Annotated in this window: 41 protein-coding genes, 1 tRNA gene, 1 pseudogene and 1 riboswitch (2 of these 44 running past the window's edge); of the genes and pseudogenes, 13 read left to right on the forward strand and 30 right to left on the reverse strand. The window is 44.0% G+C overall.

Annotated elements, in window-relative coordinates; translation table 11 throughout:
* The 8 genes and pseudogenes from HC965_RS23985 to HC965_RS24020 all read right to left on the reverse strand — a co-directional run.
* Positions 1 to 456, reverse strand: partial view of a hypothetical protein gene (locus HC965_RS23985; RefSeq protein ID WP_191033847.1) — the 5' portion only. It extends 429 nt beyond the left edge of the window; only the first 456 of its 885 coding nucleotides appear in the window; the start codon lies at positions 454 to 456; the stop codon falls past the left edge of the window.
* 21 nt (positions 457 to 477) lie between these two features.
* A complete protein-coding gene (gene ccsA, locus HC965_RS23990) occupies positions 478 to 2,943 on the reverse strand; it encodes a cytochrome c biogenesis protein CcsA (protein WP_191033848.1) in 2,466 nt (821 codons plus the stop codon).
* Positions 2,944 to 2,975: 32 nt separating this feature from the next.
* Positions 2,976 to 6,458, reverse strand: coding sequence for an SUMF1/EgtB/PvdO family nonheme iron enzyme (locus HC965_RS23995; protein ID WP_191033849.1), 3,483 nt, complete (start codon positions 6,456 to 6,458; stop codon positions 2,976 to 2,978).
* A gap of 45 nt (positions 6,459 to 6,503) precedes the next feature.
* A pseudogene (locus HC965_RS24000) lies at positions 6,504 to 7,079 on the reverse strand (hypothetical protein); the annotation flags it as partial.
* 30 nt (positions 7,080 to 7,109) lie between these two features.
* Positions 7,110 to 8,204: an endoribonuclease L-PSP gene (locus tag HC965_RS24005; RefSeq protein ID WP_191033851.1), complete on the reverse strand. Its 1,095-nt coding sequence runs from the start codon at positions 8,202 to 8,204 to the stop codon at positions 7,110 to 7,112.
* A gap of 11 nt (positions 8,205 to 8,215) precedes the next feature.
* Entirely contained in the window at positions 8,216 to 9,973 is a 1,758-nt protein-coding gene (locus HC965_RS24010) for a YVTN family beta-propeller repeat-containing protein (protein WP_191033852.1), read from the reverse strand.
* Between the two features lie 29 nt (positions 9,974 to 10,002).
* Positions 10,003 to 10,803, reverse strand: coding sequence for an IclR family transcriptional regulator (locus HC965_RS24015; protein ID WP_223855005.1), 801 nt, complete (start codon positions 10,801 to 10,803; stop codon positions 10,003 to 10,005).
* A gap of 129 nt (positions 10,804 to 10,932) precedes the next feature.
* Positions 10,933 to 11,403 (reverse strand): Lrp/AsnC family transcriptional regulator, encoded by a 471-nt coding sequence (locus HC965_RS24020; protein ID WP_022139980.1) that lies wholly within the window; start codon positions 11,401 to 11,403, stop codon positions 10,933 to 10,935.
* Positions 11,404 to 11,580: 177 nt separating this feature from the next.
* Between HC965_RS24020 and HC965_RS24025 the strand changes: the two genes are divergently transcribed.
* A complete protein-coding gene (locus tag HC965_RS24025) occupies positions 11,581 to 12,867 on the forward strand; it encodes an O-acetylhomoserine aminocarboxypropyltransferase/cysteine synthase family protein (RefSeq protein ID WP_191033854.1) in 1,287 nt (428 codons plus the stop codon).
* 75 nt (positions 12,868 to 12,942) lie between these two features.
* Entirely contained in the window at positions 12,943 to 13,182 is a 240-nt protein-coding gene (locus HC965_RS24030; RefSeq protein WP_022139978.1) for a hypothetical protein, read from the forward strand.
* Between the two features lie 118 nt (positions 13,183 to 13,300).
* Here the strand turns inward: HC965_RS24030 and HC965_RS24035 are convergent, their stop codons facing one another.
* The gene (locus HC965_RS24035; RefSeq protein WP_191033855.1) at positions 13,301 to 14,206 is read right to left on the reverse strand and encodes a mechanosensitive ion channel family protein; all 906 of its coding nucleotides are present in this window, start codon (positions 14,204 to 14,206) and stop codon (positions 13,301 to 13,303) included.
* A gap of 130 nt (positions 14,207 to 14,336) precedes the next feature.
* Positions 14,337 to 14,433, forward strand: a riboswitch (TPP riboswitch).
* On the opposite strand from HC965_RS24035, the gene HC965_RS24040 reads away from it, so the two are divergent.
* From HC965_RS24040 to HC965_RS24050, 3 genes are read left to right on the forward strand one after another with little or no spacing between them, the layout of a single operon-like run.
* The gene (locus tag HC965_RS24040; protein ID WP_191033856.1) at positions 14,434 to 16,719 is read left to right on the forward strand and encodes a TonB-dependent receptor; all 2,286 of its coding nucleotides are present in this window, start codon (positions 14,434 to 14,436) and stop codon (positions 16,717 to 16,719) included.
* Positions 16,720 to 16,732: 13 nt separating this feature from the next.
* Positions 16,733 to 17,347, forward strand: coding sequence for a nicotinamide riboside transporter PnuC (gene pnuC, locus HC965_RS24045; protein ID WP_191033900.1), 615 nt, complete (start codon positions 16,733 to 16,735; stop codon positions 17,345 to 17,347).
* Complete coding sequence (locus HC965_RS24050) at positions 17,344 to 17,970, forward strand: thiamine diphosphokinase (RefSeq protein WP_191033857.1); 627 nt, start codon at positions 17,344 to 17,346, stop codon at positions 17,968 to 17,970. The genes pnuC and HC965_RS24050 overlap by 4 nt, the downstream gene beginning before the upstream one ends.
* A 132-nt stretch (positions 17,971 to 18,102) precedes the next feature.
* Here HC965_RS24050 and thrC read toward each other — a convergent pair whose 3' ends face one another.
* The 3 genes from thrC to thrA all read right to left on the reverse strand — a co-directional run bounded on the left by thrC (position 18,103) and on the right by thrA (position 23,160).
* Positions 18,103 to 19,404: a threonine synthase gene (gene thrC, locus HC965_RS24055; RefSeq protein ID WP_191033858.1), complete on the reverse strand. Its 1,302-nt coding sequence runs from the start codon at positions 19,402 to 19,404 to the stop codon at positions 18,103 to 18,105.
* Between the two features lie 12 nt (positions 19,405 to 19,416).
* The gene (locus tag HC965_RS24060; RefSeq protein ID WP_191033859.1) at positions 19,417 to 20,625 is read right to left on the reverse strand and encodes a cofactor-independent phosphoglycerate mutase; all 1,209 of its coding nucleotides are present in this window, start codon (positions 20,623 to 20,625) and stop codon (positions 19,417 to 19,419) included.
* A gap of 99 nt (positions 20,626 to 20,724) precedes the next feature.
* Positions 20,725 to 23,160 (reverse strand): bifunctional aspartate kinase/homoserine dehydrogenase I, encoded by a 2,436-nt coding sequence (thrA, locus tag HC965_RS24065; RefSeq protein ID WP_191033860.1) that lies wholly within the window; start codon positions 23,158 to 23,160, stop codon positions 20,725 to 20,727.
* 398 nt (positions 23,161 to 23,558) lie between these two features.
* Here thrA and HC965_RS24070 point away from each other — a divergent pair, with 398 nt between their 5' ends.
* From HC965_RS24070 to HC965_RS24085, 4 genes are all read left to right on the forward strand, one after another.
* Positions 23,559 to 24,596 carry an asparaginase gene (locus HC965_RS24070; RefSeq protein WP_191033861.1) on the forward strand — a complete coding sequence of 346 codons (1,038 nt, stop codon included), beginning with the start codon at positions 23,559 to 23,561 and terminating at the stop codon, positions 24,594 to 24,596.
* Positions 24,597 to 24,682: 86 nt separating this feature from the next.
* Positions 24,683 to 26,050, forward strand: a complete 1,368-nt coding sequence (radA, locus tag HC965_RS24075) for a DNA repair protein RadA (RefSeq protein ID WP_191033862.1) — start codon at positions 24,683 to 24,685, stop codon at positions 26,048 to 26,050.
* 36 nt (positions 26,051 to 26,086) lie between these two features.
* The gene (locus HC965_RS24080) at positions 26,087 to 27,739 is read left to right on the forward strand and encodes an NAD(P)/FAD-dependent oxidoreductase (RefSeq protein ID WP_191033863.1); all 1,653 of its coding nucleotides are present in this window, start codon (positions 26,087 to 26,089) and stop codon (positions 27,737 to 27,739) included.
* Positions 27,740 to 27,757: 18 nt separating this feature from the next.
* Positions 27,758 to 28,360, forward strand: a complete 603-nt coding sequence (locus tag HC965_RS24085; RefSeq protein ID WP_191033864.1) for a response regulator transcription factor — start codon at positions 27,758 to 27,760, stop codon at positions 28,358 to 28,360.
* 10 nt (positions 28,361 to 28,370) lie between these two features.
* Here HC965_RS24085 and HC965_RS24090 read toward each other — a convergent pair whose 3' ends face one another.
* Positions 28,371 to 29,690, reverse strand: a complete 1,320-nt coding sequence (locus HC965_RS24090; protein ID WP_223855006.1) for a WD40-like domain containing protein — start codon at positions 29,688 to 29,690, stop codon at positions 28,371 to 28,373.
* A gap of 190 nt (positions 29,691 to 29,880) precedes the next feature.
* Here HC965_RS24090 and HC965_RS24095 point away from each other — a divergent pair, with 190 nt between their 5' ends.
* On the forward strand, positions 29,881 to 32,331 hold the full coding sequence (locus HC965_RS24095) for a TonB-dependent receptor (protein WP_191033865.1): 2,451 nt from the start codon (positions 29,881 to 29,883) through the stop codon (positions 32,329 to 32,331).
* A gap of 597 nt (positions 32,332 to 32,928) precedes the next feature.
* Here HC965_RS24095 and HC965_RS24100 read toward each other — a convergent pair.
* Genes HC965_RS24100 through metA form a run of 4 tightly spaced genes read right to left on the reverse strand, consistent with a single transcriptional unit; the run spans position 32,929 to position 37,204 of the window.
* A complete protein-coding gene (locus HC965_RS24100) occupies positions 32,929 to 33,438 on the reverse strand; it encodes a GNAT family N-acetyltransferase (RefSeq protein ID WP_191033866.1) in 510 nt (169 codons plus the stop codon).
* Between the two features lie 36 nt (positions 33,439 to 33,474).
* A complete protein-coding gene (locus HC965_RS24105; protein ID WP_191033867.1) occupies positions 33,475 to 34,464 on the reverse strand; it encodes a zinc ribbon domain-containing protein in 990 nt (329 codons plus the stop codon).
* Positions 34,461 to 36,290, reverse strand: a complete 1,830-nt coding sequence (locus HC965_RS24110; protein WP_191033868.1) for a U32 family peptidase — start codon at positions 36,288 to 36,290, stop codon at positions 34,461 to 34,463. Before HC965_RS24110 ends, HC965_RS24105 begins: the two co-directional genes overlap by 4 nt.
* The gene (metA, locus tag HC965_RS24115) at positions 36,287 to 37,204 is read right to left on the reverse strand and encodes a homoserine O-succinyltransferase (RefSeq protein WP_191033869.1); all 918 of its coding nucleotides are present in this window, start codon (positions 37,202 to 37,204) and stop codon (positions 36,287 to 36,289) included. The genes HC965_RS24110 and metA overlap by 4 nt, the downstream gene beginning before the upstream one ends.
* Before the next feature lie 180 nt (positions 37,205 to 37,384).
* Here metA and HC965_RS24120 point away from each other — a divergent pair, with 180 nt between their 5' ends.
* On the forward strand, positions 37,385 to 37,555 hold the full coding sequence (locus HC965_RS24120; protein ID WP_191033870.1) for a DUF362 domain-containing protein: 171 nt from the start codon (positions 37,385 to 37,387) through the stop codon (positions 37,553 to 37,555).
* 135 nt (positions 37,556 to 37,690) lie between these two features.
* On the opposite strand, the gene HC965_RS24125 is transcribed toward HC965_RS24120, so the two are convergent.
* The 4 genes from HC965_RS24125 to HC965_RS24140 form a co-directional block, all read right to left on the reverse strand.
* Entirely contained in the window at positions 37,691 to 38,884 is a 1,194-nt protein-coding gene (locus tag HC965_RS24125) for a pyridoxal phosphate-dependent aminotransferase (RefSeq protein WP_191033871.1), read from the reverse strand.
* Between the two features lie 82 nt (positions 38,885 to 38,966).
* A complete protein-coding gene (locus HC965_RS24130) occupies positions 38,967 to 40,181 on the reverse strand; it encodes a bifunctional 3,4-dihydroxy-2-butanone-4-phosphate synthase/GTP cyclohydrolase II (protein ID WP_191033872.1) in 1,215 nt (404 codons plus the stop codon).
* Positions 40,182 to 40,186: 5 nt separating this feature from the next.
* Positions 40,187 to 42,085: an LptF/LptG family permease gene (locus HC965_RS24135; protein ID WP_191033873.1), complete on the reverse strand. Its 1,899-nt coding sequence runs from the start codon at positions 42,083 to 42,085 to the stop codon at positions 40,187 to 40,189.
* A gap of 76 nt (positions 42,086 to 42,161) precedes the next feature.
* Positions 42,162 to 42,548, reverse strand: coding sequence for an START-like domain-containing protein (locus HC965_RS24140; protein WP_191033874.1), 387 nt, complete (start codon positions 42,546 to 42,548; stop codon positions 42,162 to 42,164).
* Positions 42,549 to 42,772: 224 nt separating this feature from the next.
* On the opposite strand from HC965_RS24140, the gene HC965_RS24145 reads away from it, so the two are divergent.
* Positions 42,773 to 42,846 (forward strand) — tRNA-Met (locus HC965_RS24145).
* Between the two features lie 133 nt (positions 42,847 to 42,979).
* On the opposite strand, the gene guaA is transcribed toward HC965_RS24145, so the two are convergent.
* The 8 genes from guaA to HC965_RS24185 form a co-directional block, all read right to left on the reverse strand.
* The gene (guaA, locus tag HC965_RS24150) at positions 42,980 to 44,287 is read right to left on the reverse strand and encodes a glutamine-hydrolyzing GMP synthase (RefSeq protein WP_191033875.1); all 1,308 of its coding nucleotides are present in this window, start codon (positions 44,285 to 44,287) and stop codon (positions 42,980 to 42,982) included.
* A 351-nt stretch (positions 44,288 to 44,638) separates the two neighbouring features.
* The gene (locus tag HC965_RS24155) at positions 44,639 to 46,147 is read right to left on the reverse strand and encodes a BACON domain-containing protein (protein WP_191033876.1); all 1,509 of its coding nucleotides are present in this window, start codon (positions 46,145 to 46,147) and stop codon (positions 44,639 to 44,641) included.
* Positions 46,148 to 46,190: 43 nt separating this feature from the next.
* Positions 46,191 to 47,072, reverse strand: a complete 882-nt coding sequence (locus HC965_RS24160; RefSeq protein WP_191033877.1) for a Calx-beta domain-containing protein — start codon at positions 47,070 to 47,072, stop codon at positions 46,191 to 46,193.
* 29 nt (positions 47,073 to 47,101) lie between these two features.
* Complete coding sequence (locus HC965_RS24165; protein ID WP_191033878.1) at positions 47,102 to 48,568, reverse strand: DUF4302 domain-containing protein; 1,467 nt, start codon at positions 48,566 to 48,568, stop codon at positions 47,102 to 47,104.
* A 13-nt stretch (positions 48,569 to 48,581) separates the two neighbouring features.
* On the reverse strand, positions 48,582 to 49,523 hold the full coding sequence (locus HC965_RS24170) for a substrate import-associated zinc metallohydrolase lipoprotein (protein ID WP_191033879.1): 942 nt from the start codon (positions 49,521 to 49,523) through the stop codon (positions 48,582 to 48,584).
* Positions 49,524 to 49,530: 7 nt separating this feature from the next.
* Entirely contained in the window at positions 49,531 to 51,027 is a 1,497-nt protein-coding gene (locus HC965_RS24175; protein ID WP_191033880.1) for a RagB/SusD family nutrient uptake outer membrane protein, read from the reverse strand.
* Between the two features lie 11 nt (positions 51,028 to 51,038).
* Positions 51,039 to 54,626: a SusC/RagA family TonB-linked outer membrane protein gene (locus tag HC965_RS24180; protein ID WP_191033881.1), complete on the reverse strand. Its 3,588-nt coding sequence runs from the start codon at positions 54,624 to 54,626 to the stop codon at positions 51,039 to 51,041.
* Between the two features lie 201 nt (positions 54,627 to 54,827).
* Positions 54,828 to 56,009, reverse strand: a complete 1,182-nt coding sequence (locus HC965_RS24185; protein ID WP_191033882.1) for a FecR family protein — start codon at positions 56,007 to 56,009, stop codon at positions 54,828 to 54,830.
* 199 nt (positions 56,010 to 56,208) lie between these two features.
* Here HC965_RS24185 and HC965_RS24190 point away from each other — a divergent pair, with 199 nt between their 5' ends.
* Positions 56,209 to 56,751, forward strand: coding sequence for an RNA polymerase sigma factor (locus HC965_RS24190; protein ID WP_191033883.1), 543 nt, complete (start codon positions 56,209 to 56,211; stop codon positions 56,749 to 56,751).
* Between the two features lie 23 nt (positions 56,752 to 56,774).
* On the opposite strand, the gene HC965_RS24195 is transcribed toward HC965_RS24190, so the two are convergent.
* Positions 56,775 to 57,671 carry the 3' portion of a PAS domain-containing sensor histidine kinase gene (locus HC965_RS24195; RefSeq protein WP_191033884.1) on the reverse strand. 543 nt of this gene lie beyond the right edge of the window, so 897 of the gene's 1,440 nt are visible here — the last part of the coding sequence; the start codon falls outside the window, past its right edge; it ends in the stop codon at positions 56,775 to 56,777.

Genomic DNA, 57,671 nt, shown 5'->3' on the forward strand with positions numbered 1-57,671 from the left:
TTTATTCTTATTTATTTGACGGAACTGTGAATGGGGACGTTCGATACCTGTTTCAAATTCAGTTTTCGAAAGAATTTCCCCTTTTGGATTTACTTCTAAAATGGTAGACGGATGACCGCACCAGGCAATTAACGCATTACCGTCAGGCAATATACGTGCAGTCTGCATCTCACAACCCGCAGGGGCAGCAATGTTCCAAAGTTCCTGTCCGTCACGGGTTATCATTTTTGCTCCTTTGGAGTAGGAAAAGAGGATTTCTCCTGTTTTTGTAGCTGCTACCGAGTTACATTCCCATCCTTTTTCCAAAGGATACTCCCATACTATTTCTTTTGTTTCTTTATTTATAATGGCAATTTTGTTCCAACCGGAGCCACCCAACAATAAATGTTGGGGTGACTTACTCTGAACAATCGGTGACAGGCACAATAGAGTAAATAATAATATAAGATTCTTCATAGTATTCTTCATTACGTTCGATTAATTATTCTGTTTTTGTTTTCCCATGAAAGATAGAATTCCAAGCAATGCCACCAGAAACACCGATGCAAAAAGATAGATAAATATACCGCCTACATGGTCGTTTTGACCATAAGAATGCATACCGCTCAAGAAATAATTCACTCCGAAGAATGTCATCAGTACGCTATAGAAAGCAATCACTGAAGAGAGATTGAACAGCCACAACTTGTTTCTGAACGGCATCAAATGAAGATGAGTGACAATGGCGTAAACGACCATTGTAATCAGTGCCCAAGTCTCTTTCGGGTCCCATCCCCAATAGCGTCCCCATGATTCATTTGCCCAAATAGCTCCAAGAAATGTTCCTATCGTCATCAAAGCAAGTCCAATCAGGAGAGACATTTCATTTATGATACTCAATTCTTTTATTCGCTGTATCAATACCGACTTTCTAAGACTCATCATCACCAGGTTGACTAATCCAAGCAGGCAACTGATACCGAAGAATCCGTACGCACCCACAATAACGGCTACATGAAACATGAGCCACGGTGATTTCAGAACAGGAACGAGTGGATTGATTTGCGGGTCCATCCAGTTCAGTCCCGAAACAAATAAGATAGTCCCACCGAACAGTGTAGCCAAGGCAAAAGTCAGCAGACTGCGACGGGCAAACAGTAATCCTGCGAAAACTGTAGCCCAGGATACATACACCATTGTTTCATATGAATTGCTCCACGGGGCATATCCTGCGATATACCAACGCATTCCCATTCCGTACATATGAAAAAAGAAAACAGCTAGAATAGCGACACAAAACACCCAACCTGACAAACGTATCCAACGGATACGCTTAAATAAAGAAGCGAAAGCAGATACCAGCAGTAAGCCTCCAAAAATCAAATATCCTTTCTTACACTGGCTGAATACATCCAGACGGTTATACTTTATCTCTGCTTCCATCTTTTCGGGAGTAACACCTTCTATCTTATTCTTTGCCTGTTGATAAGTAGAAATCATGCCTACTATTTCATTCGGTTTTGTCCAGTCGCCACTCTGAAAAGAAGTTTGCACTTCCTCTGCATACCAGGTCAGGATACGGGAGACAAACATCGAATCTTTCCCCGAAAACGCAGACAAGTCATCGCCTGGCGCATACCATGTATGTTGCGGGTCGTCTTCCTTCGGAAAGAGATTTAATAACTGCCAGTTGAGTAACTGATGAAAGATATTGATTTGTTCATCAAACTTTATCAGTTCTTTATCGAAACGCGTTCGTGCAGAAGACATCCTGCCATAGGCTTCTTCTAGTTTCTCCTGCAATTTATAATTCCCATCGTCATCAAATACATCCATATAAGCGCATTGTTGAGAGGGAAGATGATAGAAATCACTCAATTCTTTTCCGGGAACGGCAATAAAAGGTACTTGCGTCCAAAGTTCCGGCATTACCAAGACACTAATCAGAAACTGGTCGGAATTTAAAGAACCGAATGTATCCGATTTATGTAATTTCCGTAAGACTTCGGACGAGAAAGTGTTGGCGGGAAGTACACGTCCTTTTCCCGACTGAAGGGGCAATGCACCGAAACGGGCGGCATGTCCGGCATTTATGACGTTCTTCAAAACTGTTTCTGTTGCTTGTGCTTGCATCGCTTCTGTCGCTCGAATCGAAGTATCGTTGGTAACTTGCGTCGAAGTATCGTTAGCATGAACCGACAAAGAAGAAAGTACGGACAATATCAGGAGAACTGAACTACGTAATTCCTTCAACCTGCGACCGAGCTGCATAAACCGCGAACGCTTATCCACAAAGCATAAAACCAGCCCGAGTAACAAAACAGCGTATCCGGTATAAGTGATTGTACGTCCTGCCACATCACGGTTGACAGAGAGCACTGTGCCCTGTTCATCCTGGTCATAAGAAGCTTGAAAGAAACGATAGCCTTTCACATCCAGCACGTTATTCATATAAACCCGCTGGGAAATGACTTCTTCTCCCATATGTACCAGCAACTCGCTTTCATAGGCGGACGGACTGGACGAACCGGGATAACGGGTCAGCGTAAAATTCATCAGTTCTACACTAAAAGGAAGCGTATGGTAAGTCACTCCATCGGCATGACGGACGGCAAAGCGGTTGCTCGTCTCTCCCTCACGCAAATGCAGAATACCTTCCTCACCATAAAGGTGGGAAACCAGTGCTCCCAGCAGAATGATAACGAAAGCGCCATGAGTAATCAACATTCCCCATTTTCGCATTTTCAGCGAATGTTGTCGGATGGCGATAGCCAGCCAATTAAGCACCAGCAGAAATTGAAGAAGGAAAAACAAAGGAGAACAGTACACCATCGACCTGGCTACCTCACTTCCTTGATACTTTTCAATAAAAGTGGCGGCTGCCAAACCAGCACCATAAACAAGCAACAATACAATTGTAGTTGTTGAGGATGAAATCAGCCTTTTCAGATTTGTTTTTCCCATTCAAATACTCACTTTATCTTCAATATACTCACTTAATCTTCAATAATGACACGGAAACCGACATTGAACACGCATTGATAAGGATAGAATCCCTTACGCGAATAAGCAGTAGAATGTTTCGGACGTTCAATATACGAACCGCCACGAACTACTTTATATTCGGAAACCTTTTTCGAATTCTCTTTATACGGATAGGGTACATAATCCGAACGCGTCCATTCGGCAACATTGCCATGCATGCAGTATAATCCGAACGGGTTGGCTTCATATTTCTTTCCGCCTACCTGAACCAAACTGCCATCATCCACATTGTCAGCCTTTGGAAGGAAGGTATAATACTTATACCAAGGCGATTCGGGCGACATCGGTTGCGGGTCGACTCCAATCACAGCAAACTTGTTAGTTGTCACATCGGCCAAATTATCTTTCTTACCGAAATCAGCATTTAAATTACCGAACCAAAAGTCCTGGTCGCTACCGCCACGGCAAGCCCATTCCCATTGTGCCTCGGTTGGAAGCGTGATGTTCAGTCCGGTCTTTTGACTCAATATCTTGCAATATTCCATTGCGTCATTATAACTTACCCGGATAACAGGCTGTTCCGGTTTATTGGCAGGATAGCCCGGCACTACATGGTCTTTCCACTGCTGGTCTACATAGCGGCTGTCGTGCTGCGGGAATACAGTGTTATACTGCTGATTGGTCACTTCCAGTTCACCCATCCAAAAGGCTTTATCTATCTTCACTTTGGTAGTAGGATAAGCATCCGGTTCACCTTCGTAACTGCCCATAACAAACTCACCGGCCGGAATACGCACAAATGTCATTTGGATGCCCGGTGCTATTTCCAACACCTTGACGGTTTCTTTTTCACCGGCTAACAGTTCCTTTACTTTATCCGCAGTAAACGGCCATCCTTTTACCTTCTGTACCTTCTCTTTCACAGGGGTGGTTTTCTCCGGCATTACCGGTTGTATTTCACCTTTATTCTTCAGTTGGCTGGCATAATCGGCAATTTCCTTTTTCCAGTCCACTCCGGCTCCACCGGCATATTTATCGGTCAGTTGTTTACGGCGTTCTATCTGATTGTATCCCTGATAAGGGAACGACGTCAACACATTGGCATTGAAATATCCTTTGTCGGGGGCATTATAATCAATCCAGTTATAAATTTTCCGCCACTCCGCATCCGTCAGTTTCACATTATAATGTCCTTTCTTCAAAAGACGAACCAGTTCACTGGTATTCGGATGATATTCATAAGGATAAAGCACTACCATATCCCCTTCACCACCCTGACGATGTACATACGGATGAAGATTGAGGTAAGATGTTCCATATCCTTTCTTATCCTTCTTGCCGCCACGCAGGTCGAACGCTTTTCCCTCACCGTTATGGCAGGCGATGCAGGCACGATCCAAAATCGGCTGTACTTCCAGGTCAAAGGTAAACGAGCGGATGCCGCCTTCAGGGGGAGTCAGAGCGTGCGGTGCTTTTTGCGAAGCAATCACACGTTTCGGTATGACAATCTGATTTTGATTTTCATGGCATCCTACGCAGGAGACCATCTCTCCCGGTTGCCCGGTCAGCCAGCTGCGCATCCACTGTACGGCTACTCCGTCCTTATCCAAAGGCTGGATGGATACAGGAGTATTGGCAGGGATTTTAAAGATAACCGAACCGTCTTCTTCTACCGGAACAGTTCCCAGCATACGCTTGATATCCCATCCCGACTGAATGCCATGCCAGTTATGGTCGGATTGTGTCTGTACATAAGCATATTCATAAGCGTGCAAACGAAGTGACTTCACTGTTCCGCGCGGAATACCTTTCAGCCCTTCGCCTTCATAAATGTCCTGTATAAAGACGGTTGCCTGCTTATCGTCCAACTTCACCCGGTCGGGGATGGCAGGCGGAGTCACCGTTTTGCGTACGGCTATCGGACTGATATATCCTTCACCGTCCATCTTGTGCAGGCAAGTTACGTTATCGAACTTATCCACCAGATAGATTCCCCACAAATCATTCTTATCCAGTTTTGCGGTGACCAGGAAGTAAGTATCATTAAGTGGAGAAGGCTTGATAAATTGAGGCCATACACCATCTACCAACCTGTCTTTTACTTCTTCAACGATAGGTCGGTTGCGGTAAGGAATCTCCTGCAACATACCGGCTGCTCCTTTACGCGCCTTAGCCGGGTCGAACAGAATCAGACGACCGGAACGTGCCACTCCGTGATGCCCTGAAATGATACCGACAAAAGCGGAACCATAACCAGGTAAGGGCTGCACGTCAAATGTACTGTTGGGGAACATCGAGCCACTGCCGTACAGTGCTTTTTGTTCCGTACCGTCAGGATTCATATTCATTACGATACGGGTGTAGTAGTGAGTAAGGTCTGTGTATTCCCAGCGGGTATACATCACACGCCCATTATTCATTATCACCGGATTCCAGTTGGCATCCTGGTCGAATGTCAGACGGCGCAGATTTTTATTCTGTGGTGTATAGAGCACCATATTCCCTACCGGGTCACTACCGTTGACACAAGGAACTCCCTGATAACCGATATTCGAATTGGCGATGATACGTCCATCCGGCAGATAAGTACCGTCGTAAAACTCCAAATCCGGTTCAGGATTATCAATCAGTTTCTTACAATCACCACCATTCAGTTTCACTTCAAATACATTCCAGCGATTATCAGACATGGTTTGGGTAAACATAGCACGCTCCCCATCCCAATGCAATTTCAAATCAGCGATAGAGGAAGTATTGGCAGGTTTATAAACCGTACGAACCTGCACATTCTTACGCAAATCACTTAATTCAACAATATCCGCTTCAAAACCTTCCCGACGGGCTGATTCCTGGTTACTCCAGTTATTCGACTGCGTACCAAGTTCGGGAGCCATCGCCCGGCGGTCCCTGTTTCCTAATTTATAACGGACGGTCAGGACTTTGTCTCCATCCAGCAACGGATTAGCCAGCAGGATAGTGCGCTTATTGGCAATCGCCTTTTCCGCATTTGCCAAAACAGCCTCATCACCGCTATAGATATTGCCGAATCCCTTCTTCACTTGTTGTTCCAGCTCCGTCAAAACAGGCTGATACTTTACAGCGTCGAATCCTTCAAGCCGCTTCATATCTTCATATGCCAGTCGAACGGCTTCCATATTCAGCCATTTCAGTTCGTTCTGTAACAGGAGCATGCGTTGCACTTGTTTATACAACTTTTGATAACCGGTAATTTGAGTTTCGACTTTCTTTTCGGTTTCAATTTGTTGAACCGCATTCTTCACAAAAGAAGCGTCTTTCAGATAAGCAGCCTGCTTCAAGACGAGCTCGCGTTCGGAAGAAGCATCGACAGGTTTCTTCGATGGGTTTATAGCCGTCGATACAGTTTTTTGTTTTGCGGAAGCATTCGTTTTAGTATTCTTCTGTTGAGCCGCAGCCACAGAAGTCAGTAAAGGAAATACTAAAAACAATACTAATGTGTGATACTTGTTTTTCATGGTGGTTTGTTTCAGTCGAATCTATGCTAATTCGAAATATTCAGTTTATAACGCAGCAGTCGGATGAGTGAAACGCAGTCCGGCATTATCATGGTAGTTGGCCCATTCACAGACAACAGCGCCTTCCGGCCCTGCCATCATAAAGTGAAAAGTTTCCATTTCTTTCAAGCGTAAGATATCCCCTACTTCCTGTTTTACACAATTCTTGCTTTTAATAGGTCCATGCGTGGCAGGAACTGCCGGAGCATCCGGGGTAGTCTCTCCTATCTCAGAGAAGTTGTAAACCCATCCTTTCTCTACCATCCATGATTCATGTTTGGCAGGGAAGTCCGTTGTCACATGAGCATGTTCAGGAATCATCTGTCCCGGAAGTAAGTAAATGGCATGGGCGAAATAACCGTATGTCGGGTCGTTAATCCAAAAGATACCGCCCATACCTACATTTTCGAAATCTCCCAAGCCAAAGTCCGTTACCCACATATTCTCAGCCATAAATCCGGTAAAAGGGATGTCATAGTGAACAAACATTTCCTTCATTGCTTCAATAGCAGTCTCTTGTTGGAACACGCCGTTCTTATAGAAATCGGCATTGGTGTACTTTTTCAAATTAGTCATCGTTTTTATCTGTTATTATTTATATTAGTATCGTATTTATTCTATCGCTATTCCTTCTATTTCAATCAATAGTTCTTCCCTGCATACGCCGGCTTGCAGGTAGGAAACGGGAATATTCAGTCCATAGCTTTCAAGTCCCCGCCTTGCAAGCTCATAATCCGACTTATTCTTCAGGTAGACACGCAACATCATCAAACGGGCGTTGTCTATTAATTGGGCGATATTCTCCATCGTAATCTGCAACTGACGTTCCAGGCCGACTCCTTTCAGACTTTCTTCTCCGCGGATAGCGGCTGTTCCTGAAATATAGACCAAACGTCGGTCATAAAAAGTCATGCTCTTGGCACGTTCAAACTTCGGAGTAGTCTTTTTCTGCCGGGCTTCTTCAAGCACTTGTTCAGAATAAGCATGGGCGGCAACCTGCAATTTATTATCAATAGGAGTGGCGAAAGCATCAGACGTATGAAACACCGCGGCATCTACATCAATCAAAATACCGCCCAAGTCCATGCCGATTCCCGTAGCGGCAGGATACCCTTTCGACCAGTCGCTTTCCGCATAGAACGCTGTACGCACATTGTTGAATGACTGGTAGTGCTGACCGGCTCCGTCATATCCGGTTATCCGTTCTATATAATTCCATTGGCGAATAATACTGCTGACAGGAAACGACTCCTTATCCAATACACCTCTCAACTGCCGGAAAGCTACTGCCGACTGTTGTTCTCTGTCCGTACAGGATTCATCCCCTCGAAATCCGCCCGCAAAAAGGAAACGTCCCGATTCATTTTCCACCAATACATAAGAAATGTCCTCATATCGGCGATACGAAATCCGTTCGTCCGTATCGGGGCGATAACTGTGCACTTCCAATACTAAAGGTGCATCTAGTACCGGTTGTGAGACATAGCTAAGTGCAGGTTCGCAATCTCCGAAAAAACGACGTGCCTTCCTCTTGAAAATCTGACGCCAAGCGACATATTCTTCTTCCAAAGCAGGCGTACCGAACAAAACCAGGCGTAGCACGCTCTCTTTTTCGGGCAACTGCGACAATAAATCGTCTATCATGGACGAAAAATCATTTGCAGAAGCAATGTACAGGGAGTAATGTATTTTATCGCAATAATTCATAAACCTTCTTCTTACAGGGAATTTACATATTCGGTCAATTCCTCTATTTCTTTCTTTGAAACCTTCTTGTCAACTCCATGTTTGTGGACTTCAAACACTTCCTGCATGGTGGCAGCACGCCCGTCAAACAGATAAGGAGCTGTACGCCAACACTCCACCAACGTAGGTGTATCCCATCCTTTCTCAAATTCTATATCTTCACCAATCCGGTGCATTTTCATATCCGTATAGAAAGGCCCGCTATGACATTCGCCGCACTTCAACTTATCAAAGACTTTCCTTCCCGCCTTAGCTTTCTCCGATAACTCTCCGTTTATCAGATACGGACTGGGAACCGGACGCAAAGACTTCATATAAGCATCTACACATTCGGCCATTTCTTCTTCAGGTTCATAGAACTGGATATAGCGGAAACCTGCCCGCACAGCTATTTCAGCTTTGGCACGAATACCCGAAATCATATTGGGCGGTGTCACATGGCTATAAAGCATACTTTTACAATTCTTGGGATTACCTACCCCGTCATTCATCAAATCCCAGTTCATACCGTCCGTACGACCATCTCCGGGGTGACATCCGTTACAACTTTGCCATCCTTGATAGCAATGTCCGGCATCATTAAAGTATTTCTCCCCTTTTTGTTCTTTTGTCTCAGTACGTCCTATATTCATATTAACGGCAGCTACCGACAGCGTATTCACATCTACTATATTTAATATGTCGGCAAAGTAGGTGGGAATAATCAGTTTATTATTTGAAATCAGGAAATTGCGCGGCCCGTTGCCCTGCAAAGGAATCCTTTTGCGAAGACCATAGAGAAAGGTCAGGTCGTAGTCCAAACGACTTTTATCCTCATAACTCCTAAATTTATTCAGCATCCGGGAATGGTCGATAACACTGACTTCGTGTGTTCCGCTATGAGTTGCGTAGATATATTTCTCATCGCAGGCAATTCCCCATATACCGGCAGCTCCCCGGTCGGGCTCGTCCACCAATACGGCTCCTTCAAACTCCTGCTTTTCTACATTGATGACACTAAAGGCACTTGTATTCATCCATCCCTGCTGCAATTGCGAAGTAGGTACCATAAAACGGCCTAAATTATGAGATACATAAATATATTTGCCATCGGGAGTAATACACATATTCTTCAAAGCGTTACTACCATTTGCCAGTTGGATGTCCTTCACTTTGGTAAAGTCTTTCATATCAATAACCGAAACACAGGCTGCTACTATATTCAAGTCTGCCCGTTGCGCCGGCAAGAAGTTTGCAACAAACATATATCGTCCGTCTTTACTGAATATAGCAGACAGGGGTTCACGCAAGACTTTCACATTTCGCACCACTTTACGTGACGCAACCTCTATCTCACTTACGGTATTGGCAAATTGATTGCATACATATATATGTTTCTTGTTCGCATCAAATAGAGGATAGCAAGCTCCCGAACCGGTAGGAATCACGGCTTCCACTTGTCCCGACTTCAATGACAGCACTTCCATCTGTCCGGTTTTCTCAAAAGTAGTCACATATGCTATATCTCCATCAAGCAAAAGTCCTGTGGGAGTTTCTTTGAACGGATACGAACGGAGCAGAGTGTTCCCGTCAGCGGCAAAAACATCCAGCCGTTTTGTTCCCTTTTGAGTCATCAACAGTTCTCCTTTCCCATTGACGGCAGTGCCCGTGGTAAAGAAAGGCGGATTTCCGGCCGTTGCCAGAGATATGCCGCAGCCGAGCAAGCAAATTAGCAAAAAGTTCCTTATCATAGTATCTTGTGTTTTTAGGATGTTATCTTTTAAACTCTCCTGTATCCCAGTTCGGCCGAAATCTGCCCGGCTATCTCCTTGACAGTCTGCACGGTGATTCGCAACTGTTCTTCCGTCAAGCGGTCTTTAGGGCCTGAAATCCAAATAGAGCCACAAGGGTATCCCGTATAATTCAGGACAGGTGCGCCTGCGCAAATCACTCCGCTCAATTCTTCTTCGTTATCCAAAGCATATCCCTGCTGATAAACTTTCTCCAGTTCTTCCAGGTAGGCTTCCCGTGAAGTAATCGTACGGGAATTATAACGGGGGAAAGTCATATAGGAAAGATAACGGTTGCGGACGGTTACGGGCAGATAAGCCATGATGGCTTTTCCCGGTGCGGAGCAGTGCAACTCAAAAGGTTTGCCCGGCGACAGGACAAAGCAGAACGCATGATGTCCCCGCGCCTGTTCGATAAAAATGCCTTTTTCATCTCCCAATACACCGAAACAGGCTGTCTCTTTCACCCTGTCCCTCAAATCACGCAGATGCGGCAGGACTGTTTCCAGCAGATTGTGTTCATTCAGTGCACGGAAACCCAGTGTCAGCAATTTCCGGGTTAATTTATACCGCTTGGCATCTTCACTAAAAGAAAGATAATCCAGGCGCACCAATGTATTCAGGATGCGATAAGCAGTAGTCTGCGATATATCAAGCGCCTGCTTGATTTCCTGCAATGTCTCCCCTTCCGCCCGTGAAGAAAGATATTCAATCACTGCAATGCCTTTTTCTAAATTAGGCACTTTATAATTATCGTCTGCTTTTTCCAGACTTTGCTCTGTATTTTCCATATTTGGCAACATGTTTTCCATATTTGAAATATCATTCCAGCTTTTGATTAAAAATAAGGATGTTGCTCTTAAATGGCACTACGGATATGCGAAAAGAAGTTAAGTATGCTGCAGAACATATTTGGGACACTAAATATGTATCCCATATTGATGCTTCACTTCGGCCATCACAAAGGTACTTTCCAACGACCCCAAACTATCAATCGTGCCTAATACATTCAGAATAAACTCCTGATAATATTTCATATTGGGAGCATGAATCTTCAGCAGGTAATCATAGCTGCCCGATATGTTATAGCATTCGGTCACCTCAGGAATATCCTGTATGATTCGGGTGAATTCGGCAGCAATATCCCGATTCAGCCGCCTAAGCTTCACACTACAAAACACTACAAATCCCTGATTCAGCTTTTCCGCGTCGAGTACGGCGATATACTTCTTTATATAACCGCCACTCTCGAGCCGTTTGAGCCGTTCGAATACAGGGGTTGATGACAAACTCACCCGCGCAGCCAGCTCTTTGGTAGTCAGGCGGGCATTCTCTTGCAAAGTACGGAGTATTTGCAAATCCACTTTATCCAGTTTTTCTAATGTACTCATAGAATAATATTCTTCTAAAAGGTAAATTCAAAGAATGAAAGCAATTATTCATTCTATATATCAGCACAAAAATAGCATTATTTTCTATATTTTCATCATATATTGTTCGATAACTCCACACACTCTAACTTTGCAAGAAAATAAAGAAAGAATATTAAACCTCAAAAACATACGATTATGGCAACAAAGAATTTACACTTCGAGACTTTACAGGTACATGTAGGACAAGAACAGGCAGATCCGGCAACAGATGCCCGTGCAGTACCTATCTATCAGACTACTTCTTATGTATTCCACAATTCGGCTCATGCTGCCGCACGTTTCGGCCTGCAAGACCCGGGAAATATCTACGGTCGTCTGACTAACTCCACCCAGGGAGTTTTTGAACAACGCGTTGCCGCCCTCGAAGGGGGAGTAGCCGGACTGGCAGTTGCTTCGGGTGCTGCCGCCATCACTTATGCTTTCGAGAATATCACCCGTGCAGGCGACCATATCGTAGCAGCCAAAACCATCTACGGCGGAAGTTATAATCTGCTGGCACATACGCTGCCCAGTTATGGCATTACAACTACTTTCGTTGACCCGAGCGATTTATCCAACTTCGAGAAAGCGATTCAGGAGAATACAAAAGCTGTATTTATTGAGACACTGGGTAATCCGAATTCCAATATCATAGATATAGAAGCTGTAGCGGAAATTGCCCACCGTCACAAGATTCCTTTGATTATCGACAATACATTCGGTACTCCTTATTTAATCCGTCCCATCGAGCATGGAGCAGATATCGTGGTACATTCAGCTACAAAATTCATCGGCGGACATGGTTCTTCATTAGGTGGAGTGATCGTTGATTCCGGTAAGTTCGATTGGGTAGCTTCCGGCAAATTCCCGCAACTCACCGAGCCTGACCCTTGCTATCATGGCGTACGCTTTGTAGACGCTGCCGGCCCGGCTGCTTATGCTATCCGTATCCGTGCCATCCTGTTGCGCGATACCGGGGCAACTATCAGTCCGTTCAATGCCTTCATCTTGCTGCAAGGACTGGAAACTCTGTCATTGCGTGTAGAACGTCATGTAGAAAACGCATTGAAAGTTGTGAATTTCTTAAACAATCATCCGAAAGTGAAGAAAGTGAATCATCCGTCATTGCCCAGCCATCCCGACCATGCCTTGTATCAGCGTTACTTCCCGAACGGTGCAAGCTCTATCTTTACTTTCGAAGTGAAAGGCGGGCAGGAAGAAGCGCATCGTTTCATCGACAGTCTGGAGATATTCTCCCTGCTTGCCAATGTGGCCGATGTGAAGTCACTGGTGATTCATCCCGCAAGTACCACCCATTCACAACTGACTGCACAGGAACTTGCCGAACAGGAAATTTATCCGGGCAGTGTCCGCCTGTCTATCGGAACGGAACACATTGATGATTTGATTGCCGACCTGGAACAGGCACTTGCCAAAATCTAAAATGCAGTGATTGGTGCATTGAACTTTCCGTCGCTGTGAAACGTTATAACGATATAACATTAAAACATTGCAGTTATGGAAAAATATTTAATACACAGCAACGAACTGCATCTGATAGACGCAGAGAAAATCCATCAGGCCGTGGAGAAGATGGTGGAGTCACTCGATTTAGCCGCCGGTTCTACTACCAACTTTGACCTCTATCAGGTTGTAGAAGACTACTTTAAAGACCTTGAGAAGAGAAGGAAGATTAACCATGTATTGGGAATCAAAGAAGATAGATATGAACTGGTCGAAGACTTCGGCATCAAATAAAAGAAATTTCATTCATCACACCAGACAAGTTTTTTAATAATAAAAGGAGAGAGTTCCACATTCAGTGAGACTCTCTCCTTTTTTATTATAGACTATTTTATTATATAATATGCAATAATCAGTTTCCCTTATGTACGGTAAGTTGCGGGAACGGGAAATTGATACCTTTCTCATTAAAGGTTTCGTAGATAGCCTTGTTTATATCAAAATATACTCCCCAATAGTCGCCACTGTTCACCCATACACGGGCGATGACATTCACACTGCTGGCATCCAACGCATGAAGGGCGATAAACGGAGCAGGCTCATTCAAGATACGCGAATCGGCAGCCAGTATATCACGGACGATTTGCTGTACTTTATTATAATCTTCTCCGTAGTCGATGCCGACAATCCATTCCACACGACGGGTAGTTTGCGTGTTATAGTTAGTCACGACTCCGCTGCTCATTGCACCGTTCGGAATATAAATCACTTTATTGTCCCCTGTAGCCAGGATAGTATGGAATATCTGAATTTCCTTCACTGTTCCCGAAACACCCTGGCTTTCAATCCAGTCACCTACCTTATAAGGTTTGAACAGCAGTACAATCAATCCGCCGGCAAAGTTCTGCAAATTGCCGGACAAAGCCATACCGACAGCCACACCGGCAGATGCCAACAAGGCTGCAAAAGAAGTAGTTTCAACACCCAGTGCACCGACTACTGAAATGATTAACAGAATAGTCAATGTTATATTTACAAGACTTTTGACAAAAGTCTTGATACTTATATCGACTTTCCGCCTATCCAGAAGACGTCTGATAAATTTGTTAAGCATTGAAATAAGGAAACGTCCTACGATAAAGACAATTACCGCTATCAAGATACGTTCTCCGGCACGGATACCGAAATCAACCAGTTGTTGGGTTATTAACGAGAGTTTGTCCAAGCCTTCGGCGTTGGCTATGGCTTGTTCCATCATTTTATCTGCGGCCACTTGCACGGAATCCGCTGCTTGTGTTGCCTGAAGTAATAGTAGCATAATTTAGAAATGTATTAAAATGAATAAATCGTTGTTTTGTTATTTCAACAAATGACAAAGTTATATTGTTTTTAGCAAATCTAAAAGTTTTTTTTGCTTTACTCCTGCAAAAGCCGTATTTTTGCAACTGATTCACTGGTAGGGGTGCCTTAACATGACGGGCTGAGAACATACCCATAGAATCTGAACCGGGTAATGCCGGCGTAGAGAACTAATTAATAAGCAAGATGAAAAAAATTGGATTGATGGCCATCGCCTTATTGGGCGCAGGCGCTACTGTTCATGCACAGACGAGTGCAAAGGACAGTATGAAAGTTGTAAACCTGCAAGAGGTGCAGGTAGTATCCACCCGTGCCACGGCAAAAACTCCGGTGGCATTCACCAACGTTAAAAAAGAACAGATTAGTAAACAGAACTTCGGACAGGATATTCCGTTCCTTTTATCTACCACTCCATCCGTACTGACTACCTCGGATGCGGGAACAGGCGTAGGATATACCGCCATCCGTGTACGTGGTACAGATGCTACCCGCATCAATGTCACTGCCAACGGTATTCCAATGAACGATTCCGAGAGCCACGCTATATTTTGGGTAAATACTCCCGACTTTGCTTCTTCACTGGAAGATATGCAGATTCAACGGGGTGCCGGAACGTCCACCAATGGTTCGGGAGCATTCGGTGCCAGTATCAATATGCGCACACAGAGCATTTCTTCGAAACCTTACGCGGAAGTATCCGGCTCTTACGGTTCATTCAATACGCATAAGGAAACAGTAAAGGTAGGAACAGGACTGATTAATAAATACTGGGCGTTCGACGCACGTCTTTCTAATATTCAGAGTGACGGCTATCGTGACCGTGCCTCATCGGACTTAAAATCGTATTTCGTACAAGGCGGTTATTTCGGCGAAAACACAACGATTAAGTTTATCACCTTCGGCGGAAAGGAAAAGACCTATCATGCCTGGGATGGTATCAGTAAAGAACAATTGGAAAATGACCGGACATACAATCCGAACGGAGTGATTCTTGACGATAACAAAGGAAAAGGAAATCCTATCGGCTTCTATGATGACCAAATGGATAATTACCGCCAAACACATTATCAACTCCTGTTCAATCATATTTTCTCTCCGGCATGGAATTTGAATATTGCTTTCCATTATACCAATGGCTTCGGTTATTATCAGGAGTATAAGAACGGATGCAGCCTGGAAGAATATGGTTTGAAACCTTTCTATCTTCCTAACAATAGCGAAGCGCAAACAAAGACGAACCTTGTTCGTCAAAAATTAGTGGATAGCGACTTCGGCGGTGGTATTTTCTCATTGAATTATCAGAACGAAAAACTAAACGCTTCTTTCGGCGGTGCTTTGAACCGATACAGTAACGACCATTATGGAAAAGTACTGTGGGTGAAAAACTACACCGAACAGCTTGCCCCTGACCATGAATATTATCGCAACAACGGTGGAAAAACAGATGGTAACGTCTATTTGAAAGCCAATTATCAGTTAACTGGCGGATTAAGTGCTTACGCCGACTTGCAATATCGTCATATTCACTACACGATTGACGGAGATAACGATAAATGGGATTTCACTGCTACTCCCAAACACCTACAGCGATTAGACGTGAAAGAGAACTTCAGCTTCTTCAATCCGAAAGCAGGGCTTTTCTGGCAAATCAATCCGAATCATAGTGCCTATGCCTCTTTTTCTGTAGCACAGAAAGAGCCTACCCGCAACAACTATACGGACGGTATGTTTGATGAACATCCCAAAGCAGAAAAGTTATTGGACTATGAATTAGGATATACTTACCGCAACGAATGGTTTACCGCAGGTGTCAATCTATATTATATGGATTATACCGACCAATTAGTATTGAACGGAAAAACGAATGATATAGGCGAAGCGATGGCAGAAAACGTAAAAGACAGCTACCGCATGGGAATCGAACTGGCATTGGGCGCTAAGTTCAATGACTGGCTGCGTTGGGATATCAACGGGACATGGAGCAAAAACCGCATCAAGAACTATGTAGGTTATGTGTATGACGAAAGTTTGGTGAACGGAGGAGCCGTTGACAATTTATATACACAGACAGCGATTGAAGGAGGCAACACGCCTATCGCTTTCTCCCCTTCTTTTATTGGAAACAGTTTGATTACTCTCGGCAGCAACGGGTTAGAAATTTCTTTCCAGTCACAGTATGTCAGCCGCCAGTATCTCGACAACTTCGGAACAAAGGATAATTCACTCGACGCCTATTTTGTTAATCATCTTAGCGCATCGTATTCTTTCCAAACCCGCTACACAAAGGGAATCACAATAGGAGCTACCGTTTATAACCTATTCAACACGAAATATGAAACAAACGGATACTCGCAAAGCGTTGCCCTTTACGAAAACGGAGACAAGACAAAGCCATATGTGATAAAGCACGACCCACGCTTCTATCCGATGGCAGGCACCAATATACTGGCACATATCACGTTCCGTTTCTAAACAGATTTGAATGATGGAAATGAATTTCCTTGAAATATTCGGTACAATTGTCGGTTTAGTCTACCTGTGGTTGGAATACCGGGCAAGTATCTATCTTTGGATAGCGGGCATTATCATGCCTGCTATCTATATCTTCGTCTATTACGAAGCAGGATTATATGCAGATTTCGGTATCAATATCTACTATCTGATAGCTGCCATTTACGGCTGGTTCTTTTGGATGTGGGGGCAACGGAAAGGAAAACGAAATCAGTCTATTGGTGACCATACGGGGAGTGATAAACCGAAAGCACTCCCTATCGTGCATACACCGTGGAAATGCTACCTTCCGCTTTTCCTGGTATTTGTCATTGCATTTTTCGGCATTGCCTGGATATTGATTGAATATACGGATAGCAATGTGCCTTGGCTGGATAGTTTTACCACGGCATTGAGTATCGTCGGCATGTGGATGCTGGCACGCAAATACATAGAGCAATGGTTTGCCTGGATTCTTGTAGACATCGTTTGTTGCGGACTTTATATTTATAAAGACCTTTATTTTACCTCCGCTTTATACGGACTTTACTCCATTATAGCTATCTTTGGCTACTTTAAATGGAAAAAATTAATGAGCATACAACAATGATAAGCGAACACTATACTCCCGAAGCCGTAATACTGGCAAACGGTGAATACCCTACTCATCCCCTCCCCCTGCAACTGTTGGAAGAAACTAAATTCGTAGCCTGTTGTGACGGTGCAGCCAATGAGTATATTTCTCGCGGACATACACCGGACGTGATTATCGGCGACGGCGACTCCCTTTCCCCCGAATATAAAGAACTTTTCTCCCCTATTGTACATCAGATATCCGACCAGGAAACGAACGACCAAACCAAAGCCGTTCACTTTCTGCAAAAGAAAGGATTCCGAAAGATTGCTATCGTAGGAGCTACCGGCAAACGGGAAGACCATACTTTGGGAAATATCAGCCTGCTCATGGATTATATGAGAGAGGGTATGGAAGTGCGGACTGTCACTGATTATGGCGTATTTATGCCTGCAAACGGTACGCAGACTTTCGAGTCTCATCCCGGACAGCAGATTTCCATTATCAATTTCGGAGCGAAAGGATTACAGGGAGAAGGGTTGGTTTACCCGCTTAGTGACTTTACCAATTGGTGGCAGGGTACGCTTAATGAAGCAACATCTAATGAGTTTACTGTTCATTGTACGGGAGAGTATTTAGTATTCCTAGCTTCTATATAAACTATATTGCAATTACCCGGTTTATGCCACCTTATTGTCACAACTGTGCCACCGTGTTGGCACGGCCGTGACACTTCGATGGCACAACCGTGCCAACAGGGTGGCACAAATTCATTCCTAGGAAGAAGAGAATTAAAGCGTCAGCAAGTACTTCTTGAAGTCCGCAAACTCTTTTGTCATTTGAAGACTCTTCTTCTCACCTTTCATAAATTCCTGTAATTTGGCAGGTATTTCTACCGTTTCACCAATGATACTTTCTACTGTTTCGAGGAACTTGGCAGGATGGGCTGTTTCGAGGAATACACCCGTTTCGCCCGGTTGTAAACCTTCCACCAATGCACGATAGCCACATGCACCGTGAGGGTCGAGCAGATAATGATGTTCTTTCCAAGTCTCTTTCACGGTTTCCCGGATTTGCTCGTCGGTATAGGTAGTTCCCGAAATCTCGGCGGAGATAGCGGCATGAGAACCTTTATACAAATCGAGTACACGGGCAAAGTTGCTCGGGTCGCCTACGTCCATGGCGTTAGCGATGGTTGCGATAGATGGACGTGGGTTGTATTCGCCTGTTTGCAGATATTGGTAGAATATATCGTTGCGGTTATTAGCCGCAATGAAACGCTTCACGGGTAATCCCATTTTCTTACCGAACAGACCGGCAGTGATGTTTCCGAAGTTTCCGCTAGGAACACAGATTACTGCATTGTCAGCTTTTCCGGCACGCTTCAACTGGGCATAAGCATAGAAATAATAAAATGCTTGCGGCAGGAAACGGGCAACATTGATAGAGTTGGCGGAAGTCAGGGACAGGTGTTCATTCAGTTCCTTATCCATAAAAGCCGATTTCACTAATGCCTGACAATCATCGAATGTTCCGTCTACTTCGAGGGCGGTAATATTCTGTCCTAGTGTGGTGAATTGCTTTTCCTGTATTTCGCTGACTTTTCCTTTCGGATACAATACATATACATGAATACCTTCCACTCCTAAGAATCCGTTAGCCACCGCACTTCCCGTATCACCGGAAGTAGCAACCAGCACATTCACATTCTTCTGCCCTTCTTTCTTTATGAAGTAACCGAGCAGACGTGCCATAAAACGACCGCCTACGTCTTTGAAAGCCAATGTAGGGCCGTGGAAAAGTTCGAGTGAATAGATATTCTCCGATACCTTTACCAAAGGTACATCGAAACTCAACGTATCATATACAATCTGTTTCAGTATATCTGCTGGAACATCTTCACCGAAAAAAGCATCGGCTACACGATAAGCTATTTCCTGAAAAGATAAGCTGTCAATCGTATCGTAAAAATCTTGTGGAAGCGGCTTGATGGACATAGGCATAAACAGCCCTTTGTCGGAAGCAAGACCTTTCACCACCGCTTCTTGCAGGGAAGCGTCAGGTGCTTGTTTATTGGTACTATAATAAATCATAATTCGGATGCGTTATTTCATGAATTCTTTTATAAACTCGTCTTCTTTCAGCAGACCGTAACTACCGCTACAAGCCGATACTTCATCATACGTCTGCACTTCGTCCGGTTCGATACCCGGATACCAAATAAGGAACGGGATAGGGTCGGCAGTATGCGTGCGAAGTTCGCATGGAGTGGGATGGTCGGGCAATACGGCTATCGCAACCGGTTCGTCCCAGTTTTTCACTGCTTCATAGATAGGGCCTACGGCACGCTTGTCGAGATTCTCGATTGTCAGGAGTTTCAGGTCGATGTCTCCTTCGTGTCCCGCCTCATCGCTGGCTTCGATATGCAGATAGACAAAGTCGTCCGTCTTCAGAGCTTCCAGGGCAGCAGCTACTTTATTTTCATAATTCGTATTGTAAAGTCCGGTAGCTCCTTCTACTGCGATGCGGCGCAAGCCTGCATAGTAGCCAATTCCGTTTATCAGGTCGACAGCCGAGATTACCGCTCCTTTCTTCACTTGCGGAAAGGTTTCGGAGAAGGTAGGCATCTGCGGACGGTAACCGGGACTCCAAGGCCATATGCTGTTAGCAGGGTCTTTGCCTTCGGCGATACGTTTCAGGTTCAGCGGATGGTCTTTCAGCAGTTTCTGTGATTTCAGAATCAGGTCATTAATCAAGTCAGCCGTTTCCTGAGCTTCCGGCACTAATGGTTTCACCATCAATGGACGGAAAGGTTTCAAAGGCACATCGTGCGGCGGGGTACAATCCAATTCTTTGTTTCCCCCTTTGATAACTAACAGATGGCGGTACTGAACTCCCGTGTGGAAACGCACGCGGTCATTTCCCAGTTTCTCTTGCAGGTATTGAATCAATACGTCTGCTTCTTCTGTCGAGATATGTCCCGAAGAGTGATTTTTCAGAATCTCCCCTTCTACGCAAATCAGATTGCAACGCATCGCCATCTCTCCCGGTTGCAGGTCTACGCCGATACTGGCTGCTTCCAGCGGCCCGCGGCCTTCGTACACCTTCGGAAGATTATATCCCAAAACGGACATATTGGCGACCTCACTACCCGGATGGAAACCTTCGGCTACGGTGCTCAACCGTCCGACACGTCCCATGCGGGCTAACTTATCCATGTAAGGCGTCTTTGCATATTGCAGGAGCGTCTTGTCCCCTAATGACTTCACTGGCCAGTCGGCCATTCCGTCTCCCAATATGATAATATACTTCATAAATTGAAAATTGAGAATTGAGAATTAAAAAATGAAAGAAAGCCTAAGGTTCGTTTCCGAATGGTATTTCTCAATTTTTAATTCTCAACTTTTAATTTATTAAACGTTTGCGATGCTCATTATATCGGCAAAGACTCCGGCAGCAGTCACACCCGCACCGGCACCGTATCCCTGAATCATCATCGGATATTCCTTATAACGTTCCGTAGTCAGCAGGATGATGTTGTTGCTGCCTTCCAGACCGTAGAACGGATGGTTGGCTCCTACTTCCTGCAGGCCGACAGAGGCTTTTCCATTCTCCAGCTTAGCGACGAAGCGCCAGTGCTTATTCTCTTTTTCCAATACTTGGCGACGGGCTTCAAAGTCAGCGTCCAGGCTCGGTACACGTTTCCAGAAGTCATCCAAAGAACCTTCGAAGAAGTCGTTCGGAACAAAGAGGTTCTTTTCCACGTCTTCCTGTTCGATGCGGTATCCGGCTTCACGTGCCAGGATAACCAGTTTGCGAATTACGTCTTTACCACTAAGGTCGATACGCGGGTCGGGTTCGGAGTAACGTTCTTCCTGCGCCATCTTGATGGTGCGGCTGAAAGGAATATCAGCGCTAATCTTATTAAAGATATAGTTCAATGTACCCGAGAGTACAGCTTCAATCTTCAATATCTTGTCACCACTATGTATCAGGTCGTTGATTGTATTGATAATCGGAAGTCCCGCACCTACGTTTGTTTCAAACAGATACTTCACGCCACGTTGACGGGCAATCGTTTTCAAGTCGCGGTAGTTCTCGTAAGCCGAAGAAGCGGCAATCTTGTTGGCAGCTACTACGGAGATATTATGCTCTAACAAATCCTTGTAAAGCGATGCAATGTCGGGGCTTGCCGTACAGTCTACAAATACAGAGTTGAAGATATTCATTCCGACTATTTCATCGCGGATAGATTGCAAGCTGCTGTCTTCACCTTTTTCTTGCAGTTCTTCACGGAAGTTAGCGAGGTCAAAACCTTTACGGCTGAACATAGCCTTGGCTGCATCAATGATACCTACCACATGAAGTTTCAGCCCGTTTTCCATCATTAACTTCTGCTGCTGGCAACGAATCTGTTCCACCAGGCTACCGCCTACCGTACCGATACCGCAGATAAAGAGATTCAATACCTGATATTCGGACAGGAAGAAGGAGTCATGGATGACGTTCAGTGATTTGCGCAAGGATTTGGAATCGACTACAAAAGAGATGTTGGTTTCCGAAGCACCCTGTGCACAGGCGATAACGTTAATACCGTTACGTCCCAGCGTACCGAAGAGTTTACCTGCGATACCCGGCGTGTGTTTCATATTCTCGCCAACGATAGCAACCGTAGCCAGATTTCTTTCCGCGAGAATCGGAGAAATCTCTCCCATCTCGATTTCTTTGGCAAATTCTTCGTTCAGCACTTCGCAAGCCAAGTCGGCATCGGCATTACGCACACCGATGGAAGTACTGTTTTCTGATGAAGCCTGGGATACGAGGAATACACTGATTCCGTTCTTTGCCAACGCCTTGAAGATGCGGTAGTTGACACCAATCACACCTACCATACCGAGTCCCTGAACAGTAATCAGGCTCGTATCGTTGATGGAAGAAATACCTTTAATGGCTTTGCAGTGCGGATTGGAAACTTCCTGTTTGATGATAGTTCCTACTCCGTCCGGATTGAATGTATTCTTTATTATAATAGGTATATTCTTGTGGCATACCGGATAAATAGTCGGCGGATAGACTACTTTCGCACCGAAATTACAAAGTTCGGTTGCTTCTACGTAAGTCAGTTCGGCAATCGTATAGGCTGTTGAGATGACACGCGGGTCAGCTGTCATAAAGCCGTCCACGTCCGTCCATATTTCCAAGCTGTTGGCATCGAGCGCCGCAGCAATAATGGATGCTGTATAGTCCGAGCCACCACGACCGAGGTTGGTCACATCGCCTGAGATTTTATCAGAAGAGATGAATCCGGGCACTAACGCCACTTTCGGAACGGAACTGAAAGCGTCCTTCACCAACTTATGAGTCAGCTCAACATCCAGTGTATGTTTATTATGCTTCTTTTCTGTCTTGATAAAAGTGCGCGAATCGAACCATTTTGCCCCTTCAATCAGTTCGGCAACGATAATGGATGAAAGGCGTTCTCCATAGCTGACGATAGTATCCGATGTCTTCGGGGAAAGGTCTTTAATCAGGTAGATTCCCTGGAATATGTCTTTCAACTCGTTCAGTAGTTCGCCAATCTGACGTTGCAACGATGTCTGCTTTTCTCCGGTAGGAAACACTTCCTTAATCATCTCCACGTGACGATAAACGATTTCGCGGAACTCGCCTTCATAGGCCGAATCTCCCACTGCCGCCATCTTCGATGTGTTTATCAATTTGTCAGTGATGCCTCCCAATGCGGAAACAACTACAATTACCGGCTCGCCGGCCGACTCTACAATTCTCTTTACGCTTAAAATGCTGTTCACGGAACCTACGGACGTTCCGCCGAATTTCATTACTTTCATGAAGATACTTATTTAAATGCAATGTCCTGTGTATAGTTTATTACAGAACGATTGGTTGTTTACGAATAAAATTGAATTTGAATTTTGCCTACTTACACAGGCGTGAATCACGTAGATACACAAAACTATCCATTAACCCCTAAGGGTCATGGTACACATCGATGTGACTGTATGTGGATAGTACTTCATCATAGTCCTGTTTCTACTCTTGTTTTTGATAAGTGTCGCAAAAGTAATAATAAAAACGTTCAATCTATCACTTTTTCCGGTTTTTTTCTGATAAAAAGAATATTTCGGCTTCTTTCCGCCTTGTAATTTCCCTTAACTTTTATGACATTTTGCTATTAATATTTCATTTATATTATTATATTTGCGAAAACGAACGTACAAATCAGCTTATGAACCCGCTAAATACTTCCGTATTGTTAATATACACCGGTGGAACAATTGGAATGATTGAGAACACCGTGACAGGCGCATTGGAGAGCTTCAATTTTGAACAACTCCAAAAGCACGTCCCCGAATTACAGAAATTCAACTTCCCGATTGATACGTATCAGTTCGACCCGCCGATGGATTCTTCGGACATGGAACCGGATATGTGGCGGAAACTGGTTCACATCATTCATGAGAATTATGACCGTTATCAGGGCTTTGTCATTCTGCACGGCACGGATACGATGGCTTATACTGCTTCCGCACTTAGCTTTATGCTGGAAGGACTGGACAAACCTGTTATCCTGACGGGTTCCCAACTTCCCATCGGAGTACTCCGCACCGACGGGAAAGAAAATCTGATGACGAGCATCGAGATTGCTATCGCGCAGAATAAAGAGGGAAAGGCGCTTGTTCCTGAAGTCTGCATCTTCTTTGAGAATCATTTGATGCGGGGCAACCGGACGACGAAAATCAATGCGGAGAATTTCAATGCGTTCCGGTCGTTCAATTATCCGGTACTGGCGGAAGCGGGGATTCATATTAAATATAATAATGTACAGATTCATGTGAACGGAGAGGAACGGGAATTGAAGCCGCATTATTTATTGGATACGAATGTAGTGGTATTGAAGCTGTTTCCGGGGATTCAGGAGAATGTAATAGCTACTATTTTAGATATAAAAGGGCTGAAAGGTGTTATACTCGAAACGTATGGCTCGGGGAATGCTCCCCGCAAAGAATGGTTTATCCGCCGACTTTGCCAGGCCAGTGAACGTGGAATTGTGATTGTCAATGTGACACAATGCAGCGCTGGGATGGTGGAAATGGAGCGTTACGAAACGGGATACCAGTTATTGCAGGCAGGTGTTGTCTCCGGTTATGACAGTACGACCGAGTCGGCAGTTACCAAATTAATGTTCCTGTTGGGGCACGGATATACGCCGGATGAGGTACGCGACCGGATGAACCGGTCGATAGCGGGCGAGATAACATTATAGGATACACCTATTCTATTAGGCAGGGATAACTTATTTCTAATAAATTATCCCTATTTTTGTACCCTACAATAAAGGAAGGAATTTCGATGGCAAAAGAGAAAACCGTATATGTATGCAGTAATTGCGGACAAGACTCACCGAAATGGGTTGGCAAATGTCCGTCGTGTGGAGAGTGGAATACGTATGTAGAGGAAATCGTACGGAAAGAACCAACCAACCGCCGACCGGTGTCGGGCATTGAGACGCAGAAGCCCAAACCCGTTGTCCTCAGCGAAATAGAAGCGGATGACGAACCACGCATCAATATGCACGATGATGAACTGAATCGTGTGCTGGGCGGCGGACTCGTGCCGGGTTCTCTCGTCCTGATAGGCGGCGAACCGGGAATCGGTAAATCAACGCTTGTCATGCAGACTGTACTGCATATGCCTGAGAAAAAGATTCTCTATGTATCCGGCGAAGAGAGTGCACGGCAACTGAAACTTCGTGCCGACCGTCTTTCCGGTGCCTCCAGTGATTGCCTGATTGTCTGCGAGACTTCGCTCGAACAGATTTATGTGCATATCAAGAATACAAATCCCGATTTGGTTATCATCGATTCTATACAGACCATTTCCACAGAGAATATCGAATCGTCTCCCGGAAGTATCGCGCAGGTCAGGGAGTGTTCCGCTTCTATTCTCCGGTTTGCGAAGGAGACGCATACGCCGGTATTTCTTATCGGACATATTAATAAGGAAGGAAGCATCGCAGGTCCCAAGGTTTTGGAACATATCGTTGATACCGTTCTTCAGTTTGAAGGCGACCAGCATTATATGTACCGCATTCTGCGCAGCATCAAGAATCGTTTCGGCAGTACGGCAGAATTAGGTATCTATGAAATGAGACAGGACGGGTTGCGTCAGGTGAGTAATCCTTCGGAGCTTTTGTTAAGCCAGGACCATGAAGGAATGAGCGGAGTAGCCATTGCTTCTGCCATTGAAGGGATACGTCCGTTCCTGATTGAGACACAGGCTTTAGTGAGTTCTGCCGTTTATGGAAATCCGCAGCGGTCGGCAACCGGTTTCGATTTGAGAAGAATGAATATGCTTCTCGCCGTTCTCGAAAAGCGCGTAGGCTTCAAGCTTGCACAAAAAGATGTATTCCTGAATATTGCCGGGGGACTGAAAGTGAATGACCCGGCTATCGACTTGCCTGTCATCAGCGCTATTCTTTCTTCAAATATGGATGCAGCCATCGAACCGGAAGTCTGCATGGCGGGAGAAATCGGACTGTCGGGAGAAATTCGCCCCGTGAACAGGATAGAGCAACGTATCGGAGAAGCTGAAAAATTAGGCTTCAAACGCTTTCTGCTGCCGAAATATAATTTGCAGGGTATCGATACGAAAAAGTTAAAGATAGAATTAGTACCTGTAAGAAAGGTAGAAGAGGCGTTCAGAGCCTTATTCGGATAAACAAAAAAGCTAGGAATCTAACAGATTATAATAGTAATGACACAAGAATATCAACTACGCATACTTCCCGAGATTGCCGCAAACGAACAGCGTTTGAAAGAGTATCTTTCCGACGAAAAAGGAATCAACCTTCGCAATATCACTGCTGTCCGAATTTTAAAACGGAGCATTGACGCACGCCAACGGACTATATTTGTCAATCTAAAGGTGCAGGTTTACGTCAATGAGATGCCGAAAGAGGATGAATACGAACATACTATATATAATAATGTGGAAGGAAAGCCACAGGTTATTGTAGTCGGTGCAGGCCCCGGCGGATTGTTTGCCGCCTTGCGTCTTATCGAACTCGGCTTACGTCCGGTTATCGTGGAACGGGGAAAAGATGTACGCGAACGTAAAAAGGATTTAGCGCAAATCAGTAGGGAACATACGATAAACCCGGAATCAAATTACAGCTTTGGCGAAGGGGGGGCAGGTGCTTACTCGGATGGAAAGCTCTATACCCGCAGCAAGAAAAGGGGAAATGTAGATAAGATACTGAATGTGTTTTGCCAACATGGGGCATCCGCAGCGATATTGGCAGATGCGCATCCGCATATCGGAACCGATAAACTGCCGCGTGTCATAGAGAATATGCGAAATAAAATTATCGAATGTGGTGGTGAAGTACATTTCGAGACTCGGATGGATGCGCTAATCATCGAGAGCAACGAAATAAAAGGAATCGAAACGAATACAGGAAAGACATTTCTCGGTCCTGTTATCCTGGCTACGGGACATTCGGCAAGGGATGTATATCGTTGGCTGGCTGCAAATGATGTCACTATCGAAGCGAAAGGTATTGCAGTCGGCGTACGCCTGGAGCATCCGGCAATGCTGATTGACCAACTACAATATCATAATAAGAACGGCAGAGGGAAGTACTTGCCTGCTGCCGAATATAGTTTCGTTACCCAGGCGGAAGGCAGAGGGGTATACAGTTTCTGTATGTGTCCCGGCGGATTCATCGTTCCTGCTGCCAGCGGACCGGAACAGGTAGTAGTAAACGGTATGTCTCCTTCCAACCGTGGTTCACGCTGGAGCAACTCGGGAATGGTAGTAGAGATACAACCGGAAGATTTGGGTAATGAAGAATTTCAAATGAAGAATGAAGAATTGGCTGCGCAGCAGAATGAACAGTTGCTTGCTATTAATCCTTCATTGAGCATCTCCCAACTTTCAACTCTTAATTCCCAACTTCTCCCTGTCCTCCACTTTCAGGAAGACTTGGAACGTCAGTGCTGGCTGCAAGGTGGCAGACGGCAAACAGCTCCGGCACAACGTATGCTGGATTTCACCCGTAAGAAATTAAGTTATGACTTGCCCGAATCTTCGTATGCTCCGGGATTGATTTCTTCTCCGCTTCACTTTTGGATGCCGGAGTTTATCAGCAAGAGATTATCTCTTGGTTTCCAACAGTTCGGACGCAGCAGTCATGGCTTCCTGACTAACGAAGCGGTGATGATTGGAGTAGAAACACGTACTTCTTCTCCTGTCCGTATCGTACGCGACAAGGAGACATTGCAACACATATCGGTTCGTGGACTATTCCCCTGCGGGGAGGGGGCAGGCTATGCCGGTGGTATTGTTTCTGCCGGAGTAGATGGCGAACGATGTGCGGAAGCGGCCGCTAACTATCTGAATCAATAATCTTAACAATAGAAAAGAATGAATTACAAACCCGAAATAGCAATTGTAGAATCAAATACCCTCACTTGTCTTGGACTGAAAAGCATTTTAGAGGAAATGATTCCTATGGCAACTATACGTATCTTCCATCATTTCAGTGAACTAATGGATGATACACCGGATATGTACGCCCATTATTTTATTTCCGCACAAATTTATGTAGAGCACAATGCTTTCTTCCATCCCCGAAAACGAAAAACAATTGTACTGGCAAGTGACAGCCCGCAATTCCAACTGTGTGGTGTCCCTGTACTCAATATTCATGAATCTGAAGAAGAACTGGTGAAAAGTATATTGAAGCTCCACCAACACGCCCACCATAACGGCTATCCGGTGAAAGATATGCCGCCCATGACACCGATAGAGCCTCATCAGGAGATTTTATCCGCCCGTGAGATTGAAGTGCTTGTACTTATCACTAAAGGATTAATCAATAAAGAGATAGCAGACAAACTGAATATCAGCCTGACTACCGTCATCACTCACAGGAAGAATATCACGGAGAAATTAGGTATCAAATCGGTATCCGGCCTGACTATTTATGCTGTTATGAACGGATATATAGAAGCAGACCGGATTTAAGTTATTGATTTCAATTAGCCCATACAATTGAACCATATGGCACATCGAGAAGTTCATCGTTAGATTTCCACTCCTTGCTGTTCCAATCATAGTCGGAAACGGCATATTTTCCGTCTTTTTCTGTAAGCACGGTGAGTGTCCCATAACGGTCGGGTCTGTGAGCAACTGCAACCACCTTATCGGGTAATTCAGTTAACAGATTCTGCTCCCATAACGTATTATCAACATCGTTACTCAAAAGACAGAAGCGACTTCCACCCTTATCGGACGAGGAAGAAATCACATAACCTGTCATCTTTTTATAAGTCGATGCCAAATCTCCATCAGGTCTTACATTGAAATAAAACGGGATAAGGGCATCTGCTTCCATTTCTTTGAGCGCAAAGAAACCTTGTGGGGTATAAACCACAGGCGCCCATTTCCTTTCCCCTGTCTTTGCTGACAATAAAATCGTCCTGTCGTCTTGCATAAATACGCCCGGATAATCACCGAACTGTCCGGCATTGAATCCATCGGGTAGTTCAAATCCATTGATTATTGGCGACATGTTACTCCGTGTCTTGGTAGCATAGTTACTTTGCTCCAAATCCGTAGAGATATAGTGCAATGAATATCTGTTGGTGTTGTTTCTCATTTGAAGAGCCGCAATAATATTCCCTCTGATGGCTAATGCCAGTGTACTATAATTGTTGTAATTTAAAGATTTCCACTCTCCGGTGCAGAAATCAAGGAAGAACGGTTGCGGCACGCCGTTTACGTTCGACAATCCACACAGTCCATAAGTATAAACCATATTGAGAACCGAATGAAAATCCGGTCGTGCAGTGATATCCCAAGTTTTACCACCCGCAACGTTCTCTTTAGAATCCGCCCATGCCGTTTCTATTGTATTACTGGTATTATTTATCCCATACAGTCTGAAATCCTTCGGGGTCTGTCCGTCTGCAAGTTGCACTTTCCCTAATGACATCCTGTCGTTTGCCCTGTTCAAGAATATCTCAACACGGGACTCCGGCTTGCGGTAGGGCATTCGGATACTCATTCCATTCGAATGTCTCTCTACAATCTCTGCACTAACAAAGGAAAGAAGACCTTCGGGAAACATCGCATCTCCAGTATCCCAACGAAATTCAAAATCAACCTGGTCGCCTTCCTGAAAACCGTCACCATAAATATGAACGATATCCCCCGGCCTGACCATTTGGTTAGCTTCCGTCACTCCTGCATTGGTAATTAATTGCTTTTTAGACGAGTCATCCTTTTCATCGCTACAAGAATTCAATGAAAGACAGAGAAATGTGATAACCCAAACGAATAGTTGATTCTTCATAATAATCTGTTTTATAGAGTCATGTTGTCTGACAAAGATATAACATTATCAGGCAAGTAAAGCAAACTCCCGGCAAAATCTTTGAATATTTATTTTATGCATTATTTATCTATCATGCATAATCCTAATAAATGAGGATTGCCAGTTAACTAAATTTGCCGTTTCTTTGCACCAGACAAATTAACCGCGAATGAAGACAAAGAATATGATGTTTGCCCTCACTCTCCTAGCGACAGGAACTGCATGGGCCGAAGATTTTCCGAAAGACTCACTGAAAGTAGTGGACATAGAAGAGGTGGTAGTAATCGCCACTCCGAAAGAAAACCGTAAACTGCGTGATTTACCCGTAGCCGCCACTGTATTATCACAGGAGAATATGCGTGCCAACCAGGTCAACTCTGTAAAAAACCTGACGGGTATTGTTCCCAACTTATTCATCCCGGACTATGGTTCGAAACTGACTACTTCCATTTATATTCGTGGAATTGGTTCACGTATCAACACTCCGTCCGTCGGACTTTATGTAGACAATATCCCTTATATTGATAAATCTGCATTCGATTTCAATTATTGTGACATCGAACGTATCGACGTACTTCGTGGTCCTCAAGGGACACTTTACGGTCGTAATACGATGGGGGGACTTATCAAGGTACACACCAAATCTCCTTTCACTTATCAGGGAACCGATATACGAATGGGGGCAGCGACCTACAATAATTATAATGTATCACTGACGCATTATCATCAAATATCCGACCGCTTCGCTTTCTCTACCGGAGGTTTTTATGAACATACGGGCGGTTTCTTTGAAAATTCGGCACGGAATAATGAGAAAGTAGACAAAAGCAATGCCGGCGGCGGACGTTTCCGGGGTATCTATCTGCCGACATCCAATCTGAAAATAGATATGGCTCTTAGTTATGAATATAGCGATCAGGGTGGTTATCCTTATTATTATACCGGGATTACTCAAAACGGTATAGATAAAGCTAAAGAAAAAGGGAAAGAGCTTACTGAAGATCGTGCTGACTACATCGGAAAGATTTCATATAACGAACGTAGCAGCTATCGCCGTGGATTAACGAATGCCGGAGTCAATTTGGAATACCAGGCACGGAATTTCATTCTTAGTGCTGTCACTGGTTATCAAAATCTAAATGACCGTATGTTCCTAGACCAGGATTTTACAGAAAAGGCAATCTATACACTGGAACAAAAGCAAAAATCAAATACCATTTCCGAAGAAATTGTGTTCAAATCAAAAGCCCAAAAAAGATGGCAATGGGCAACAGGTGTTTTCGGTTTATACCAAACATTGAATACCAAAGGGCCTGTGACATTTTGGGAAGATGGAGTTAAAAATGTTATTGAGGGAAATGTAAACAGTATTTTTGATGGTATATCGTCCCCAGTAGCACCAACTTTGCACTTGACAGTCAACAATCCTACTATATTAGTAGGCGGCAGCTTTGATACTCCCATTTGGAATACAGCAATTTTTCATCAATCAACATTGAATGACCTTTTTGTAAAAGGATTATCACTGACTATCGGCTTACGTTTGGATTACGAAAAAATGAGTTTGAAGTATAATTCTATTAGCGACCCTACTGATTTTAACTTCAGTCTGAAGACACCACCAACATCGCCGATGCCACCTATGTCAATAGAAGCTAAAAATCTAATTGCCAATGCCGGTTATGATGGAAAAATATCAGATGATTACATTCAGCTATTACCTAAGTTCGCTCTGCAATACGAATGGAAGAAGGGAAATAATGTATATGCAACCGTATCAAAAGGTTATCGTTCCGGCGGTTATAACGTACAAATGTTCTCTGACCTAATCAGTGGAGATTTAAAGAATTCGATGATAGATGCCATAAAAGAAAGCGAAGAGTTCTCTAAGTTTGCTGCTATGATTGAACAGTATGCAAAAAAAGATGAAGTACCTGAAGTAAAAGAAGCTACTCGCTATAAACCCGAATATTCATGGAACTACGAAGTAGGAAGTCACCTCACTCTTTGGGAAGGAAAACTTTGGGCAGACCTTTCCGCTTTCTACATGGATATGCATGACCAACAAATCTCTCAGTTCGCTGCAAGCGGTTTAGGACGTACGACTCTCAATGCCGGAAAAAGCCGTAGTTACGGTGCGGAAGCCTCTCTCCGTGCCAGCCTGACCAACGCACTAAGCCTGAACGTAAGCTACGGATATACTTATGCCACCTTTACAGACTACGTTGAATATGAAAAGGATAAAGAGGGAAACCTCACTGTAAAAGATAACTATAACGGCAAATATGTCCCCTTCGTTCCCAAACATACCCTGAACATCGGTGGAGAATATGCCATCACTTGTAGCCCGCACTCCATTTTCGACCGTGTAGTATTCCAAGCAAATTATAATGCTGCCGGACGCATCTACTGGACGGAACAGAATGACGTAAGCCAATCTTTCTACGGCACACTGAACTGGAGAACGAATCTCGAAATCGGAGATGCCATGATTAGTTTTTGGGCACGCAACTTCCTGAATAAGGATTATGCCGCTTTCTATTTCGAAACAATGAATAAAGGATTCATGCAGAAAGGACGTCCGGTACAATTTGGGATAGACCTTCGCTGCCGGTTCTAAAATCCCCCAGCACTCCACGAACATCATAGATGTAAGTGAGGTTCATCGATTTCACCTGATTCTTGAAACCCCGATGAATAAAGTGATAGCAGGTGAAAGCAAGGTATAAACAAAGGTGAAATCGTTCAATATCGGTTTCACCTTATTTTTCAAAATATCCCTTGAGCTAAAACAAATATCATTATAGCTAATCCGGATATGCTTATAGCTAATCGGAATATGCTTATAGCAAATTCACTGACAGGTATTAATAGATGAACTGCCAAGTATTAATAGCCTGGCCGTCAAGTATTAACTATCTGATGACAATGTATTAATAGTTGAGTTACAGCATATATAGATTCAACACATCGGGCATATATGGCCAATACGTTGGAGCTATATACCGGACACATTGGAGCTATATGCCCAACAACCGATATAAATAATTTCAATAGATGAAAGCAATAACAAGGGGATTCACCTTATTTCGCCCTACGCTTTCACCCGTAACCTTCTTATTCACAAGGATTTCAATTATAAGGTGAAATCGGTGAAACTTACAAATCAAAAGTTGATAGTACTTATACAAATCAGTAGGAGGAAACAAAATCTCATTCATTCCTGTACCATCATAGTTTGTATCTTCTGATAAGCAATGCGTTCCGTACCATTCTTTACGTAGATGATACCACAGCGCTGGAATCCATACTTCTCCAGGATATGCTGCATCACTTTATTATCCCGGTGCGTATCCACCCGAATATTCGCCCAGCGTTCAAAGCACCAGTTCAGGCAGGTTTCCGCTACTCCTTTTCGTGTACCGTTCGTTGCCAGTCGATGCACCACTCCATAAGGTTCATCATTGAGCCAGGCTCCTTCATAAATATGCTGATAAGTAGGATCATCGCCCAATATAAAACAAAAGGTTCCCAATATTTCACCCTGCCCATCTACGCAGACGAAGCTATGACCGTCTTCTATCTCCTGACGAATAAACGCTTCGGACGGATAACCGTCAATCCATTGGGTAGTATTCCCTGTCGCGCGCATAAAAGCACGGGCATAGTCATAAATCTCCATTACTAAAGGAAGATCTTTTAATTCGGCAGACCTGATTTTCATCATTTAAAAAGTTATTCAGAAATAAAACGGATAATAAAATTATTCATTGATTGCCCCGCAATGCGGACATATACCTTTCTCTTTCAACTTCTCCCCACAATGCCCGCAACGATACTTATAACCGATATTCTTACGCACTTTGCCCACAAAAACCCAAATAAAAAGTGCTAGAAATAAATAACCGATATAAATATGCGTCATTAAAATGAAGAAGAAATAACAGAAGATACAGCATGACAACAGCCCCAATAAATAAAAGATGGCCGCCGCCGGAGCCAGCTGACGGAATAAATCCTCAAGCACCGCCAATGCCACAATCAGAAACAACCATATACTTAGCAGAAAGACTGAAAGAATAAAAGGCACTTTAAACGGTGATAAGGTAGGATTGAAATAGAAATGCTCCCACGTTTCCGGCATAAAGACCTGCATCGACTCATAAACCGTTGCACTGAAAGCCATCAACAAGCATAGGAATAAGGGATAAATACTGTCAATATCATTGAAGTACACCATCTGCAACTGCTTCCGGCGGAAAGCACGAAGCAAATAAACTCCAACGAACAAGGCAAAGATAACCACAAAATAGGAAGCATGAGTATCACTGAAAAGGTGAATGGCCTGCGAAATACTGTCAGTCGGCACGAATGACTTTTTCAACTCCATCTCACGTATCCACCCCTGCTCGTCCTGTGTATGCGCCAGTTTCACCCAAACGCTATCCACACTATCGGCAGAATGAACCGCAAACTCGGCAACCACTACCCTGTCTCCCTTATTCAGCCGGATAAAGGTGTCCTTTATCGGAAGACACTCCAAAGAAATAGAATCATCAACTACTTCCAGATTCGTATTCCATGTGTAATGCCGCTCATAGAGATAGGTCAATGAATCCTTTGTTTTCTCGGACAATCCTTCTTCATCCAAAGCAGGCGCCTTGTAAAAACAGGAAGATAATAAAAGTACACTCAATATCAAGTATACCACCTTCCTGCAACTGCCACCTATTTTGTGATGAAGCAAAATCATACTGCCGCGCTTACTTTCATTTGACAATTCTTGCAATCAAATTCCAAACGGAAACGCTTTCCATCATTCGATACCAAATAATAAGGTTCTTTATAAGGTGAGCGCACCCGCTGATGAATGGGACACCATCCCATGCTATAACGCAAACAATGTTTGCAGAACATCAATACCGCATCTTCTACCGCTTCTTTCTCGTAAGCCATAGCAACACGCTGCACCCCATGCTCTTCATAGAAAGAAGCCGCACGGCTGTTCATCACATTTCCCAAATAGGTCAATGCCGTTTGTGGGAAAGCATGATTCGTCTGTTTCCATACCGCCAGTTCCTGACGATAGTTTATCCGTCGGGCAGCCATTAACTTATCTATTGCCTGCCGGCGAAAATCAGCTAATACCGAAGCAGGCAGAAACCAGTTTTCCGCAAATGAGACTTCTATCGCTTTCGCTTCGAAAGGCGTATTTCCTAATTTTGCAAGCTGCGTTTTCAGGTTCTCTGTCTGCGGCGTACGTGCCAATTCCTTTTCGCGTGAAAGACTCAACGTGACGCTGTTATCATCTTCATCGGTCAACCTCAGTGAAAAGCCGAACTCATTATCAGCAAGCAATATATTTACAGCTATCTTTCTTTCGGCCGACTTCCGTGAAAGTACACGTTCAAACTCCTGGTCGAAATTACGATACAGTGTCGTACGGGGTTTGATACGGGGCATCTCCTGTGGATACAGTTTATTACTATCCACCCGGTTGATACGGAATCCCTGCAAACGTCCCTGTTCGTCGATATAGCAAACGCCGTCTCCATTATTAAAGGATTTCAGTCCGGCAACTGTCAGATAATTGCCACGGGCTTCCTTCATCGTTCCCATTTCCTCTCCCAATGACTTGGGAGTATCGAAAGAGAAAATCTCTTTATCACGTCCATGCAGGAAATAATGAGTAAATCCACGGCTGAAACTCTTGTCCAACTGCGGCTTGAACTCATAACGGCAAGTTCCCGAAGATGCTCTTACATATTCCTGCCGACGGGCAAAGATAGCATCCAGCTTCTGACGATAAGTAGCCGTCACATTCTTCACATAAGACACATCTTTCAACCGTCCTTCTATCTTGAACGAAGAAGCTCCGGCATCCAGTAATTGCTCCAATTCATCACTCTGATTCATATCTTTCAGAGAAAGCAAATGTTTATCCTTAACAATTACTTTCCCGTCCGAATCGACCAGGCTAAAAGGCAAACGACAGAACTGCGCACATTCTCCCCGGTTCGCGCTACGTCCGAAACAAGCCTGACTGACGTAGCACTGTCCGCTATAACTAACACAAAGCGCCCCATGTACAAACACTTCCAAAGGCACTTCGGGGCAAGTATCATGTATCTTCTTTATCTCACGCAACGATAATTCCCGCGCCAGCACAACCTGGCGAAAGCCTGTCTCCCAAAGGAATTTCACCTTCTCGGACGTACGGTTGTCCATCTGCGTACTGGCATGAAGCGGTATCGGCGGAAGATTCAGCTTAGTAATCCCCATATCCTGCACAATCAGCGCATCCACACCAATCCGGTACAGGGCATGAATCATCTCTTCCGTCTCTTTCAGTTCCTCTTCTTTCAGAATGGTATTGACAGTGACGTAGATACGTGCATTATACAAATGGGCATGCTGTACCAATGCTTCGATATCTTCCAAAGAATTCACAGCCGCCGCACGGGCACCGAACTTCGGGGCGCCGATATATACGGCATCCGCACCATGATTGATAGCTTCAATACCACACTCCAGGTTTTTCGCCGGAGCGAGAAGTTCTATTTTACGCTGCTTTATCATTTAATATCATTAATATTGTAAGGAGTTTCCTGATAAACGAAGTAGTTCAGCCAGTTGGAGAACAACAGGTTGGCATGAGCACGCCAACGTACCAACGGGCCTTTATCAGGGTCATCATCCACGTAGTAATTACGGGGGACTTCTATCGGCAAACCTTTATCCAGGTCGCGACGATACTCCGTGTCCAGTGTCAACGGGGAATATTCCGAGTGTCCGGTCACGAAGAACTCACGTCCGCCGCGTGCCATCGCCATGTATACTCCCGCATCTTTCGACTCGGAGAGCAACGTCAACTCCGGAACTTTCAGTATATCTTCCCGGCGTATTTCCGTATGACGGCTATGCGGCACATAGAAACAATCATCAAACCCGCGGAAAATAGAGTGGTAAGGCTCCAATACCTGATGTTCGAAGATACCGAACATTTTCTGTTCCAGCGGATATTTGGGTATTCCGTAATGATGATATAATCCGGCCTGCGCTGCCCAGCATATATATAAGGTAGAAGTTACGTGCGTACGTGCCCAGTCAAAGATTTCCGTAATCTCATCCCAATAAGTCACCTCCTCGAAGTCCATCTGTTCCACAGGGGCTCCGGTGATAATCATACCGTCGTACTTCTCGTGACGCATCTGGTCGAAATCCGTATAGAACGTTTTCATATGTTCTATCGGCGTATTCTTAGACGTGTGGCTCTTAATCTTCATAAAAGAAATCTCCACCTGAAGCGGAGTATTTGAAAGTAAGCGCACCAAGTCTGTTTCCGTCGTAATCTTCAACGGCATCAGGTTCAGAATCACAATTCGTAGCGGACGAATGTCCTGCTGCGTAGCGCGGGAAGTGTCGATAACGAAAATATTCTCTTCCTTCAATAGCTCTATCGCAGGTAGTTTATCGGGTAAATTTAAAGGCATAATCGCTATATATTAGTAATTTGAGTGCAAAAATACGAAAAATATAGCAGATAATAAGGTGGTTGCTTATTTAGAAGACGTACAAATTAAGTCAATTTAATCATAGAAGCATAACAACCAATCAATAAAAGCCTTATTTTTGCGAAAGAAATTAGTACTAATAATTTAAATCTTATAAAAATGGCTTACGTAATTAATGACGATTGTATTGCTTGCGGAACTTGTATCGACGAGTGTCCGGTAGAAGCTATCTCTGAAGGTGATATCTATTCTATCAACCCGGATGTATGTACTGACTGTGGAACTTGCGCAGACGTTTGTCCGTCTGAAGCTATTCACCCGGCTGAATAATACAATCTACAAAAAAAATTATAGGCTGCTTTCTACGGAAGGCAGCCTTTTTTATTATCTCTTCCCAACAAAAAAAGCAATGGGCGATTTCCAAAGAAACCGCCCACTGCTTTTTTTATTCTATATAAGAATCGCTTATTTCAATTTGCCCAATGCTTCCTTGATACGACGGATAGCTTCCACGATATTCTCATCGCTTGTAGCATAACTCATACGGATACATTCAGGAGCACCGAAAGAAGCACCGCCTACACAAGCTACATGAGCTTCTTCAAGCAGGTACATTGCCAGGTCGTCCGAGTCTGCAATCTTACGGTCACCGTTGCTCTTTCCGAAGAAAGTATCGCATTTCGGGAACAGGTAGAAAGCACCTTGCGGAACGTTTACTTCAAATCCCGGAACTTCCTTTGCTAGTTTCACAATCAGGTCGCGACGACGTTCGAATGCTTTCTGCATTTCCTTTACTGGCTCTTGTGTACCTACATACGCAGCCTCAGCAGCCTTCTGAGATACGGAGCAAGGGCCTGAAGTGTATTGACCCTGCAATTTGTTGCAAGCCTTTACAATCCATTCCGGTCCGGCGATGAAACCGATTCTCCATCCGGTCATAGCGTAAGCCTTTGATACACCGTTTACAATCACTGTACGTTCCTTCATTTCCGGGAACTGTGCAATGCTTTGGTGTGCACCGATATAATTGATATGTTCGTAGATTTCGTCAGCGATAACGATTACCTGCGGATACTTAGCCAGTACGGCAGACAAGCCTGCCAGTTCTTCTTTTGTATATACAGAACCTGTCGGGTTGGACGGAGAGCAAAGAATCAACGCCTTAGTCTTCGGAGTAATAGCAGCTTCCAACTGTGCGGGAGTAATCTTGAAATCCTGTTCGATACCTGCCGAAACGATAACGGGAGTACCTTCCGCCATTTTCACCATTTCCGGGTAGCTTACCCAGTAAGGAGCCGGAACGATTACTTCGTCACCCGGATTTACCAATACAAGGATCGTGTTACAAACAGACTGTTTTGCACCGTTTGCACAAGAAATCTGGGCGGCTGTATATTCAAGACCGTTTTCTTTTTTCAGTTTCTCAACAATAGCATTGCGCAAAGCCGGATAACCCGGTACTGGAGAGTAACGAGAAAAGTTATCATCTACAGCTTTTTTTGCAGCTTCTTTGATGTGGTCAGGAGTATTGAAATCCGGTTCTCCTACACTTAAGTTAATAACATCAACGCCTTGTGCCTTAAGCTCGTTGCTCTTCTGCGACATGGCAAGCGTCGCCGACGGCGACAAGCTGTTCAAACGATCTGATAATTGATTCATTTTGTATCTATTTTATTGTTGTTGAGTGAAAATCGTTGCAAAATAAGCGATAATATTTGATATATGAAAACAAATTGGCAATTTACTTATTAAAATGTAAAGTATGACCCATTCTTTCTTTCTTTGTTAGCAGGTAGCGTTCATTGTACGGATTAGGAACGGTTTCAACAGGTACATTTTCTACTATTTCCAATCCATAGGCTTCAAGACCGACGCGTTTCACAGGATTATTTGTCAAAAGTCTCATTTTGTGCACTCCCAGTTCGCGAAGAATCTGTGCGCCTACTCCATAGTCGCGCTCATCGGCAAGGTGTCCCAGGCAAATGTTTGCGTCAACGGTATCCATGCCGTCTTCCTGAAGTTTATAGGCTTTCATCTTTTCCATCAGACCGATGCCCCGGCCTTCTTGGTTCAGGTAAACGACTACGCCTTTTCCTTCTTTTTCAATCATTTCCATTGCTTTATGCAACTGTTCGCCACAGTCGCAACGCTGTGAGCCGAGAATATCTCCAGTAGCGCAAGACGAATGTACACGTACCAAAATCGGTTCGTCCGCACTCCACGTACCTTTAAATATAGCCATGTGCTCCAATCCGTTCGACTTCTGACGGAAAGGAATCAGGTGGAACATTCCATGTTCGGTAGGCATATTTACCTCTACTCCTTTTTCTACGATTGATTCCTGTTTCAGACGATAAGCAATCAGGTCGTGAATAGAAATCAATTTCAGGTCATATTCATCTGCCATTTTGCGAAGTTCAGGCAGACGTGCCATCGTACCGTCGTCGCTCATGATTTCCATCAAAGCACCAGCCGGGTAAAGTCCTGCCAGGCGTGCCATATCAACAGTAGCTTCCGTATGTCCTGCACGGCGAAGCACTCCCTTTTCCTGTGCGTACAACGGATTGACGTGTCCCGGACGTCCGAAAGTAGCCGGTGTGGAAGTAGGGTCGGCCAATGCCTGAATCGTAGCGGCACGGTCGGAAGCAGATACTCCGGTGGAGCAGCCTTCCAGTTTATCAATAGTAACCGTAAAAGGAGTTCCCAGTACGGAAGTATTATCACTCACCTGATGCGGCAAATCCAGCTCCTTGCAACGGGATACTGTGATAGGTGCACAAAGCACTCCACGTGCATGTTTCAACATGAAATTTACGTTCTCGGGAGTTATCTTTTCAGCGGCAATAATCAGGTCACCTTCATTTTCGCGATCTTCATCATCTACTACTATGACAAACTTGCCTTCCTTGAAGTCGGCAATCGCGTCTTCTATTCTATCCATTTTAATCTCTTCCATAACAATTATTTATTAATTTTCTGTATGATGAATTGAACTTGTTCGTTATTCTTTATAATTCGTTCCATGTCTTTCGCCAGGCGAATACGGAACGCCCAAATGCGGAAATAGAAAAACAATCCCACGGGGAAAATCACTCCGGCTGCCAGATTCAGCCAATAAGCATGGAACGGTCGTATATGAGCAGAAACGGGAATGACAGGATAATTGTTTAATGCTCCTATCAAAGTAGCCGACTTGGTATTGGACATTTCCTCCACCAATGCCTCCAGCCTGTCATTGATAGCCATTACTTCATCATCCTTCTCGCCTTCCATCCATAACTTGAAGTAGTTTGGTGCTTTCATCAACTGATTACGGGTAACATATGCCTGACATTCCCCCGTAAGCTGTTCCAGTTCTCCCGGTATGCGTCCGTAGTCCGGGTCATGAATAATGACCTCTTTCTTGAACAAATGACGCACGCTACGGATTCCGGCAATCTTCTTAAACCAGTTAATATACGCATCGGCATTCAGCACCACAGAGTCCTTGTTCGATTTGTAAGTAAGGAAAATGCCCAGCGGAGCGAGAACCGCACTACTTGTCCACATCCCCATCCATACAATCCATTTACCGTCACGCGCCATCTTATAACCCGTGTTATCAATGATATAATAAATGATAAACACCAGCACCGACACGATCACTGGCATACCCAGACCACCTTTACGAATAATACCGCCTAAGGGTGCCCCGATAAAGAAGAATAGCAGACAAGAAAGGGAAATCGTAATCTTCTTATGCCACTCCGTCTTATGTTTCCGGATGGCATAGTCATTATTCTCCATCGTGAATTTCTTGAAACTAAGGTCACTGGACACATTCTCGGCACGACTAGTGGCAGAAGATAGCACCTTCTGTTTCTGCGTCAGCGATGCGGCGGCATAAAGACTGTCCACGTTATACTCTTGTATATTCGCATTCTCTATTTTGACCGTATCTTCTTTGCTCAATCCATAAGAAGGGCGGAAATTTCCTTCGGCCACTTCCCGGTAATATTGCCTTCCGATGCTGTCTCCCAGCACTTTCATCGAGTCGATGGAAGCCTGTAACATCGTCATATTTTTGGCACTGGACTGGTTGCTCATGATACTTTCATCCGCCATATTAAAGTCGGAGTCAAATTCAATCAATGTATGTTTCTCCCTGAATGATTCACGCCGATAGGGCACATTCTGCGATTTCATACTCTGTGCTTTCAGATTCTCGAATAAGTCGCCGCTGTACAGATGCAACCAAAGATGCTGTTTGTCAGCCGTCATTTCCATACGTCCTGAGTCCGCATAGATGATATGCGCATTTTCGAATCCGTCCTTCATATTATAAATCAGGACATCGTAGAGCATACCTGTTTTCCGGTTTTTCTTGGCAACTTTCAGATTATAATCCTTTATCTCGGAATAGAATACGCCTTCGGGAATATCCAGTTCCGGGGATTTCTGTTTCATCGAAAGAATCAGGGTTCCCAGTTTAGCCTGGGCAATAGGACCAACTACGTTTTGGAAATAGAATGAAACGCCGACCAACCCGCATACAAAGAAGGCAAGCGGGCGCATGATTTTGAGCAGAGAAATACCCGCAGCCTTCATCGCGAGCAATTCGTAGCGCTCACCGAAGTTACCGAAAGTAATCAAAGAAGCCAGTAGCACTGCCAACGGCAACGATACTGGCACTAATGTCAATGCGGAATAAAAGAAGAATTGAGCCATTACACTCATCTCCAATCCCTTTCCGACCAATTCGTCTACATATCTCCATAAGAACTGCATCATAAAGATGAACAGACAAATGAAGAATGTGCCTATAAAGAGCATGAAAAAGCTCTTTACAATGAATATATCTAATTTCTTTATGCGTAGCATCTTAATAGGTTCGTGCATTTAAGACGCAAAATTAGCACAAAAAAAGGAGCATCGAAAATTTTTAGTTGAAAGTTAACTAAAAACCGCAAGTTCTTCTTAATTTAGCTACCTGTGACTCCCATAATTCTTTCATATCAGTCACTTCATCCGGCTCTGCGAAATCGGTAATTTCTAATACATAGTCACTTGTCAGCTCATTATACGTCATTTTGATTTCGAAGTAATCGCGCTCGTTTTCATCATCCTGCCAACGGAAACGGATAAAAGAGAAAGCACGGATAGCTATAATCTCAGCTTTTCTCTGTTCAGTTTTCCCCCAATGGAACTCTACTATCTTATCGTCGGATATTACTTTGTCAGCAAACCAGTCCTCCAACCCGGTAGGTGTACTAATAGCTCCCCAGAGAATATTTTTAGAAGTTGCGTTCAGCAAATATTCCAAATGAATCTTTTCCTTTTTCATAGCAATTTCGAATTGTTTTTACGTGTGCCAAGATAAATACTTTTTTCTGAATACACCGCATAAATCAGACACTTTATTTAATTATTCTTTCACTATCGGGTCTCAAACACCCTGTTTATAGGGAAAATCAAAACCTTTCCTAAAGAAAAAAACAAAAAAAATACTGAATTGTTTTGGAGGTTATGAAAAAACATCTATCTTTGCACCCGCAATCGAGAAACGATGGCGGGATAGCTCAGCTGGTTAGAGCGCATGATTCATAATCATGAGGTCCCCGGTTCAATCCCGGGTCCCGCTACTTGATAAGAATAAGGCATTTGGGAGGCTTCCACTTCTGGGTGCCTTTTTCTTTTTTATATATATTACAAAATCAGCCCCGAATGTCGGTATATCCTACTTTCGGGGCTGATTAAGTTTTATCCTCTATGTTCTTATTCCCATTCTATGGTCGCATTGGGTTTCGGCGACATATCATAACAAACACGGTTTACATTCTTCACTTCTTTCAGAATACGGTCTGTGATTTTCATCAGGATCGGCCAATCAATCGGCTCAATGGTAGCAGTCATGGCATCTACCGTATTGACAGCACGAATAATAACCGGCCAGTCAAAAGAGCGGGCATTATCACGTACACCTACAGATTTAAAATCGGGCACTACTGTAAAGTATTGCCATACTTTCTTATCCAATCCGGCAATCTGGAATTCCTCACGCAGAATAGCGTCGGACTCACGAACTGCTTCCAAACGGTCGCGTGTAATAGCACCCAGGCAACGCACACCTAAACCAGGACCGGGGAAAGGCTGACGGTAAACCATCTCATAAGGTAAGCCCAACTCCAAACCACAGGCACGAACTTCATCCTTGAACAATTGACGCAATGGTTCTACCAACTGGAATTTAAGGTCTTCGGGCAAACCGCCTACGTTGTGATGAGATTTCACCATTTTGGCAGTCTTTGTTCCGCTTTCTACAATATCCGGATAAATAGTACCCTGACCTAAAAAGTCGATGCCGTCCAGCTTACGTGCTTCTTCTTCGAACACACGGATGAATTCACCACCGATAATTTTACGTTTCTGTTCGGGATCTTCCACACCTTCCAATTTGCCCAGGAAACGGTCTGTGACATCTACATAAACGAGGTTTGCTTTCAATTGATGGCTGAATACTTCGACTACATCTTCGGACTCCCCTTTACGCATCAAGCCGTGATTGACGTGCACACATACCAGATTGTCACCGATTGCTTTCAAAAGCAAAGCAGCCACTACAGAACTGTCGACTCCACCTGACAGAGCCAACAATACTTTCTTATCCCCTACCTGGCGCTTAATCAACTCGATCTGATCGTTCACAAAGTTCGTCATGTTCCAGTTAGTTTCAGCTTTGCAAGTATCGAAGACGAAAGATTTCACTGCATTCTTGATAGCTTCAATATCGTCTGTAAATTCTGCCAGTTTCACTGTACAAGTCGCCTTATCGTGACCGGCTGCCATGACAGGGATACCCATTGTATAAACAGACGGATTCACATCAATGGAAACACCGTCAATCACATTGTTCGGTCCGCCATTGATAATAATACCCTTTACGTTGGGCAATGCTTTCAGTTCTTCCACTGTGATGTCGTGAGGATAAATCTCACTATACACTCCTAACGCACGGATGGCGCGAGCCAATACCGTATTCTCATGACTACCCAAGTCAAGGATAACAATCATGTCCTGTTTCATCTGATTCTGATTCTTTTTAATTATATTATTGTCAATAGTTTGACTTTTGTTTCAGTCCGCAAATATAAATATTTTAAAAGAAGCTACAATGTCCAGCCAGTCCAAAGTTTCATTTTTAATTCAATACTAAGTATTTTTTATCTTTTAGCATTAAACAAGGCATCATTATTTCACATCCTAACATTTAGAAATCAGCCTATTACAGTTTCCTTCGATTTCTAAATAAGGAAACGGCAGTTTCCCGTTATGGATACTGCCGTTTCTCTACGAGGGAACGCCCGTGTCTCTACGAGGAAACTGTAGTTTCTTTATAGGGAAACGGGCGTGTGAATTACTCATTCATTTTTTGTTCTAGTTAGAACAATCGACCAAATTATAATCGGTCTTTGCATCACCATATACAGCACGTTGCGGATTGATATACATCGATAGCTTCCAACCACCGAAGCGGGCGGGAACACAAGTGTTCGGATCGAAATTGTTATACTTCATCTTCAAAGTCGACAATTTGGGTAATATAGAGAATACTGGTGGAAATTCTCCCGTGAAACGATTAAATTCCATTTCTATCCAAGTCAACTTTTGCAGATTCGGAATATCCGGGAACTCTCCGCTGAACTGATTTGAAGTGATATAAAGATGCGTCAATTTTGTCAGACGGTTGATGCTGGCAGGAAGCGGTCCTGAAAGTTTATTCCGTTGCAACTTGATTTTGATGATTTCAGTCAGCCAACCGATTTCATTAGGCAGACTTCCTTCCATATTATAATCCAACAAACTCAAATCCACCACACGAAGTTCACCGTCAACCGTATCAAAAAAGACTCCCGGCCAATTCGAATCCGACAATGGCAGTTCCGGTTTCCAGGTATATTTCCAGTTTTCTCCTTTGGTAGCCTGATAAATAGCAACTAATGCCAAGCTGTCTTTCAGTCGTCCGTCAGGTATATTCTTCTGTTCTACGGTCAGTACATCTGTTTTATCGGTTTGCACAAGTGATCTTATAGTTAGTCGAGCCGTGCGTTCCGTACTAGTGGCAGATACTTTCACAAATACATTTGCATTACCTTCATATTCTGTTTTTTCCAACTCAATCCATCCCGGCGCATCTTCAATCTTCCATTTTCCGTCTCCGCTAACAGAGAATATGAATTGCGATTCCGCACCATCAAGCATGATTTTCTTGTTTGTCGGTGATATTATTTCCATCTTCAACGGACGAGCGGATTGCGTAAGCAGAATACTATCTTTCAGTGTCGGGAATTCAACTGACTGGACGTAGATATACATCGAACGGGGAACAATTGTTTCATTCTCAGTCACAATCAGCGAACCACTTCCCGATGTTTCACCTTTCTTCGTCATTATCGTACTCCATCCGTCTGTCGCTTTGGTAAATGCACGCCAAGCGGTAGGACTGCTCACTTCAAACTTCACTTCGGCAAAAGACTCGCCGGACAAAGGTGCTTTCATATCATCCGATTCAATCTTAATTTTATATCCCTCGGGGATAAAGCTGATGGCACATTGTTGTCTGACAGTCAATGTATCCAATCTCTCTTCGCCAATCGTATTGCGGACTACAATCTTACCAATGCGTGTATCTCCCTTATTCTCCGGCATGGAAAAATAAATCGTATCATTATATTCTCCGGCGACCGTGTTGCACGTCAGCCATTCGGACAGACTTTCCGCTTTCCAACGCGCGTTGGAACGGAGCAGGGCATAACCGGTTTGAGCTTCCGGGGTAAAGTTACCCTCATTTTCAGCGTCGGCACTTATCTCCACCAAAGGGGCGTCCGCTCCAAAAAGATATTCACTTTGTTGGTGGCATGCCACCAATAGAATAGCGAAAGCCATTGATGCTAATCTTAGAATCTTATATCTCATATTTCTGAATTCGTTAGTGGTTTACTTTCTCGAGAATTATATTTTTCAAGGCATAATAAATAGTCGGGTAATCAGTCGGACCAGCATTTTCATCAATGAACAAACCGGCAAATCCATCAACCTTAAAAAGCAGCCGGTTGCCGGACTTTTCTATCTTTATAGGATCCGCAGTAGTATATCCTTCACTAGTCAAACCGATAGTGAATCCTTCTCCTGCCCCATAATCACCGATTTTCTGCTGAGTGGGCATTGACATACTTCCGTCATTGCCTACAACGAAATACAAATCACCTGCCAATGTAAGAGGAAGGACATTATCTCCGGCAACCAAAACCATATTCTTCATGTAATACTTGTTGCTATCATCCAAGTCCTGCACTATTTCTACTCCACCCGGAGTAGAAGACAATTTAGTTCCCTCTACAAAATCCTGTGCTGTAAGTGTGTAATGCCCCGCCATGGTAATCTTCTCTACATCATCACTAATGATATAAACTTTTATACTGGAAATTTCGGATTTCACTTCCGGATTGTCAGCTTTAAGACTAATCGTAAAGGTCTTAATGTCATTCGTGACCTCTTCGTTATCAATGATTTTGACTTTCAATGTAGTCTGTCCGCATACCTCAAATGCCAGCCGGGTATCCATCAATTCATAGTCAACACCCGCTACGGCATCCCCATCGGTAGCCGACACTTGAACCGATACTTGCAACGGCATATCCATGTTACATCCCGACAAGACTACAGGAATCTCAAGTATGCCGGTATTTTCGCCCACATCAATCTTGTTCTTCTGAAAGCCGACACTGAGCTTCGAATACTCCACTTGTTCCGATTCGCTACAAGCAAACAGGAATATCAATATCCACAAATTATATATTATATACTTCATATTTTATCTTTTTTACTGATGTGCCACATTTATCTATCTACATCTGTCTGTGTATACGGATAGAGAGTGAAGAAACTTCCCACTACATCTTCCTCGTCAACGACTTTCACGGTTGGGTTGTTTGTATTCAGACCTTGCGCGTACAATCCCCATCCCCGCTCGTTCAGTAATCTGTACAGCATAGGCAGAGCTGCTTTCGCTTTGTCTCTGGCATACTCGGCATCATCGGGGTAAGCGTCCAGGAACGCTTGTTCGACAGAGCCTTTCAATGAAATAATCCACATTCTGTCGGCAGATGTTTCAAATGAAACAGGGATGCGCACAAAGGTAGGATTGTTGCCATACAAGTCCTTGCTCGAGTAACTGGGGTCGGAGTCGGCATAGATGATAGTCAGTTCTTCCGCATATTTAAATGGAATCTTACCCATATCCTTATCAATGTTTTTAGCGAAGTAAATCACATTGAGATGCTGTTCCATCGGCGCATATGGCGGTCGCAAGTCATCGAAGTACTTTTTGAGGTTGCGTCCTATCGGGTCACCAGTAGAGTGGTAGACTTCAATACCGAGATAAAGTTTGTCGAATATACTGAAAGGAGTCCGCTGCACGGCCGGCACTTTGTCTGTATATACCACGCGGAGTTGCTGGTGGGTAGACTCTGTGACGGCAGTTCCATCCTGGCTCACGTCAAATTGACGTATATTCCCGACACCTTTTATCTTCAATGGTGAAACGAGTGTAAAGCCCGTCGGAGTGATATAAAAAGGAAGAATCTGCATTTGACTGCCCGCAATTTCCGTTGACATATAGAGTACCACTCTCGATTCCGCGTCAATGAGGAACAGGCTTTCCAACAACTCACCATTGTACTCCAAACGTTGATATTTACCTTTGCTTTCGCTGTAATTTATCGCTTTCTTCACGTCTGCTATACCATTCAGAGTCCAATCCGCTTCCGAAGCCGGTTCAAAAACAAAAGTCATTATCTCCTCCGGTTTCTTTCCTACTCCCATATTGGTCTTTCCTTTCATATAGAGCTTTCCGTCCCGGTAAGCATCAAATATAAACTGGGTTTCGGGACTGGCATATTTATCGAAATATCCGTCACCGTCACTATCTACATAAAATTCATTCCAGGCCGAGAACTGCGAGAAAGACTCGAATACGAGTTCGGGAAACTGCGAGTAATCAACCCGATACGTTACGGGGTCTTCAATACTGACGCCACCTATATAATAATAGTCGACCGGGTCACATTTCATCGTGACTTTGCCATCGGCGTCAAAATCCATGAGAATCAGCCAGCGCCCCAGTTTGTCACTGGTTCCAAAATAGGTTTTCCAACCGTGAGGCGTCTCAACCAGTATGTTTTTGTATTCCGCCTTTACTGCCGCTATTCTTTCTTCGGGAGTTTTGTCGAACACGTTGTCCACCTCGTTGTTCGAGCAAGAATAACAACCTGCGGCGAGTAACAAGATACCTATTATATTTTTCATTGTATTCTTCATTTTACTTCATGTTTATTTCGTTCAACCTTTGTAAGATGATTTCTCGCAAGTGGGTAAGGTCTATTGAGAAGTTACTCACGTAATACTCTTTCACCAATGCCAGTTTCTTGTCGATATTGGCTTTGCCTACATCCAAGAAAGTCCGTTTGGGGTCTGACGCGATATACGTCTCCTCGAATACGGCAGGTTCCGTCAATAAATAGAGCGATACGATTTCCGCAAAGTCCTCAAACTCGGAAGAAGTTCCGTAAGGTGTGAGCATTCCTCTCTGAATCGCCATGTTCTGGGCGACGGAGTCTATCTCATGGGTGGTCGGAGAACTGATGCCTTTTCCTATCAACTCGGCCTGGGCATTTGTATTTATATCTTTCCATGCCTGTCCGGTATAAGTATCCTCGGTGATTTTATTAAAACCGTTGGGCATCTTGTAGGTCTGGTGGATGATGTGCGAAAACTCATGATGCATGGTATGCAACTGCTGAATCACCCATTCCCTGTTTGTCAGGTCGAAATAGTTCAGTTCCGTAAGGGTAATGCGTACTCCGGCATCGGCATAGCCCAGTGTACGTGTGCCGTCGGCGTTTCGCAGCTCCGAGCCTACACATACAATCTCCGGTGGAAAATGCTTGCGAATGAACTCACCACTCTGCTTCGATTCAAGAATAAATGGTTCTATCCAAAAACGGCGAATCATTTCCCCTGTCGGGATAAGTACTTTGCGCATAGCCGGCGCGACGATATAATTAATATCGACATATTTATCAATCCACTGCCAGCGAACGGTAGAGCCATATTTCTCCTGAAAGTTCTCCTGAAAATAAACATCGATCTCATCTGTCGATAATTCTTTCGATTCGGGGACGTAGTTCGTACTTTCGTCATCGGAACACGACATAAGACAGCAGAGCGACAAACAACAGATATATAATATACTTCTTTTCATATGCATGTTAATTACGAATTACTAAATGAGCTTCCGGTTCGGAAGTGTTTTTTCTTTCATTAGGCTGCAAGTTGCCATAAATAATCGCCGATTCGGGAACCTGAATGACTTTCCTCGAATCATCGGGTTGCAGAACACGGGTGACTCCCGCTATGTCGGTATGCGTGACGCTCAACTTATGACGACAGATGTCGAACCACCGGATTCCTTCTTCCACAAACTCACGACGCTTTTCGTCGAGCACCATTTTAAGACGCAGTTCGTTCGCGGGCACTCCCGGATAGAATCGCTGGTAATTCTGATATAGAATAGGATAATCCACTGTTCCGGCATAAACGGCCTTCAGGTATCTGCTGAACTGGCTTTCAAATTGCGACAACTTGGTTGTTCCCATCATTGCCCAGGCTTCGAGACGGTTGAAAAAGACTTCTTCACCCCTGAAAGCGACTTCGATAACGTAAGGATAGCCCGAAGAGGACGTCAGGGAAGTCTTGCGTATCAAGTCCCTTTGGAATTTAGGGAGAAATGAAGAGGTTCCGCCATAGCTATAGGATACGGAGAAGCGCAAATCCCTCTGCGACAGCACAAGGCTGTTGTACACGTCCTGATTGAAGCGGTAGCCTGCATAACCTTTATAGGCGTAGAGTACATCTTTACGAATCAGTAATAAATTGGACGGCAAAGTGGCTGCCGTGAACTTACGTCCCATCATTTCGGAAGTAGTACCGGTATAGATTTGCGTGTAATCACGTATCATCTGCGAGTTGTAGTCATTGCCCAAAAGTTCGGTCGCGTACTTTTCAGCCTTTTCATAATCTTTCTTGAAAAGGAAAAAGCGCGAAGCGAAAGCCATCAGTGCCGCACGGTTAAAGTGATATTTTCCGGAGTTCTTATAATACTGGTCGGATACGAGTTCGATGGCTTCGAGCAGGTCTTTCTCTACAAAGTCGTAAACTTCCTGCACGGTACTGCGTTCGTAGGTAGCCAGCAGGTTTTCTTCCGGTTTCGTCATTATGACAATCCCTTTGTCAGATACGGCCGTTGCGGGATCGTAGCTCTTTGCAAAGGTGCTCACCAGCATAAAATGCGCGAAAGCACGGCAAGCCAAAGCCTCTCCACGAATGGCGTCCTTATAGCCGGGATTGTTTTCTTTCACTTCTTCCAAGGCTTCCAGGGCTTGATTGGCATGTGCTATCGCTTTATAGTTGCCGCTCCAATAGAAGGAAGGAGTATCCTGTCCTTCTTGTTCCACATCCTGCCAGTTGTATGCCTGTGTCATTTCAGAACGCTGTATGTTTTTAGGGTCGGCTCCCACATTGTCGCTCATCCATTCCATGAAAACGCCGCTTCCTTCGGGATAAGCGTTGGTGACGAGTTCCGCTATAGTCTCGTAGCTGTTCAGGCGCAATCGGTTATCGGGAGTTTCATCCAGAAAGGAGTCGCACGAAGAAAGAACCACCACAGCAGATAGTACGACCGCTATTTTTATATATAAATACTTCATGAGTTTATTATTTAAAAGGTTAAGTTTACTGTAAAAGTATACATCCGCGATACCGGTGAAGATACTCCGCCCGAAAGATAAAATTCGGGGTCGATGCCGTTCAGCTTGCTGTCAGAGTATAGAAGCCACAGGTTGGTTGCCTGGAATGACAGGTTCACATTGTGTATGCAAGTACCTGTGAGCCATTCTTTCGGGAATCGGTAACCGACGCTCAGGTCTTTGAGACGGATAAAATCGCCTTTCGCCACTCTTTCGGTGCTCTTGTTATACATTTGATACGTATATTTTCCTTCGATACGGTCGTAAGTCCGTTTATCCAAAATGGCGGGAATGGAAGTCCGGTTCTCGTCGCCCGGCATAATCCAGCGGTTCTTCAGCTCTTTCGGGAAAGAGGAGAAGTCGTCGTAGAACGGATAAAACTCATCGTCCAGACGGATGACATTGCCGTACTTGTAGACGAATCCGAAGGATAATGTCCAGTCTTTATAACGGAATGTATTGGTCAGGCCGCCATATCCTTTGGGTTCCAACGGTCCTTCATACTTCAGTATTTTATCGACATCATTGCGCGACTGGAGATTCATATCATAAACGATTTCATTGTTTGCCCCGTAGAAAGTAGGGATACCTTCACCGTCGAGTCCTGCAAAGCGAACGGAGAACAAACCTCTTTGAGGATAACCTAGCATGGCTGTACCTGTGTTGGCTATAGCGGTGGACATTCTTGAGTAATTGTTTAACTTGGTAATCTTGCTTTTATGGAAGTTGATGTTCAGGCTCGTTTTCCAATCAAAGTCTTTCGTGCTTATATTGGATGAGTTGATGGCAAATTCAAAACCGTAAGATTTCATGTTACCGATATTTCCGAGTTTGATGGATTGCCCACCGATTCCGGCTGTATTGACATAATCAATCAAGTCGATGGATTTACGACGATAGTGTGCAAAGTCCATCATAATCCTATTGTTGAAAAGTCCGGCTTCGAAACCAAGGTTCAGTTCGTACATTTTCTCCCAGGTAAGGTCTTTGTTCTTAAGTCCTTTTATGACGTTGTACACTTCATTGTCGGAGGGGCGCAACGTTTGTTCGGCATAAATAGCCAGTTCCGCACTGGTAGAAGGCCCCATGATACCGTTGTAACCATAAGAGATTTTAGGTTTCAGGGTATTCACCACTTCCGAGATGCCTTTCATAAAGGTCTCATCATGCATATTCCATGCCGCGCTGACATTCCATGAAGGCAGGTAGCGGGCTTCTCTCGAACTGCCCAACTGATTCGAACCGTCATAGCGGAATCCGGCGTTTACAATGTATTTGCCTTTGAAAGAATAAGCGGAATTGATAAATGAAGAGAGTCTTCTGTCCCGTCCTTCGGCATAATCAAAATAGACTTCACCCTGTTCTTTCAGATAATAAGTCAGGTCGGGATGAGTCACAACGACACCGCCCTTATCCCAAAGGTATCCCCAGCCTTCGTTCAGCCTTACCTTTCTTTCTACCTTATTGATTTCAAATCCGGCGAAGAAGTTTACCACATGGTCTAAACCCAACTTTGGCGAGTAGTCTGCCGTCGCTCTGAAGTAGGTATGGCGAAGGTCTGCTTCATTCGTATTATAGAATCCGCCTTCGGGCAGAATGCTATACGGATTGGCAGTGGGCAAAGAAGGATTTTGGAACAGGAAACGATTGTTGTCAATGATAGCTTGCGAGTAGTCGGCCCTGTAAGCTTCGGCCTGGTTGGAGAACTCATGGATTTTATGTTCTCTCAATGTATTTGCCGAACGGTATTGGAAAGAACCTTTCAGAGTCAGTACTTTCAGAGGTTTGTATTCCAAATCCATTTGTGTGGATATATCTTTCACTGTGAGGTCAACGAAGTTGTGACGAAGTTCATGCAAGATATTAAAATCGGCAAAGCTCCGGCGAAAGAACTCAAGATTCCCGTTTGAATCGTACGCACGCATACTACGGCTGGTGTTGAGCGCATAGTTGAAAGGGTTGATGTCAAAGTCGCGGGTAAATTCTCCCGTAGAGGTATCAAAGTTACGGTCTTTCGTTCCCGGCACTCTCTGGTCACGGATATTGGCAGACAATTTCAAGCCTATATTCAGTTTGGGAGATACTGCGAAAGTTCCGCGCAATGAAGCGGTATAGCGGTTCACCTTATCAGAGGAGACTGCCATGCCATTGTCGGTATAGTAACTCAGGGAAGCATAGAAAGTGGTTTTGTCACCACCGCCGGATATGCTCAGTGAATGCTGATTGACCAGCGAATTATGAAACAAGGTATTGAACCAGTCTGTATTACTATTGGCATAAGCCGACAGAAAATCTTCATTCAAAGAACCATTCGGTCCCCAATTGATATTCTTCCTTGTTATTTCATCAAACATTTTACCCATAGCACCGAAGTTTTCGCTGCGGGCAACGGTAGTAATATCAATCCAGCCTTTACGTTCCAGCTCTTTGTAAATCGACATTTCGTCATCAGAGTTCATAATGTTGAAATTACGGTAACTTGGTTTCTCTTTCAGAGCAATACTACCCGTATAGTTGATAGACAGACGATCTTTCTTTCCTTGTTTGGTAGTGATGACAATCACTCCATTCATGGCTTGCGCACCATACAGGGAAGTGGCGGATACATCTTTCAGGATTTCGAAACTTTCAATATCTTCGGGATTCAGACCTGCCACGCCCGAACTTAATAACGTAGAAAGATTACCGGACGTCAGTTCTTCCGCGCTTACGCTCATCAAGTCTTCCAGAATCACGCCGTCCACTACCCACAGGGGCTTATTGGTTCCGTTGATAGAAGAGTTACCACGGATAGTAAGCACGGGGCTTGCGCCGAAAGTGCTCGAGACATTGGTGATTTGCACACCTGCCACTTTTCCCTGCAAGGAGTTAGTCACATCGGGATTCCCTTTCAGTACAGTTTCGTCCGCATTGACCTTTGAGGCAGAACCGGTGAACATTTTGCGGTTTATCTTCTGATAACCTGTGACCACCACATCGCCAAGACTCACAGCATCATCCTTCATTACTACATTCATGACTTTCGTGCCTATCTTTCGCTCGATTGTTTCCAATCCGACATAAGAGATGATTACTTTATCATCCAAAGAAGCCTCGAAGCTGAAGTTACCGTCAATGTCGGTGATAGTCCCCTGCGTAGTTCCTTTTATCTTAATAGAAGCGCCTATTACGGGCTCTTTGTTCTCATCAACGATATTTCCCTTGATAAGAACCGGGGTTTTCTTGTTCTTTACTTGTTTGGGAGTCAGCACAATAGTAAGATCCTGAATCCGGTAAGAAAGATTCTGTGAAGGAAGTATACTATCCAGTACAACTGTCAAAGATTCATCTTTGCATGAGAAACTGACCGGCTTCGACAAGTTTATCAAATCCTTTCGATATAAAAAGGTATAATGTGTTTGTTTCTCTATTGCTTTCAGGCAATTTTCAAAAGACACATTCTCCAAATTTAAAGTCACTTTCCTGACTGTTTGCTGCGCCGCCGTCCAGGGAGCATTGCAGAATAATAACAAGATGGTTATTATCAGGTATTTCAAACTATTAGATATTTTATTGCTCATATTCATTTACAGTGTTATGATAGTGAGTTCATTGTGTTTATTGTATAAGAAATTGGTAAATTTCATAGAGTTTTCAACCCTGGTGTTGTCTCTGCTTTTGTTAGCGTTTCGATAGTGAATTTTCATAATGTATAGTTTTTAGTGAATATTAGTCCCCGCCACACGATGTTTTATCGTATGGTAAAAAGATTGTATTTATAGTTATTTACTGATTATCAGCGTCTTTCCGTCCTGTTTTATATGTATAAGCCCGCATTCCTCTATCATTCGGATTATTTTGTCCAAGTGTTCATACTGCTTGAAAGAACCTGTGAACGGTAATCGTTTCAGTTCCGGACTCTCGTAATAAATATCGACATCATACAAACGACTCAATGTACTTAGGATTTCATTGAGCTCTTTGTCCTTAAAGACAAGGACTTCGTCTATCCATGATACATATTCGTATGTATCGACTTCTCTTACAGACAATTTATTATCTTCCACCCTGCATTGCTGTCCGGGAGTCAGGATAACCGATTCTTTTCCTAAAGAATAGGCTATCTTTCCGCGAACCAGCGTGGTCATAGGCACTTCATCTTTATAGCAATGTATATTGAAAGCGGTTCCTAAAACACGGATATTTCCGGTAGGAGTTTCTACAACAAAGGGTTGCGACTTATTTTCGGTGACATCGAAAAAGAGTTCACCCTTCGCCAATACCTTTCTTTCTTTTCCGTCAAAATTGCTTGGGAAGGTGATTTCCGAATCTGCATTGAGCCAAACAATCGTTCCGTCACTCAACTGCATCTTGAATCTTTTCCCCCGTAATATCTTCAATGTATTATACACCACCTCAGCAGGGGCGGTCTTCATCTTTGCATATTCCTCGATAGGCTGCTCATCTATTTTTATAGAGCCGGATGATACGGACAACATCTTTTGAGAACTTTGCACCGGAATTTTCTCCCCACTGGCAGTAATAAGAACTATGTCTGTCGAATCTGCCGGGAGGGTATCTGTCTGTTGGACAGACACGTCGGCAAGTTCCGAAGAAGAATGTGGCTGCCCGCCCTTATACATATATACTATTACGGCAGACGCGCATACAAATGCTATCAATACGGCTGCCGCCACATACTTGCCCCAGGCCAAACGGCGCATTTGATTCTTGGGTGCCATACGCCGCATAAAGTTTGAGTATGCTTCCTGCGATTCCTCAAAATCCTTTTTGAAGTCTATTGATGACAGAAAATCAGTGTTATTATATTTATCGAACAGCTCACGATGGCGCGCCGACTCATTCAACCAGTCGTCCAACTGTTTCTGCTCTTCCAAAGTTATTTCGCCCGAAATACTTTTCCTTATTAATGTAGCGATATAAATAAGATGACGATTGTTCATTATTTTGTCTCCTTTCTATAAAAAAGACACATAAGGGAAAGAAAAGTGGCGCATTATCTCAAAAAAAACGGTTATTTCTTTTTTTTTGGATAGAATCGAAATATTTTTTATGTATTTAGTTCAAAGTTAGATAATACTTATACCTTTGCAAAAAAGAGAATAAACACTGTATGAGATAACAGAAGTTTTTTACTTAAAAATGGCAAGACTTAACCACGATGAAGTAATCATATCAAAAATAGCGGCAGACTTCCCTGAAGGATTCCGGGCGCTTTTCATCACTTATTATAAGCCCTTATTACGTATTGCGGAGAAAATGATAGGAGTTGAATTTGCAGAGGATATCGTGCAAGACACTTTTCTCACCATTTGGAATAATAAACAGAGTTTCGACAATATCCTTTCTTTGAAATCATATCTATATACCAGTGTTCAAAATAAGTGCCTGAACGTAATACGCACCAATCAGCAGTTCGAAAAGTATAAGGTTGAACAATCCATTAAAATGGATGAGGAGTATATTCTTGATGAAGAGGTTATCTCACAACTATACCAAAGCATAGACTTGCTGCCCGAGCATTACAAAGAGGTAATGCTCAAGAGCATGGAAGGAGAATCCATTGCCAAGATTGCCCTGTCAATGGATACGACGGAAGATGCGATAAAGGCTTATAAACGGAGAGCCAAGCAGATTCTTAAGAAAGAGTTGGGGGACAAAGCCTTTATCATCCTGTTTTTATAAAAATTCCGACGATGCGTTGGGCATTATGCTTTCAAACGTATCACGAACCGGCTTCCTCTCCCTAATTCGCTCTCCACCGTCAACGTGCCGCCATGGGCTTCCACAAAATCCCTCGAAATAGACAGTCCGAGTCCGCTTCCCTGCACTTTCGTTCCGGGGACACGGAAGTAACGGTCGAAGATACTTTTATGGTAGCGCGGGTCGATACCTTTACCAAAATCCTTCACATAAAGTTCGATGATATTATCTTCTTGCTTGGCACCGATGACCACATGACCGTTTTCTTTGGAATAGCGGATGGCGTTGCTTAATAAGTTGGTCAATACCCAGGCTATCTTTTCGCTGTCAACGAAGAGTTTTCCCATCTTCTCTTCAGGGTATTCCACTTCTATCTGGATATTGAACTTGTCCGCTTGTACCTGATTCGCTTTGATGGCGTATTCTATCAGCTCAACGGGTTTCGTTATTTTCGGCATCAGTTGCAGTTTTCCGGCTTCTACCTGAGTCATGTTCAACAATTCTCCGGTGATACTAAGCAGGCGTTCACTACTCTCTTTGATACTCTTCGAGAGTTGCTCCTGTTCCTCGTTCAGTTCGCCGACACGCTTGTCCTCTAATAGCTGAAGGCTCATCATAATGGCGGCAATCGGAGTTTTCAGTTCATGGGAGATGGTGGAGATAAAAGTCGTTTTGGCAGAATCCAGCTCCTTAAATTCCGTAATATTCTTTAATAAGATTACATCACCCAGTTTATGCGGTTCGTCCTTTTCGGCTTCCGTGTTGATGATAGGAACATAAGATGCTTTGAAATAACTCTCTTTGTTGTCGGCATATATCTTCAAAGGTTCTTTCTGTTCGCTGGGCGTCACCAGTTCACGAATCAAACGACGAAGAAGGTCATTCTTCAAGGCAAGCTCTTC

It is taken from the genome of Bacteroides sp. GM023 (assembly GCF_014750685.1).
Classification (GTDB): domain Bacteria; phylum Bacteroidota; class Bacteroidia; order Bacteroidales; family Bacteroidaceae; genus Bacteroides.

Bases quoted from the DNA above. Each gene is read 5' to 3' on its own strand.
- ccsA (WP_191033848.1), bottom strand. From the start codon at position 2,943: ATGGGAAAAACAAATCTGAAAAGGCTGATTTCATCCTCAACAACTACA.
- HC965_RS23995 (WP_191033849.1), bottom strand. From the start codon at position 6,458: ATGAAAAACAAGTATCACACATTAGTATTGTTTTTAGTATTTCCTTTA.
- HC965_RS24005 (WP_191033851.1), bottom strand. From the start codon at position 8,204: ATGAATTATTGCGATAAAATACATTACTCCCTGTACATTGCTTCTGCA.
- HC965_RS24010 (WP_191033852.1), bottom strand. From the start codon at position 9,973: ATGATAAGGAACTTTTTGCTAATTTGCTTGCTCGGCTGCGGCATATCT.
- HC965_RS24015 (WP_223855005.1), bottom strand. From the start codon at position 10,803: ATGGAAAATACAGAGCAAAGTCTGGAAAAAGCAGACGATAATTATAAA.
- HC965_RS24020 (WP_022139980.1), bottom strand. From the start codon at position 11,403: ATGAGTACATTAGAAAAACTGGATAAAGTGGATTTGCAAATACTCCGT.
- HC965_RS24025 (WP_191033854.1), top strand. From the start codon at position 11,581: ATGGCAACAAAGAATTTACACTTCGAGACTTTACAGGTACATGTAGGA.
- HC965_RS24030 (WP_022139978.1), top strand. From the start codon at position 12,943: ATGGAAAAATATTTAATACACAGCAACGAACTGCATCTGATAGACGCA.
- HC965_RS24035 (WP_191033855.1), bottom strand. From the start codon at position 14,206: ATGCTACTATTACTTCAGGCAACACAAGCAGCGGATTCCGTGCAAGTG.
- HC965_RS24040 (WP_191033856.1), top strand. From the start codon at position 14,434: ATGAAAAAAATTGGATTGATGGCCATCGCCTTATTGGGCGCAGGCGCT.
- pnuC (WP_191033900.1), top strand. From the start codon at position 16,733: ATGGAAATGAATTTCCTTGAAATATTCGGTACAATTGTCGGTTTAGTC.
- HC965_RS24050 (WP_191033857.1), top strand. From the start codon at position 17,344: ATGATAAGCGAACACTATACTCCCGAAGCCGTAATACTGGCAAACGGT.
- thrC (WP_191033858.1), bottom strand. From the start codon at position 19,404: ATGATTTATTATAGTACCAATAAACAAGCACCTGACGCTTCCCTGCAA.
- HC965_RS24060 (WP_191033859.1), bottom strand. From the start codon at position 20,625: ATGAAGTATATTATCATATTGGGAGACGGAATGGCCGACTGGCCAGTG.
- thrA (WP_191033860.1), bottom strand. From the start codon at position 23,160: ATGAAAGTAATGAAATTCGGCGGAACGTCCGTAGGTTCCGTGAACAGC.
- HC965_RS24070 (WP_191033861.1), top strand. From the start codon at position 23,559: ATGAACCCGCTAAATACTTCCGTATTGTTAATATACACCGGTGGAACA.
- radA (WP_191033862.1), top strand. From the start codon at position 24,683: ATGGCAAAAGAGAAAACCGTATATGTATGCAGTAATTGCGGACAAGAC.
- HC965_RS24080 (WP_191033863.1), top strand. From the start codon at position 26,087: ATGACACAAGAATATCAACTACGCATACTTCCCGAGATTGCCGCAAAC.
- HC965_RS24085 (WP_191033864.1), top strand. From the start codon at position 27,758: ATGAATTACAAACCCGAAATAGCAATTGTAGAATCAAATACCCTCACT.
- HC965_RS24090 (WP_223855006.1), bottom strand. From the start codon at position 29,690: ATGAAGAATCAACTATTCGTTTGGGTTATCACATTTCTCTGTCTTTCA.
- HC965_RS24095 (WP_191033865.1), top strand. From the start codon at position 29,881: ATGAAGACAAAGAATATGATGTTTGCCCTCACTCTCCTAGCGACAGGA.
- HC965_RS24100 (WP_191033866.1), bottom strand. From the start codon at position 33,438: ATGATGAAAATCAGGTCTGCCGAATTAAAAGATCTTCCTTTAGTAATG.
- HC965_RS24105 (WP_191033867.1), bottom strand. From the start codon at position 34,464: ATGATTTTGCTTCATCACAAAATAGGTGGCAGTTGCAGGAAGGTGGTA.
- HC965_RS24110 (WP_191033868.1), bottom strand. From the start codon at position 36,290: ATGATAAAGCAGCGTAAAATAGAACTTCTCGCTCCGGCGAAAAACCTG.
- metA (WP_191033869.1), bottom strand. From the start codon at position 37,204: ATGCCTTTAAATTTACCCGATAAACTACCTGCGATAGAGCTATTGAAG.
- HC965_RS24120 (WP_191033870.1), top strand. From the start codon at position 37,385: ATGGCTTACGTAATTAATGACGATTGTATTGCTTGCGGAACTTGTATC.
- HC965_RS24125 (WP_191033871.1), bottom strand. From the start codon at position 38,884: ATGAATCAATTATCAGATCGTTTGAACAGCTTGTCGCCGTCGGCGACG.
- HC965_RS24130 (WP_191033872.1), bottom strand. From the start codon at position 40,181: ATGGAAGAGATTAAAATGGATAGAATAGAAGACGCGATTGCCGACTTC.
- HC965_RS24135 (WP_191033873.1), bottom strand. From the start codon at position 42,085: ATGCTACGCATAAAGAAATTAGATATATTCATTGTAAAGAGCTTTTTC.
- HC965_RS24140 (WP_191033874.1), bottom strand. From the start codon at position 42,548: ATGAAAAAGGAAAAGATTCATTTGGAATATTTGCTGAACGCAACTTCT.
- guaA (WP_191033875.1), bottom strand. From the start codon at position 44,287: ATGAAACAGGACATGATTGTTATCCTTGACTTGGGTAGTCATGAGAAT.
- HC965_RS24155 (WP_191033876.1), bottom strand. From the start codon at position 46,147: ATGGCTTTCGCTATTCTATTGGTGGCATGCCACCAACAAAGTGAATAT.
- HC965_RS24160 (WP_191033877.1), bottom strand. From the start codon at position 47,072: ATGAAGTATATAATATATAATTTGTGGATATTGATATTCCTGTTTGCT.
- HC965_RS24165 (WP_191033878.1), bottom strand. From the start codon at position 48,568: ATGAAAAATATAATAGGTATCTTGTTACTCGCCGCAGGTTGTTATTCT.
- HC965_RS24170 (WP_191033879.1), bottom strand. From the start codon at position 49,523: ATGAAAAGAAGTATATTATATATCTGTTGTTTGTCGCTCTGCTGTCTT.
- HC965_RS24175 (WP_191033880.1), bottom strand. From the start codon at position 51,027: ATGAAGTATTTATATATAAAAATAGCGGTCGTACTATCTGCTGTGGTG.
- HC965_RS24180 (WP_191033881.1), bottom strand. From the start codon at position 54,626: ATGAGCAATAAAATATCTAATAGTTTGAAATACCTGATAATAACCATC.
- HC965_RS24185 (WP_191033882.1), bottom strand. From the start codon at position 56,009: ATGAACAATCGTCATCTTATTTATATCGCTACATTAATAAGGAAAAGT.
- HC965_RS24190 (WP_191033883.1), top strand. From the start codon at position 56,209: ATGGCAAGACTTAACCACGATGAAGTAATCATATCAAAAATAGCGGCA.